This window comes from Actinomadura chokoriensis, assembly GCF_039529475.1.
Classification (GTDB): Bacteria; Actinomycetota; Actinomycetes; order Streptosporangiales; family Streptosporangiaceae; genus Spirillospora; species Spirillospora bangladeshensis.
The window spans coordinates 1-55,378 of record NZ_BAAAMW010000023.1; the positions used below are offsets into that span (position 1 = coordinate 1).

At 73.3% G+C, this 55,378-nt stretch carries 56 protein-coding genes (1 of these 56 cut by a window edge); 15 read left to right on the plus strand and 41 right to left on the minus strand.

Features of this window, described 5'->3' with window-relative positions; all coding sequences use genetic code 11:
- Positions 1-203: 203 nt before the first annotated feature.
- On the minus strand, positions 204-338 hold the full coding sequence (locus tag ABFX46_RS34170) for a hypothetical protein (protein WP_346048064.1): 135 nt from the start codon (positions 336-338) through the stop codon (positions 204-206).
- Between the two features lie 233 nt (positions 339-571).
- Here ABFX46_RS34170 and ABFX46_RS34175 point away from each other — a divergent pair, with 233 nt between their 5' ends.
- Complete coding sequence (locus tag ABFX46_RS34175) at positions 572-841, plus strand: hypothetical protein (protein WP_346048065.1); 270 nt, start codon at positions 572-574, stop codon at positions 839-841.
- A 52-nt stretch (positions 842-893) separates the two neighbouring features.
- Here the strand turns inward: ABFX46_RS34175 and pheT are convergent, their stop codons facing one another.
- The 8 genes from pheT to infC form a co-directional block, all read right to left on the minus strand.
- A complete protein-coding gene (gene pheT, locus ABFX46_RS34180) occupies positions 894-3,371 on the minus strand; it encodes a phenylalanine--tRNA ligase subunit beta (RefSeq protein ID WP_346048066.1) in 2,478 nt (825 codons plus the stop codon).
- On the minus strand, positions 3,371-4,480 hold the full coding sequence (pheS, locus tag ABFX46_RS34185; RefSeq protein WP_346048067.1) for a phenylalanine--tRNA ligase subunit alpha: 1,110 nt from the start codon (positions 4,478-4,480) through the stop codon (positions 3,371-3,373). Before pheS ends, pheT begins: the two co-directional genes overlap by 1 nt.
- 131 nt (positions 4,481-4,611) lie before the next feature.
- Entirely contained in the window at positions 4,612-5,700 is a 1,089-nt protein-coding gene (locus ABFX46_RS34190; RefSeq protein ID WP_346048068.1) for a sensor histidine kinase, read from the minus strand.
- Positions 5,701-5,891: 191 nt separating this feature from the next.
- Entirely contained in the window at positions 5,892-6,389 is a 498-nt protein-coding gene (locus tag ABFX46_RS34195) for an STAS domain-containing protein (protein ID WP_346048069.1), read from the minus strand.
- Positions 6,390-6,668: 279 nt separating this feature from the next.
- Positions 6,669-7,484: a TrmH family RNA methyltransferase gene (locus ABFX46_RS34200; RefSeq protein ID WP_346048070.1), complete on the minus strand. Its 816-nt coding sequence runs from the start codon at positions 7,482-7,484 to the stop codon at positions 6,669-6,671.
- Between the two features lie 34 nt (positions 7,485-7,518).
- Positions 7,519-7,896, minus strand: a complete 378-nt coding sequence (rplT, locus tag ABFX46_RS34205) for a 50S ribosomal protein L20 (RefSeq protein ID WP_131944984.1) — start codon at positions 7,894-7,896, stop codon at positions 7,519-7,521.
- Between the two features lie 69 nt (positions 7,897-7,965).
- Positions 7,966-8,160 (minus strand): 50S ribosomal protein L35, encoded by a 195-nt coding sequence (gene rpmI, locus ABFX46_RS34210; RefSeq protein WP_176405689.1) that lies wholly within the window; start codon positions 8,158-8,160, stop codon positions 7,966-7,968.
- A gap of 184 nt (positions 8,161-8,344) precedes the next feature.
- Positions 8,345-8,917, minus strand: coding sequence for a translation initiation factor IF-3 (gene infC, locus ABFX46_RS34215; protein WP_203597680.1), 573 nt, complete (start codon positions 8,915-8,917; stop codon positions 8,345-8,347).
- Positions 8,918-9,594: 677 nt separating this feature from the next.
- Between infC and ABFX46_RS34220 the strand changes: the two genes are divergently transcribed.
- A complete protein-coding gene (locus tag ABFX46_RS34220) occupies positions 9,595-10,086 on the plus strand; it encodes an NUDIX domain-containing protein (protein WP_346048071.1) in 492 nt (163 codons plus the stop codon).
- A gap of 11 nt (positions 10,087-10,097) precedes the next feature.
- Positions 10,098-11,036 carry a PfkB family carbohydrate kinase gene (locus tag ABFX46_RS34225; protein ID WP_346048072.1) on the plus strand — a complete coding sequence of 313 codons (939 nt, stop codon included), beginning with the start codon at positions 10,098-10,100 and terminating at the stop codon, positions 11,034-11,036.
- On the opposite strand, the gene ABFX46_RS34230 is transcribed toward ABFX46_RS34225, so the two are convergent.
- Entirely contained in the window at positions 11,012-11,716 is a 705-nt protein-coding gene (locus ABFX46_RS34230; protein WP_346048073.1) for an HIT family protein, read from the minus strand. The two genes, ABFX46_RS34225 and ABFX46_RS34230, sit on opposite strands and share 25 nt — an antisense overlap.
- A gap of 205 nt (positions 11,717-11,921) precedes the next feature.
- Between ABFX46_RS34230 and ABFX46_RS34235 the strand changes: the two genes are divergently transcribed.
- Positions 11,922-13,283 carry a prenyltransferase/squalene oxidase repeat-containing protein gene (locus ABFX46_RS34235; protein WP_346048074.1) on the plus strand — a complete coding sequence of 454 codons (1,362 nt, stop codon included), beginning with the start codon at positions 11,922-11,924 and terminating at the stop codon, positions 13,281-13,283.
- A gap of 26 nt (positions 13,284-13,309) precedes the next feature.
- On the opposite strand, the gene ABFX46_RS34240 is transcribed toward ABFX46_RS34235, so the two are convergent.
- The 7 genes from ABFX46_RS34240 to ABFX46_RS34270 form a co-directional block, all read right to left on the minus strand.
- Positions 13,310-14,167, minus strand: a complete 858-nt coding sequence (locus ABFX46_RS34240) for a shikimate dehydrogenase (RefSeq protein ID WP_346048075.1) — start codon at positions 14,165-14,167, stop codon at positions 13,310-13,312.
- Positions 14,140-15,300 carry an endolytic transglycosylase MltG gene (mltG, locus tag ABFX46_RS34245; protein WP_346048076.1) on the minus strand — a complete coding sequence of 387 codons (1,161 nt, stop codon included), beginning with the start codon at positions 15,298-15,300 and terminating at the stop codon, positions 14,140-14,142. Before mltG ends, ABFX46_RS34240 begins: the two co-directional genes overlap by 28 nt.
- Positions 15,300-15,755: a Holliday junction resolvase RuvX gene (gene ruvX, locus ABFX46_RS34250; RefSeq protein WP_346048077.1), complete on the minus strand. Its 456-nt coding sequence runs from the start codon at positions 15,753-15,755 to the stop codon at positions 15,300-15,302. The genes mltG and ruvX overlap by 1 nt, the downstream gene beginning before the upstream one ends.
- 37 nt (positions 15,756-15,792) lie before the next feature.
- Complete coding sequence (alaS, locus tag ABFX46_RS34255; RefSeq protein WP_346048078.1) at positions 15,793-18,462, minus strand: alanine--tRNA ligase; 2,670 nt, start codon at positions 18,460-18,462, stop codon at positions 15,793-15,795.
- A gap of 2 nt (positions 18,463-18,464) precedes the next feature.
- Positions 18,465-18,800 (minus strand): DUF6167 family protein, encoded by a 336-nt coding sequence (locus ABFX46_RS34260; protein WP_131944065.1) that lies wholly within the window; start codon positions 18,798-18,800, stop codon positions 18,465-18,467.
- Positions 18,797-19,210 (minus strand): DUF948 domain-containing protein, encoded by a 414-nt coding sequence (locus ABFX46_RS34265; protein ID WP_131944066.1) that lies wholly within the window; start codon positions 19,208-19,210, stop codon positions 18,797-18,799. The genes ABFX46_RS34260 and ABFX46_RS34265 overlap by 4 nt, the downstream gene beginning before the upstream one ends.
- 103 nt (positions 19,211-19,313) lie before the next feature.
- The gene (locus ABFX46_RS34270) at positions 19,314-20,576 is read right to left on the minus strand and encodes a replication-associated recombination protein A (RefSeq protein WP_346048200.1); all 1,263 of its coding nucleotides are present in this window, start codon (positions 20,574-20,576) and stop codon (positions 19,314-19,316) included.
- 270 nt (positions 20,577-20,846) lie between these two features.
- Between ABFX46_RS34270 and ABFX46_RS34275 the strand changes: the two genes are divergently transcribed.
- The 4 genes from ABFX46_RS34275 to ABFX46_RS34290 all read left to right on the plus strand — a co-directional run bounded on the left by ABFX46_RS34275 (position 20,847) and on the right by ABFX46_RS34290 (position 23,272).
- Positions 20,847-21,278, plus strand: a complete 432-nt coding sequence (locus ABFX46_RS34275) for a hypothetical protein (RefSeq protein ID WP_346048079.1) — start codon at positions 20,847-20,849, stop codon at positions 21,276-21,278.
- Between the two features lie 113 nt (positions 21,279-21,391).
- On the plus strand, positions 21,392-22,024 hold the full coding sequence (locus ABFX46_RS34280; RefSeq protein ID WP_346048080.1) for a thioredoxin-like domain-containing protein: 633 nt from the start codon (positions 21,392-21,394) through the stop codon (positions 22,022-22,024).
- Positions 22,021-22,641, plus strand: coding sequence for a DUF305 domain-containing protein (locus tag ABFX46_RS34285; protein WP_346048081.1), 621 nt, complete (start codon positions 22,021-22,023; stop codon positions 22,639-22,641). Before ABFX46_RS34280 ends, ABFX46_RS34285 begins: the two co-directional genes overlap by 4 nt.
- Before the next feature lie 64 nt (positions 22,642-22,705).
- Positions 22,706-23,272: a TIGR03086 family metal-binding protein gene (locus ABFX46_RS34290; RefSeq protein WP_346048082.1), complete on the plus strand. Its 567-nt coding sequence runs from the start codon at positions 22,706-22,708 to the stop codon at positions 23,270-23,272.
- A 249-nt stretch (positions 23,273-23,521) separates the two neighbouring features.
- Here the strand turns inward: ABFX46_RS34290 and ABFX46_RS34295 are convergent, their stop codons facing one another.
- Complete coding sequence (locus ABFX46_RS34295; protein WP_346048083.1) at positions 23,522-24,757, minus strand: DUF349 domain-containing protein; 1,236 nt, start codon at positions 24,755-24,757, stop codon at positions 23,522-23,524.
- Positions 24,758-24,829: 72 nt separating this feature from the next.
- Complete coding sequence (locus tag ABFX46_RS34300) at positions 24,830-25,576, minus strand: peptidylprolyl isomerase (RefSeq protein ID WP_346048084.1); 747 nt, start codon at positions 25,574-25,576, stop codon at positions 24,830-24,832.
- A 204-nt stretch (positions 25,577-25,780) separates the two neighbouring features.
- Here ABFX46_RS34300 and ABFX46_RS34305 point away from each other — a divergent pair, with 204 nt between their 5' ends.
- Genes ABFX46_RS34305 through aspS form a run of 3 tightly spaced genes read left to right on the plus strand, consistent with a single transcriptional unit; the run spans position 25,781 to position 29,526 of the window.
- Entirely contained in the window at positions 25,781-26,476 is a 696-nt protein-coding gene (locus tag ABFX46_RS34305) for an MBL fold metallo-hydrolase (protein ID WP_346048085.1), read from the plus strand.
- A 12-nt stretch (positions 26,477-26,488) separates the two neighbouring features.
- The gene (hisS, locus tag ABFX46_RS34310) at positions 26,489-27,769 is read left to right on the plus strand and encodes a histidine--tRNA ligase (protein ID WP_346048086.1); all 1,281 of its coding nucleotides are present in this window, start codon (positions 26,489-26,491) and stop codon (positions 27,767-27,769) included.
- Entirely contained in the window at positions 27,766-29,526 is a 1,761-nt protein-coding gene (aspS, locus tag ABFX46_RS34315; protein WP_346048087.1) for an aspartate--tRNA ligase, read from the plus strand. The genes hisS and aspS overlap by 4 nt, the downstream gene beginning before the upstream one ends.
- A gap of 80 nt (positions 29,527-29,606) precedes the next feature.
- On the opposite strand, the gene ABFX46_RS34320 is transcribed toward aspS, so the two are convergent.
- The 18 genes from ABFX46_RS34320 to pgsA all read right to left on the minus strand — a co-directional run bounded on the left by ABFX46_RS34320 (position 29,607) and on the right by pgsA (position 47,944).
- Positions 29,607-31,778 carry a RelA/SpoT family protein gene (locus tag ABFX46_RS34320; RefSeq protein WP_165965338.1) on the minus strand — a complete coding sequence of 724 codons (2,172 nt, stop codon included), beginning with the start codon at positions 31,776-31,778 and terminating at the stop codon, positions 29,607-29,609.
- A gap of 601 nt (positions 31,779-32,379) precedes the next feature.
- Complete coding sequence (locus tag ABFX46_RS34325; protein WP_346048088.1) at positions 32,380-32,904, minus strand: adenine phosphoribosyltransferase; 525 nt, start codon at positions 32,902-32,904, stop codon at positions 32,380-32,382.
- A 20-nt stretch (positions 32,905-32,924) separates the two neighbouring features.
- Positions 32,925-34,097 (minus strand): protein translocase subunit SecF, encoded by a 1,173-nt coding sequence (secF, locus tag ABFX46_RS34330; protein WP_346048089.1) that lies wholly within the window; start codon positions 34,095-34,097, stop codon positions 32,925-32,927.
- Between the two features lie 3 nt (positions 34,098-34,100).
- On the minus strand, positions 34,101-35,873 hold the full coding sequence (gene secD / locus ABFX46_RS34335; protein ID WP_346048090.1) for a protein translocase subunit SecD: 1,773 nt from the start codon (positions 35,871-35,873) through the stop codon (positions 34,101-34,103).
- A gap of 39 nt (positions 35,874-35,912) precedes the next feature.
- A complete protein-coding gene (yajC, locus tag ABFX46_RS34340; protein ID WP_346048091.1) occupies positions 35,913-36,428 on the minus strand; it encodes a preprotein translocase subunit YajC in 516 nt (171 codons plus the stop codon).
- A gap of 173 nt (positions 36,429-36,601) precedes the next feature.
- On the minus strand, positions 36,602-37,699 hold the full coding sequence (gene ruvB / locus ABFX46_RS34345; RefSeq protein WP_346048093.1) for a Holliday junction branch migration DNA helicase RuvB: 1,098 nt from the start codon (positions 37,697-37,699) through the stop codon (positions 36,602-36,604).
- Positions 37,696-38,298, minus strand: a complete 603-nt coding sequence (gene ruvA, locus ABFX46_RS34350) for a Holliday junction branch migration protein RuvA (protein WP_346048094.1) — start codon at positions 38,296-38,298, stop codon at positions 37,696-37,698. The genes ruvB and ruvA overlap by 4 nt, the downstream gene beginning before the upstream one ends.
- Positions 38,295-38,870, minus strand: coding sequence for a crossover junction endodeoxyribonuclease RuvC (ruvC, locus tag ABFX46_RS34355; protein ID WP_346048201.1), 576 nt, complete (start codon positions 38,868-38,870; stop codon positions 38,295-38,297). Before ruvC ends, ruvA begins: the two co-directional genes overlap by 4 nt.
- Before the next feature lie 55 nt (positions 38,871-38,925).
- Positions 38,926-40,083 (minus strand): GNAT family N-acetyltransferase, encoded by a 1,158-nt coding sequence (locus ABFX46_RS34360; protein ID WP_346048095.1) that lies wholly within the window; start codon positions 40,081-40,083, stop codon positions 38,926-38,928.
- Between the two features lie 80 nt (positions 40,084-40,163).
- Complete coding sequence (locus tag ABFX46_RS34365) at positions 40,164-40,919, minus strand: YebC/PmpR family DNA-binding transcriptional regulator (RefSeq protein WP_131940849.1); 756 nt, start codon at positions 40,917-40,919, stop codon at positions 40,164-40,166.
- Between the two features lie 3 nt (positions 40,920-40,922).
- Complete coding sequence (gene pdxT, locus ABFX46_RS34370) at positions 40,923-41,540, minus strand: pyridoxal 5'-phosphate synthase glutaminase subunit PdxT (RefSeq protein WP_346048096.1); 618 nt, start codon at positions 41,538-41,540, stop codon at positions 40,923-40,925.
- Positions 41,541-41,681: 141 nt separating this feature from the next.
- Positions 41,682-42,296, minus strand: coding sequence for a DUF6928 family protein (locus ABFX46_RS34375; protein ID WP_346048097.1), 615 nt, complete (start codon positions 42,294-42,296; stop codon positions 41,682-41,684).
- Positions 42,297-42,391: 95 nt separating this feature from the next.
- Positions 42,392-43,315 carry a pyridoxal 5'-phosphate synthase lyase subunit PdxS gene (gene pdxS / locus ABFX46_RS34380; protein ID WP_346048098.1) on the minus strand — a complete coding sequence of 308 codons (924 nt, stop codon included), beginning with the start codon at positions 43,313-43,315 and terminating at the stop codon, positions 42,392-42,394.
- A gap of 145 nt (positions 43,316-43,460) precedes the next feature.
- Positions 43,461-44,498 carry a DUF3048 domain-containing protein gene (locus ABFX46_RS34385; protein WP_346048099.1) on the minus strand — a complete coding sequence of 346 codons (1,038 nt, stop codon included), beginning with the start codon at positions 44,496-44,498 and terminating at the stop codon, positions 43,461-43,463.
- Positions 44,499-44,624: 126 nt separating this feature from the next.
- Complete coding sequence (locus tag ABFX46_RS34390; RefSeq protein ID WP_346048101.1) at positions 44,625-45,167, minus strand: LemA family protein; 543 nt, start codon at positions 45,165-45,167, stop codon at positions 44,625-44,627.
- Positions 45,168-45,178: 11 nt separating this feature from the next.
- Positions 45,179-46,336 (minus strand): glycosyltransferase family 4 protein, encoded by a 1,158-nt coding sequence (locus ABFX46_RS34395; protein WP_346048102.1) that lies wholly within the window; start codon positions 46,334-46,336, stop codon positions 45,179-45,181.
- 10 nt (positions 46,337-46,346) lie between these two features.
- Complete coding sequence (locus ABFX46_RS34400) at positions 46,347-47,276, minus strand: phosphatidylinositol mannoside acyltransferase (RefSeq protein WP_346048103.1); 930 nt, start codon at positions 47,274-47,276, stop codon at positions 46,347-46,349.
- Positions 47,273-47,944, minus strand: coding sequence for a phosphatidylinositol phosphate synthase (gene pgsA / locus ABFX46_RS34405; protein ID WP_346048104.1), 672 nt, complete (start codon positions 47,942-47,944; stop codon positions 47,273-47,275). The genes ABFX46_RS34400 and pgsA overlap by 4 nt, the downstream gene beginning before the upstream one ends.
- A gap of 339 nt (positions 47,945-48,283) precedes the next feature.
- On the opposite strand from pgsA, the gene ABFX46_RS34410 reads away from it, so the two are divergent.
- The 3 genes from ABFX46_RS34410 to ABFX46_RS34420 all read left to right on the plus strand — a co-directional run bounded on the left by ABFX46_RS34410 (position 48,284) and on the right by ABFX46_RS34420 (position 51,924).
- On the plus strand, positions 48,284-50,452 hold the full coding sequence (locus ABFX46_RS34410; protein ID WP_346048105.1) for an elongation factor G-like protein EF-G2: 2,169 nt from the start codon (positions 48,284-48,286) through the stop codon (positions 50,450-50,452).
- Positions 50,453-50,524: 72 nt separating this feature from the next.
- On the plus strand, positions 50,525-50,980 hold the full coding sequence (locus ABFX46_RS34415; protein ID WP_346048106.1) for a hypothetical protein: 456 nt from the start codon (positions 50,525-50,527) through the stop codon (positions 50,978-50,980).
- Complete coding sequence (locus tag ABFX46_RS34420; RefSeq protein ID WP_346048107.1) at positions 50,977-51,924, plus strand: hypothetical protein; 948 nt, start codon at positions 50,977-50,979, stop codon at positions 51,922-51,924. Before ABFX46_RS34415 ends, ABFX46_RS34420 begins: the two co-directional genes overlap by 4 nt.
- A 7-nt stretch (positions 51,925-51,931) precedes the next feature.
- Here ABFX46_RS34420 and ABFX46_RS34425 read toward each other — a convergent pair whose 3' ends face one another.
- Positions 51,932-52,333 (minus strand): thiol-disulfide oxidoreductase DCC family protein, encoded by a 402-nt coding sequence (locus ABFX46_RS34425; protein ID WP_346048108.1) that lies wholly within the window; start codon positions 52,331-52,333, stop codon positions 51,932-51,934.
- On the minus strand, positions 52,330-52,956 hold the full coding sequence (locus ABFX46_RS34430) for an HIT family protein (RefSeq protein WP_346048109.1): 627 nt from the start codon (positions 52,954-52,956) through the stop codon (positions 52,330-52,332). The genes ABFX46_RS34425 and ABFX46_RS34430 overlap by 4 nt, the downstream gene beginning before the upstream one ends.
- Positions 52,957-53,135: 179 nt before the next feature.
- On the opposite strand from ABFX46_RS34430, the gene ABFX46_RS34435 reads away from it, so the two are divergent.
- Positions 53,136-53,711, plus strand: coding sequence for an Asp23/Gls24 family envelope stress response protein (locus ABFX46_RS34435; RefSeq protein ID WP_346048110.1), 576 nt, complete (start codon positions 53,136-53,138; stop codon positions 53,709-53,711).
- Here the strand turns inward: ABFX46_RS34435 and ABFX46_RS34440 are convergent.
- On the minus strand, positions 53,693-54,301 hold the full coding sequence (locus ABFX46_RS34440) for a hypothetical protein (RefSeq protein WP_346048111.1): 609 nt from the start codon (positions 54,299-54,301) through the stop codon (positions 53,693-53,695). The genes ABFX46_RS34435 and ABFX46_RS34440 overlap by 19 nt on opposite strands.
- Positions 54,302-54,428: 127 nt before the next feature.
- Positions 54,429-55,378, minus strand: the 3' end of a protein-coding gene (gene thrS / locus ABFX46_RS34445; RefSeq protein WP_346048113.1) for a threonine--tRNA ligase. Its footprint extends 1,036 nt past the window's final position; only the last 950 of its 1,986 coding nucleotides appear in the window; the start codon falls outside the window, past its right edge; the stop codon is at positions 54,429-54,431.

A 55,378-nucleotide genomic window follows, 5' to 3' on the forward strand; every position in this document is an offset into this window, starting at 1 on the left:
CGCCGCGCCGCTGGCCCGCCGCGTCTCCGAGCGGGCGCGCCGCGCGGGCCTGGCCGGGCCGTCGGGCGGGCCGCCGGATCGTCCGGGGAGTCGCTGATCCTCGGGTTCGCCGAGATGGGCGCCGTCTACACCTGGCGGACGTGGACGTTCGGGTGGCTGGTGCGGCTGCTCTGCCAGGCGACGTTCTACGCGCTGCTGGGCCGCTACGTCGGCGACGAAGCCACGATGCGGTACGTGCTGGTCGGCAACATCGTGGTGCCGGCCTGCATGGAGTCGACGATCGTGGTGATCTCGCCGGCCGGCGAGCGGCGCATGGGGACGCTGCCGCTGCCGGCCATCGCGCCGTCCGGGCACCTGCCGGTGTACCTGGGGCGCGGCCTGCAGTGGACGGTGACCGGGCTGGCTGGCTCGTCTGTCGCCTGGCTGGTGCTGCCGTCGCTGCTCGGCGTCCCGCTGTCCTGGCCGCGCGCCGGGGACGCCCCGCCGGTCGTCCTGCTGATCCTGGTCGGCAGCTACGGGTACCGGTGCGCTGGCGGGCATCGCGCTGCGGCTGCGCGGCGTCGAATGGCTCGTGCTGAACGTCGCGTACGGAATCGTGATGACGTTCGGCGGGGTGAACGTCCCCGTCGGGGTGTGGCCCGCGCCGCTGGAGATCGCGGCGCACGCGCTGCCGGTCGTGCACGGGGTGGATGCGGTGCGTGGCGTCCTCGGCGGCGCGCCCGCCGGCCGCGTCCTGCCGCTGCTCGGGGCCGAGGCGCTCGTCGGAGCCTGCTGGTACGCGGTGGCGGCGCTGTCGATGGACCGGCTCGTGTCCGTCGGCAGCCTCGACTACGCGGGCTGAGACGCGAGCGCGCCCCGGACCCGCAGCAGGGTCCGGGGCACGCGTGCGCGCGTCAGGCGCCGCGCAGGACGGCTCCGGTGCGGTCGGTCGCCGCCGCCACCGCCGCGTCGCGGGCCTGCGACGCCTCCTCGGCGGTCAGCGTGCGGTCCGGCGCGCGGAACCGCAGCGAGTACGCGAGGGACTTGCGGCCCTTTCCCGCCTGCTCGCCGGTGTAGACGTCGAACAGCCGGATCGCCTCCAGCAGGTCGCCGGCGCCGTCGCGCAGCGCCGACTCGACCTCGGCGGCGGGCACCGCGGAGTCGACGATCAGCGCCACGTCCTGCGTGGCGACCGGGTAGGGCGACACGTGCGGCGCGCTGACGGAGGCCGGCTCGCCCAGGCGGCGCAGCTCCAGCTCCATCGCGCACGACCGCGCCGGCAGCCCGTACGCCTTCGTGACGCGCGGGTGCAGCTCGCCCGCGTGCCCCACGAGCGTGTCGCCGGCGTACAGCGCGGCGCAGCGGCCCGGATGCCACGGCGCGTGCTGATCGGCCTTGGCCGCCAGCTCCACGCCGACCTCGCGGGCCACCATGCGGGCGGCCTCGATCGCGTCCGCCCATACGGCCGGGCGTCCCGCGCCCCACCAGCCGGACGGCTCGCGGTCGCCGGACAGCACGACCGCCACCCGGTGCGGCTGGTCGGGCAGCGCCGCCTCCACCGAAGCGATCTCCTCGGCCGTCGGGCCGCGGTCCACGGCGAGGCGCGGGGCGCGGTCCGGGGCGTCCGGGCGGGGCCGGAACACCACGCCGAGCTCGAACAGGGCGGCGTCGCCGAACCCGCGGCCCACGTTCAGCGCGAGGACCTTCAGCAGGCCCGGCAGCAGCGTGGTGCGCAGCAGCGGCTCCTGCTCCGACAGCGGGTTCGCGAGGCGCAGCGTGCGGCGGCGGGCGTCGTCCGCGGGCAGTTGCAGGCCGTCCAGGTCCTTCTCGGCGATGAACGGGAACGCCAGCGCCTCGACGTAGCCGGCGCCGGCGAGCGCGCGGCCGACGCGGCGGCGCAGCCGCTGGTGCGCGGTCAGGCCCTGCCCGGCGGCGGGACGCGGGGCCCTGGCCGGGATGTCCTCGTAGCCTTCGAGCCGGATGACCTCCTCGGCGAGGTCGTTCGGGTCGGTCAGGTCGGGACGCCACGACGGCGGCGTCACCGTCAGGACGTCGTCCCCGGCCACCGCGCAGCCGACCTGCTCCAGCCGCCGGACGACCGCGTCCCGCCCGTAGGCCACGCCCGCGACCTTGTCGGGGTGCCCGGCGGGCATCGTGACGGTGACCGGCTCGACCGGCGCCTCGGCGTGCGTCACGCCCGGCACGATCTCCGCACCGCCCAGCTCGGCGAGCAGCTGGACGGCCCGGTACGAGGCGTACAGCGGCAGCTCGCGGTCGACGCCGCGCTCGAACCGGTGCGACGCCTCGCTGTGCAGCTTGTGGCGGCGGCTCATGCGGGCGGTGCCCATCGCGTCGAAGTGCGCCGCCTCGATGACCATGTCGGCCGACCGCTCGTCGATCTCGGTGGCGAGGCCGCCCATCGTGCCGGCCATCGAGATCGGCCCCGACTCGTCGGTGATGAGGATGTCGTCGGGGTCGAGGGTCCGCTTGACGTGGTCGAGCGTCTCCAGCTTCTCGCCGGGCGCGGCGCGCCGCACCACGATCGGGCCGGTGAGCTTGCCGCGGTCGAAGGCGTGCAGCGGCTGGCCCAGCTCCAGCATCAGGTAGTTGGTGATGTCCACGGCGAGCGACACCGGCCGCATCCCGGCGCGGTGCAGGCGGACCTGCATCCACATCGGGGTCTTCGCGTCCGGGTCGAACCCGCGCACCTCCCGCAGCACGAACCGGTCGCACGCGGTCGGATCCCCGATGCCCGCCGGGTAGGCCTCCCCGTTCTCGGCCGGGAGTTCCACGTCGGCCGGGTCCTTGAACGGGACGTCGTATGCGGTGGCCGCCTCGCGGGCGAGGCCGCGGATCGACAGGGCGTAGCCGCGGTCGGGGGTCACGGCGATGTCGAGGACGTCGTCGCGCAGCCCGAGCAGCTCGATCGCGTCCGCGCCGACGGGCGTGTCCCGGGGCAGGACGAGGATGCCGCTGTGGTCCTCGCCGACGCCCAGCTCGCTGACCGAGCAGATCATGCCCTCGGACAGGTGCCCGTAGGTCTTGCGAGCGCCGATCTGGAACCCGCCGGGCAGCACGCCGCCCGGCAGGATCACCACGACGCGGTCGCCGACCGCGAAGTTGGTGGCGCCGCACACGATGTTCTGCGGTTCGCCGGTGCCGTTGGCGTCGCCGACGTCCACCCGGCAGTAGCGGATCGGCTTCTTGAAGCCAGTCAGCTCCTCGATCGCCAGGACCTCGCCGACGACGAGCGGGCCGGTGATGTCGGCGCCCGCCTGCTCAACGGTCTCGACCTCCAGGCCCGCCGCGATCAGCTCGGCGGCGAGGGCCCGGCCCGTGACGCCGGCGGGCAGCTCGACGTACTCGCGCAGCCAGGAAAGCGGGGCCCGCATCAGATCTCCATCCCGAACGGGAGGGTGAACCGGACGTCGCCCTCCACCATGTCGTACATGTCCTCCACGCCGTGCCGGAACATCAGCGTCCGCTCGACGCCCAGCCCGAACGCCCAGCCGCTGTAGCGGTCCGCGTCGACACCGCAGGCGACCAGCACCCGCGGGTTGACCATGCCGCAGCCGCCCAGCTCGATCCAGCCCTCGGAGCTGCACGTCCGGCACGGCTCCGCGCCGGGCTCGGCGGACGCGCCGCGGCACACGAAGCACTGCATGTCCACCTCGGCGGACGGCTCGGTGAACGGGAAGTACGACGGCCGGAACCGGGTCTTCAGCCCCTCGCCGAACATGCCGGTGACGAACGCGTCGATGCCGCCGCGCAGGTCGGCCATCGTCAGGCCCTCGTCGACGGCGAGGCCCTCCAGCTGGTGGAAGACGGGGCTGTGCGTGGCGTCCAGCTCGTCGGTGCGGAACGTGCGGCCCGGCGCCACCACGTACACGGGCAGCTCCCGCGACAGCAGCGACCGGATCTGCATCGGCGAGGTGTGCGTGCGCATCACCAGGCCGGACTCCTCCGACTCCACGAAGAACGTGTCCTGCATGGTGCGGGCCGGGTGGTCGGGCAGGAAGTTGAGCGCGTCGAAGTTGAACCACTCCGCCTCGACCTCGGGGCCCTCGGAGACCTCGAAGCCCATGGAGACGAAGACGTCGGCCATCCGCTCCTGCATCGTGGTCAGCGGGTGGCGGGCGCCGCGCGGGGCCCGGTCCCACGGGAGGGTGACGTCGACGGTCTCCTCGACGAGGACGCGCTGGTCGCGCTCCTCCTCCAGTTCGGCCTGGCGCTCCTTGAGCGCCTTGGACACCGCGCCGCGGGCGGCGCCGATGCGCTTGCCGGCGTCGGCGCGGGCGGCGGGCGGCAGCGCGCCGATCTCGCGGTTGGCGAGGGCCAGCGGCGAGCGGTCGCCGGCGTGCGCCAGGCGGACCTGCTTCAGTGCGTCGAGGTCGGCGGCCGCGGCGATCGCCGCGAGCGCCGCGTCACGGGCCCGGTCCAGCTCCTCGGGCTGCAGCGCGGACACCTCGACGGGGTCATAGGACTTGTTGGGTGCAGACATGGTGGTGTGATCGACTCCGGTCGGCGTGGGACGCCCGCAGTCTAGTGCGCGGGCGGTGAAGATCCGGAAAGCGTGCGCGTGACGCGCTGGCCCGTCCAGGGGCCCGGCCCGACCGGCGGCGTGCGCCGCGGTCAGCCGGCGTAGTCGGGGGCCCCTGCGGGCACGGTAAATCGGAACTCGGCGCCGCCGCCGGGCGCCCGCCGCACGGTGATCACGCCGCCGTGCGCCTCGACCAGGCCCTTGACGATGTAGAGACCGAGGCCGGTGCCGCCGCGGCGGTTGCCGCCGGGGCCGCGCCAGAACTGCCGGAAGACGCGCTGGGCGGCCTCGGGCGGGATGCCCTCGCCCTCGTCGCGTACCGACACGGCGGCCCCCTCCTTGTGCGCGTCCGGCTCCACCACGATGGTGACAGTACCCGCTCCGTGCCGCACCGCGTTTTCGACGAGGTTGCCGAGGATCTGGTCCATCTTGTCGGGGTCGAGCCACATCTCGGGCAGTTCGCCGCGCGTCTCGAACCGGAACCGGTCCTCCGGCTCGCCGGCCGCGACCCGGCCCGCGATGATCTTGCGGACCTCGCCGGGGATGTCGACGACCTGGCGGCGCATCTCCAGCCGGCCCGCCTCGATCCGGGACACGTCCAGCAGCTCGGTGATCAGCCGGGTGACCCGGTCGGCGTCGGCGTTGACGGTCTCCAGCATCACCCGCTTCTGGTCGTCGTTGAAGCGGTGCCACTTGGCGAGCAGGGTCGCGGTGAACCCCTTCACGCTGGTGAGCGGGGAGCGCAGCTCGTGCGCCACGGTGGAGACGAGGTCGGCGCGGTCGCGCTCCTGCCGGGCGCGCTGCAGGGCGTCGCGCAGGCAGACCGTGAACCGTTCCACCCGGCGCTCGCCGTCGCGGCGGTACGCGGCGGTCACCAGCACCTCGGTGCCGCCGGGCAGGAACAGCACCCGCTCGGGGTGCCGGGTGCGGGTGCTCAGCCCGTCGTAGGGGGCCAGGCACTTCCACCAGTCGCGGCCCTCGGCGTCGTGCAGCGGCAGGACGTCGCGGAAGTCGCGGCCCACCGCGGACTCGGCGGCGATCCCGGTGATCCGCGCGGCGGCGGCGTTGAACACCAGCACGCGGGCGTCCCGGCCGGCGACCATCAGCCCGTCGGGCAGGTCGTCGGCGGCGTCCCACTCGGCGGCCGGCCCGGACCCCTGCCGGGGTACGCGCGCGGCCACGGGAGGGGACTCCTCTCCGCCCACAGCGGCCTCCAGAACACCGATGAGAACGCGGCCTGTCGAAAAGAGACTCTAGCCGGAGTCGGCCGCCTTGCGGGACCCGGAAACCGCCCCGCGGCAAGGCTTCTGTAGCCTTCCGGGCGAGGTTCCGCCCTGCCCGGAAGCGGCCTCACCAGCGCCGACGGCCGGAGTCACCGGGACGCGGCGGGCGGCCCGGGCGCGGCCCAGACGTCGTCCGCGGCGGCGTGGACCGTGAACAGCCGGTGCAGCCCGGTGATGCGCAGGAGGCGCAGCTGGGCGGGCCGGACCCCGGCGAGGACGATCTCGCCGCCGTCCGCCGCGATCTGGTTGTGCGCGGCGACCAGCGCGCCGAGCCCGGCGGCGTCGCAGAACGGGACGGCGGTGAAGTCGGCCACCAGCCGGCGCGGGCCCGCGGCGGGCAGCCGGCCGTGCAGCTCGACGAGCCGGTCGCGGAGCACGCCGGCCGTGCGCAGGTCGATCTCGCCGGCCACCGTGACGACGGCCGTTCCGCCCCGCACCCGGGCGACCTCGACCGCGAGGCCGGCGGCCTCCGCGGGGCCGCCGACCGGGACGGGCGGGGCGGCGGGCGGCGTCCCCGCGCCCGCGCGGCACCGCACCTCCGGCACGCGCCGGCCCGCTCTGCGGACCGGTCTGGTCTCCTCGGTCATCACGTTTCGCCCCCAACTCTGCACGGCGCCATGCCGCTCCTGGTCAACGCACTGATCAACACGGTAGGCACCGGACGGAACGGCGTTGATCCCCCGCCGGTCCCTGATCCGGCTCCTACCTGCGGATGAGCCGCACCCGGCGGCGGGCCCCCCGCCCGCCGCCGCTGCGCGGTCCATCCTCCCAGCTCACCGGCCGGAAAGCGGTGCCTCAGGCGACCGCTTGCGGCCATCCGATCACGGAATGGAGTGAACCTCCGCGACCGCTCCCCCGTACGCGCGTCACGTCCCGCGCTGGGCGCGGGCCGAGGCGTAGAGGCATACGGCCGCGGCCGTCGCCAGGTTCAGGCTCTCGGCGCTTCCGTAGATGGGCACGCGGACGACCTCGTCCACGTGCCGGAGGATCTCGTCGGGCAGCCCCCACGCCTCGTTCCCGAACACCCACGCGGTGGGGCGCGCGAGCAGCCCCGTGTCGATCGCGTCGTCCAGGGTGCGGTCGCCCGCGCCGTCGGCGGCGAGGACGGTCAGACCCGCGCCCTTCAGCTCGGGGATCAGCGTGTCGAACCGGGGGCCGGTGACGACCGGCAGGTGGAACAGGCTGCCCGCCGAGGCGCGCACGCACTTGCCGTTGTAGGGGTCGACGGACGCGTCGGTGAACACGACCGTCTCCGAGCCGGCGGCGTCGGCGGTGCGCAGCACCGTGCCGGCGTTGCCGGGGTCGCGGACGTGCGCGAGGACGGTCACCAGCCGCGGCCCCGCCTCCAGGGCCTTGCCCAGCGGGACGTCGACGAACTCGCAGACCGCCAGCAGCCCCTGCGGGGTGACGGTCTGGGCCAGCTCGGCCATGACCTCGCCGCTGACCCGCAGCACCGGCGCGCCGGCGCGCTCGGCGGCGAGCACCAGGTCGGGGTGGCGGGCCTCCGCCTCGGCGGTGGTGAACAGCTCGGCGAGCCCGCCCGGGATCTGCAGCGCCTCCCGCACCGCCTGCGGCCCCTCGGCGAGGAACCGGTTCTCGCGGCGCCGGAAGGCGCGTTTGGCGAGCCGCCGAGCGGCCTTCACCCGTGGTGATCGGAGAGAGGTCAGCTCGCGGCCCGCCATGTCGCTGTGATCGCCCGTATGCCGGTCGCCCGGCTCAGGCGGCCTCCGAACCCTCGGCCGGGAGCGCGTCCTTGGCGACCTGGACGAGCGCGGCGAACGCCGCGGCGTCGTTCACGGCCAGCTCGGCGAGCATGCGGCGGTCGACCTCGATCTCCGCCGCCTTCAGGCCCTGGATGAACCGGTTGTAGGTGATGCCGTTGGCGCGGGCCGCGGCGTTGATCCGCTGGATCCACAGCCGGCGGAACTGGCCCTTGCGGTCCTTGCGGTCCCGGAAGGCGTAGGTCATCGAGTGGAGCTGCTGCTCCTTGGCCTTGCGGTACAGGCGCGAACGCTGACCGCGGTAGCCGCTCGACCGCTCCAGGACGACCCGACGCTTCTTGGCGGCGTTGACGCCCCGCTTCACGCGTGCCACGTGCTGAACTCCTTCGTGGGGGCCGGGGCCATCGGGCCTCGGCCGGTCGCTGATATTGCTGGTCGAGTGCTACTTGCGCAGCAGCTTCTTGATGTTCTTGGCGTCGGCGTCGGCCACCACGGCCGGGCCGGACAGCCGGCGCGTCCGCTTGGACGGCTTGTGCTCGAGCAGGTGGTTCTTGTTGGCGCGGCGGCGCATCACCTTGCCGGAGCCGGTCAGCTTGAAGCGCTTCTTGGCACCACTGTGGGTCTTGGTCTTCGGCATGGTCGCCGTCGTCTCCCTCTTTCCCTGGCCCCCGTGCCGTGCCGCACGGGGGCGCGCCTGATCGGCGCACCGCACGGAACTCCGCGGACGCGCCCGGTCAGGCTTCAATGTACGTGCGCCGCGACCCCGCTCAGCCGCGAGGTCGCGGTGTCGGGACCGCCGCGAGGCCGTCCCGGGACGGCCGTCAGGCGGTGGTCTCGGCCTCCTGCCCGCGGGCCGTCTTCTTCTTGTGCGGACCGATCACCATGATCATATTCCGGCCGTCCTGCTTGGGCCGCGACTCGACGAAGCCGAGCTCCTCGACGTCGTCGGCGAGCCGCTGCAGCAGCCGGTAGCCGAGCTCGGGGCGGGACTGCTCACGACCGCGGAACATGATCGTGACCTTCACCTTGTCCCCGGCCTTCAGGAACCGCACCACGTGACCCTTCTTGGTCTCGTAGTCGTGCGGGTCGATCTTCGGGCGGAGCTTGATCTCCTTGATGACCGTGTGCGCCTGGTTCTTCCGCGCCTCACGCGCCTTCATCGCGGACTCGTACTTGAACTTGCCGTAGTCCATGAGCTTGGCGACGGGCGGACGCGCGGTGGGCGCCACCTCGACGAGGTCGAGGTCCGACTCGCGCGCGAGTTCAAGGGCCTTGGCGATGGGCACGATGCCCACCTGTTCGCCGTTCGGGCCGACGAGCCGGACCTCGGGCACGCGAATGCGGTCGTTGATACGCGGTTCGGCGCTGATGGGACCTCCTTGGGGCCGTTCCATAAGTTCGTTGGACCGGTCGTACCCCGAGGCTTCCACGAGAAAAGCCCCGCACGACTCACGCACGGGGCCACCTTCGGTCTCCCTGGACGGACGAGCCGCCCGGGGACGACGGCGGGACGGGCGAGCAACGCCCGTTCGCCGGACCGATACCCACCGGCCTCAGTGGTCCGGGTCGCCCCAGACCTGTACCGCGGGCTCCGGCGGTACCGCCCGTTCGGGCGGTGCGCAGGAACCGCGGCCTCGGCCGGTCAGGTGGGAGGTGGCCTCCGCTTGAGCGCCCCACGCGCACCACCGCTCGGATCGCGCGCACAGGGCCGGTCGGCCACCAAGACTACCACCCGCCGGGGCGGGCCGCGCCACGCCGCGACCGTCTCGTGACGTCCGGCGTGAGCTGGTGCCTTGGTGAGGTACGACACTCATGTCAACGGCTCCGGGCACCCGGCCATTCCCGTCCCCCGCCGCTGCGCTCGGAGGCGGGCGCCCCGGAGGCGGGCGCCCCGGAGGCGGGCGCCCCGGAGGCGGGGCGCTCCGGAGGCGGGGCGGGGCATCGGACGCGGACGGCCCGGAGAGGTGACGATGGTGTGGCCGGGCGGGCGTCTCGGCGCGCGCGGCCGCGGTTGCTACGGTGGGGGCGGAGACGGCCCGGCAGGGCCGGCAGCAGGGAGGTTGTCCCCGCGATGCCCTCGGTCCAGGCCGGCGCCCCCGGCCCCCTCACCGCCTTGCCGCCGATCGCGCTGCAGTTCGCGCAGAAGGCGTTCATCGTGTCCGGCGGGCGGCTGCTGCTGGTCCGCAAGTCCGCGTCCGACCCGTTCCACCCGGGCCGCTGGGAGGTGCCGGGCGGGCGGCTGGAGGTGGACGCCGACCTCGACCTCGACGACCACATCCGCCGGGAGGTCTGGGAGGAGGTCGGCCTCAAGATCGATCCCGGCCCGCCGTTCCATCTGTGGCAGTGGTACATGCCGGGCCGCGGGCCGCGGGGCGGCCAGGTCCGCGTCGTCGCGGCCGCGCGCCGCTGCCGGCCGGTGACCCTCGACGCCACCCTCGGCAACCAGGACGCCGGCGACCACCTCGACGGCTGCGCCTGGGTGCCGCTGGCCGACCTCGGCGGCTACGACCTCATCCCGAGCCTGCGCCCGGTGATGCGGGCGTTCCTGCTCCCGCCCGCCTGACGGGCCGCGCCATGCCGCCGTCCCGATCGCCCGCGGAATGGCCGGGGCTCGGCGGCGCCGCCGAACGCCGGTTCGCCCTGCTCGTCATGGGCGACGCCGGGATCGAGGTCCGCGCGTCCCTGCCGGGCGTCCGGTTCGCCGACGTCGGCGCCGACCGGCTCTGCTACGCCCCCGCGCGGGCCGTGGTCGCGGGGACGGCGGTCAACCTGGCCCGGTGCGCGGCCCGCCGCTTCGCCCGGGTGGGAGTGCTGGCGAAGATCGGGGACGACGACTACACCCCGGTGATCCGCCGTGAGCTGCACCGGATCGGCGCCCGCGACCACCTGTGCGTCGAGGCGGGCGCGCCGAACGGCGTCTCGGTCATGCTGCGCGAGGGCGGGCGCGGCGGCGGTCCCGGCGTACGGCTGCTGGTCGTGCAGGACGAGCCGCCCGGGCGCCGGCTCACCGCGGCGGAGGTCGCGGCGGCTTCAGGCGCGATCGAGGACGCGGACGTCCTGGCCGCCGACGGGTACTCGCTGCTGTCCCCGCTCTCGCGGGCGGCGCTGGAGGAGGCGGCGCGCATCGCGGGCGCGGCCGGGACCCGGTTCGCGTTCGACCTCGTCCCGCACGACATCGACGCGCGGCTCCCGGCGTCCGCCGTGCTGCCCGTGCTGGCCCGCGCCGGCCTCGTCTTCTCGGAGGCGCCCACGCTGGCGCGCCTGCTCGGACGCCCGGCGCCGGCCGGGGGCGACGAGGTGCGGGAGCTGCTTCCCGTCCTGGACCGCGAGGTGCCGGGCCGTCCGCTGTGGCTGCTGCGGTTCGGCGCGACGTCCCTGGAACGGGTCATCGCCCACCGGCGGGGCGCGCCGCCGATGGAGTACGCCACCGGCTACACCGAGGGCGCGGAGCGCGCGGGGTTCGGGGACCGGCTGGCCTCGTGCGAGCTCTACTGGTGGCTGTCGGAGGGCTGATCCCCCGGCGGGAGTGCGGCCTGCGCGGCGCGCAGCGCCTGGAGCGTCCGCAGGAACCGCCGCCTGCTGCCGGGCAGGCCGAAGGTCTCCTGCCAGCGCCACGTCTCCCCCGGTCCGGCGGCCGTCACGGCCCAGCGCAGGAACTGGCTCGGCACGCCGTCCCCCAGGTGGACGGTCATGGTCCCCTCCTCCTCGATCAGCAGGTAGGAGCGGCCGGTGCGGACGTAGGCGCGGAGGGCGGCCCGCCCGGCCGGCGACCCGGGGCGGCCCCGCCGCTCCACCACCGCGCGCATCCCCGGGGTTCCGGGCAGGAGATGCCAGTGCGCGTGGTCGATGCACGCGCCGCCGCCCTGCGGGGTCGCCGGGCCGTGCTCGAACAGCAGCAGTTCACCGCTCCCGTAGGCCGCGCGGTAGAGGCGGGCGACACGGTCGCGCCACCGGAGCGCCCGCTCCCACATCGTCCGGCCGAACTCTCCCGCGCACTGGTAGTGGTCGCGGGTCACCAGGAGCACGTGCCCCTCGGCGAGGGGCGCCACGTCAGGGATGAGGAGGAAGTCCCCGTCACGGGCGATCACGCCGGACTCGCCGGGAAGGTCGGCCATGCCGTTGAAGCGGAAGCGCAGCGGGGGGCACAGGACGCAGTCGTGACCCGGCTCGTTCCACGCCGTCGGCTCGGCCAAGCCTCCTCCAGGCACCACGGAACGGGGGACCACTCCCCTCCAGACTGCCCGGCAGCGGCGGAGTGCCGACGCATGGATACAGACATGGAACCCACGGGATACAAAGCCTGTCCTTGCGGGAATAAAAAGGGCAGAAGGCGACACTGTGCACGAGACACCACCTCCCCTCCCCGCACCGGTCCCCCGCGCCGACCCTCCCGCCGCCATGCCGGGACTGCGCCGGCGACGCGGCACCGGCGCCCCGGCCATCGACATGGCCGTGCTCCAGACCCGGCTGAACGAGTCGCTCGACGTGCTGCGCGACACCTACGCGCCCGCGCTCGGCACCGGCGGCGGCTGGTACCACGAGCTGGCGCGCCCCGAGCCGGGCACCACCGCGACGGCCCTCGGGCTGATGGCGTTCGTGGAGGCGGGGCGCCCCTTCGAGTACTTCGACGACGGGCTGGCCTTCCTCGCCGCCCGGCAGACCGCCTCCGCCGACGGGCTGCGCGACGGCGGCTGGGCCACCAAGACCAGCCTCGGCATGCCGGTGGTGGAGGCGACCGGCTGGATCGCGCGGTTCCTCGCCCGCGCCCGCTGCGACCTGCGCGACGACGCGCCCGACACCAAGCGCGCCTACCAGTGGCTGCTGCGCAACCAGAACCCCGACGGCGGCTGGGGCTCGCTGCACGGCTGCCCGTCCCGGGTGTGGCTGACCTGCCTGGCGCTGCGCGCGCTCAGCCAGCTGAACCCCTACGACCCGGCGGTCGACCGGGGCGTGGAGTGGCTGACCGCCGACCGGACCGCGCACCGTCCCGGCTGGGGGCCGACGCCGGCGGCCCGGCCCACCGTCACCCACACCGCGTTCGCGCTGGTCACCCTGGCCGAGGCGCGCCCGGAACTGCGGACCGAGCGGCTGCTGGACGCCTACGACTGGCTGCTGGAGCACCTCGACCCCGACGACGACCACACGTGGATCGAGACCTACGACGTCGCCCCGCACTGCGCCGACCCGCACGGCTCCGAGGCGGGACGGTCCGGCTCCGAACCGGTGTGGCGGCTCGCGCTCTGGCACTACGGGCTGCCGATCGCGCTGACCGCGCTGCTGCGGGATCCGCGCGGCCCGCACGGCCCGGTGATCGCGCGGGCGTTCCGGACGCTGGTGCGCGGCGAGTTCACCGACCCGCGCTGGAACGGCTGCCCCGGCAGCGGCCGCACCTCGCTGTGGACGCTGTGGTGGCGGCTGGAGACGCTGATCGCGCTGTCCCGCGTCCCGCTCGCCGGAGGCGCCGACATCCTGCACTGGCTGCCGGACGCGACGGTCGTGCAGCGCTCCCACGCGCGGGAGCGGCCGCTGGCCGACCTGCTCCCGCACCGCGCGCTCGACCCGGCGGGGTTCGCGCGGCGGCACTGGGCGGCGCTCCTGCTGAGCCTCGTCTGCGCCACCAGCGTCCTCGGCGTCGCCGCCGGCCTGTGGGGCTGGAAGGACTTCTGGCTGAGCGTGATCCTGCCGATCGTCCTCACCGGCATCGACGAGTCGGCGAAGCGGCGCCGCGCCCCGCGCGGCCCGCCGCCCGCCCCTCCCTGACGGTCCGCCCCGGCGGCCGGGACGGGTCAGGCGCGGCGGGCGAGCTCGGCCTCCCCGGCGGCGCGCATCGCCGCCACCGGCACGTCGTCGCGGCCGGTCATCAGCGCCACCTGCCGGACGGCCTGGTGCAGGAGCATCGCGAACCCGCCCACGACCGTCCCGCCGGCCCGCTCGACCGCCGCGGCGAGCGCCGTCGGCCAGGGCGCGTACACCACGTCGAACAGCGCCGCGCCGGACGCGGCGACCGGTTCGGCGAACGCGTCGCCCGCCCGGCCCGGCAGCGTCGACACGACCAGTTCCGCGGGCAGGTGCCCGGCCACCCGGTCGAGCGGCACCACCCGCACCGCGAGCCCGAACCGCTCCCCCACCTCGGCCGCGCCGGCGGCGCGCTCGGACGCCCGCGCGGCGAGCACCGCCTCGGCCGTGCCGAGCCGGGCGAGCGCGGCGAGCGCGGACGCGGCCGTGGCCCCGCCGCCCAGCACCAGCACCGACGGCGGCGCCTTGACCCCGGCCTCGGTGAGCGCCGCCTCGATGCCGTGCACGTCGGTGTTGTCGCCGTGCCGCCGCCCGTCCCGCAGGACGATCGTGTTCGCGCCGCCGACCTTCACCGCGAGGTCGGACACCGAGTCGGCGAGGTCCAGCGCGACCCGCTTGAGCGGCATGGTCAGCGACAGGCCCGCCCACTGCGGGCCGAGGCCGTCCAGCAGCGCGGCGAGGCCGTCCTCGCCGCACTCGATCGCCTCGTAGGACCAGCCGTCCAGGCCCATCGCCGCGTACGCCGCGCGGTGCAGGACCGGCGACAGCGAATGCGCGATCGGCGAGCCGAGCACCGCGGCCCGGCGGCCCGTCTCCCCGGTCACTGGCCCGGATGCGCCCGCTGCCACGCCCGGAACTCCTCCTCGATCTTCAACCGCTCCGCCTCCGTCGTGGCGAACTTGGTGACCTTGTTCGTCGGGTCGGTGGCGATGAAGAACAGCCACGTCCCGTCCTCGGGGTTCAGCGCGGCCTCGATCGCGTCCGGCCCCGGGTTGGCGATCGGGCCGGGCGGCAGGCCCGTGTGCAGGTAGGTGTTGTACGGGGACGGGGTCAGCAGGTCCTTCTCGGTGACCGTGAGCCTCCGCTCGTTCAGCGCGTACAGGACCGTGGTGTCGAACTGCAGCTTCATGCCCTTCTTCACCCGGTTGTAGATCACCCGGGAGATCTTCGGCAGGTCGCTGGGCTTGCCGCCCTCGGCCTGGACGAGGCTGGCGAGCGTGACGACCGTCGCCGGGTTCATGCGCGCCTTGCGCGCCTTGGCGACGAGGTCGGTACCGGCCGCCTCCTCGTTGAACCGCTCCACCATCTGCTTGAGGATCTGCTCGGCCGAGCCGTTCGGGTCGAGGTCGTAGCGGCCCGGGTACAGGTACCCCTCCACCCTGCCCTTCGCGTACGCCGGCAGCCCGAGCGCCTTCCCCTTCTTCGCGGCGGCCTGGAACTCCTTCTCCGAGATCCCGGTCTTCTCCGCCAGCAGCTCGAAGACCTCGACGGCCCGCCTGCCCTCGGGGATCGTGATCTGGTTCCCGGCCCGCGACTTCGGGTTCAGCAGCAGCGCCATCGCCGCCGCCGACGACATCTTCAGCCGCATCTGGTAGAAGCCCGGCTGGATGCTGGAGGCGCGGGTCTCCTTGGTGTAGACCTTCACGAACGCGCGGGCGCTCTTGACGACGCGGTGCCGCTCCAGCGTCAGGCCGATCACCGAGCCGCTGGCGCCCTCCTTGACCTGCACCGTGACGGCCCCGGAGCCCTGCCCCTCGTAGTCCGGCGGGTGCCACTTGTCGTCGAGCCACGCGAAGCCGAGGACGCCGCCGGTGCCGAACACCGCCACCAGGAACGCCATCGCGAACAGCGCCGCGGCGCGGCCGTTGCGCCTGCGGCGCTTCTGCCGCTTGCGGACGCGCCGCTGGTCCCGCCTGCCGTACCGGTCGCCCTGCTGCCGCCCGTCGCCGTACGGGTCGGAGAAGAGGTCCAAATCGTTCATCAGCTCCCCCGGACGATCTCTCCTGGGGGGTGCCCAGTCAACCGTTCCGCGTCGAGGGCCGCCTGCAGCAGGACCGCCGCCGCGGCCTGGTCGACGACCTTGCGCCTCGCCTGACCATGGATGCCCCCGGCCCGCAGGCCGCTCTCGGCGGTCACGGTGGTGAGCCGCTCGTCGTGGAGCCGGACGGTCTCCGGGGGAAGGCGGTCCGCGAGCATCGCCGCGAACCTGCGGGCCGTCCGCGCCGCCGGGCCCTCCCGGCCCGACAGCGACGTCGGCAGCCCGACGACGACCTCGATCGCCTCGTACTCGGCGGCGAGCGCCACGAGCCGGTCGATGTCGCCCTTGCCGCTCTTCACGGTCTCCAGCGGGGTGGCGAGGATCCCGCCGGGGTCGCACTTGGCGACCCCGACGCGCACGCTTCCCACATCGACCCCCAACCGGACGCCCTGCCTCATTGCCCGGGCTCCGGTCGCATACCCCGATGTGCCGGGCTCACGCGGCCCCTACTGCTCGTTCGACGGCGGCGAGGGCGTCGCCGACGGCCGCGGGGTTGGCACCGCCGCCCTGCGCCAGATCGTCCTTGCCGCCGCCTCCGCCACCGAGCGCCTTGGCGGCGAGGCCGACGAGGGCCCCCGCCTTGAGGCCGCGCTCGCGCGCGCCCTCGGTGACGGCGACGACCACGACGGGGCGGTCCTTCGGCACGCCCGTCACCATCACGACGGCGGGCCGGGCCGTCAGGCGGCCGCGGACGTCGACGGCGAGCTTGCGCAGGTCGTCGGCGCCGGTGCCGTCCGGGGCGCGGTGGCCGACGAACGCGATGCCGTTCACGTCCTGCGCGCCGCCCGCGAGCGAGCCGGCGATCGCGAGGACCTGCTGGGAGCGGAGCTTCTCCAGCTCCTTCTCGGCGTCCCGCAGCCGGGTGACGACGCCGGAGATCCGCTCGGGGAGCTCCTCCTTGCGGGCCTTCATCTGCTCGGCGAGCTGCGCGACGAGGACGCTCTCGCGGGCGAGGAACCGGAACGCGTCGATGCCGACGAGGGCCTCGACGCGGCGGACGCCGGCGCCGATCGACGCCTCACCCAGCACCTTGACCAGGCCGAGCTGCCCGGAGCGGGCGACGTGGGTGCCGCCGCACAGCTCGCGGGAGTAGTCGCCGACCTCGACGACGCGGACCTCGTCGCCGTACTTCTCGCCGAACAGCGCGAGCGCGCCCATCGCGCGGGCCTCGTCGATCGAGGTGTGGAAGGCGCGCACGTCCAGGTCGCCGACCAGGACCTCGTTGACCTCGTCCTCGACGTCGCGCAGCACGCTCGGCGGGACGGCGCCGGAGGCGGTGAAGTCGAACCGGAACCGGCCGGGCGAGTTCTCCGAGCCGGCCTGCGCGGCGGACTCGCCGAGCGCCCGGCGGAACCCGGCGTGCACCATGTGGGTCGCGGTGTGCGAGCGGGAGATCGCCCGGCGCCGCTCCACGTCGACCTCGGCGTAGGCGGTGTCGCCGGCCTGCGCCTCGCCGCTGCGGACGCGGCCGCGGTGCACGATGAGCCCGGCGAGCGGCGACTGCACGTCGGTGACCTCGATGACGGCACCGTTGCCGAGCCGGATCAGGCCGTGGTCGGCGAGCTGGCCGCCGCCCTCGGCGTAGAACGGGGTGCGGTCGAGGACGACCTCGACCTCGGTGCCCTCCCCGGCGGCCGGGGCGTTGGCGCCGCCCACGAGGAGCCCGACGAGGCGGGCGTCGCCGGCGAGGCTGCCGTACCCGGTGAAGTCGACCCTGCCGCCGGCGCCGGTGAGCAGCTCGTCCAGGACGGAGACGTCGAGGTTGCCGGTCTTCTTGTCGCGGGCGTCCTTCTTCGCGCGGTCCCGCTGCTCCTGCATGAGCCGGCGGAAGCCGTCCTCGTCGACCTGGAGGCCCTGCTCGGACGCCATCTCCAGGGTGAGGTCGATCGGGAAGCCGTAGGTGTCGTGCAGCTTGAACGCCTGCTCGCCCGCCAGCGTCGCGCCGCCGGAGCGCTTGGTCTCCTCGACGGCCGTGTCGAAGATCGCGGTGCCGGTGCGGAGCGTCTGCAGGAAGGCGCCCTCCTCGGCGTCGATGACCGTGTGGATGTTCGCGGCGGTGCGCACCAGCTCGGGGTACTGCTCGCCCATCGCGCTGATCGCGACGGCGGTCAGCTCGTGCATGAGGCCGGCGTCCTGGCCGCCGAGCAGCCGCAGGTTGCGGATGGAGCGGCGCAGGATGCGGCGCAGCACGTAGCCGCGGCCCTCGTTGCCGGGGCGGATGCCGTCGGCGACCATCATCGTGCCGCTGCGGACGTGGTCGGCGATGACGCGCAGCGACACGTCGGCGCGGTGGTCGCGGCCGTAGCGGGCGCCGGTCAGCCCGGCGGCCCGGTCGAGGACCCGCCACAGGGTGTCGGTCTCGTAGATGTTGTCGACGCCCTGCAGGATCGCCGCCATGCGCTCCAGGCCCATGCCGGTGTCGATGTTCTTGGCGGGCAGGTCGCCGAGGATCGGGAAGTCGGTCTTGCTCTCCCCCGGGCCCCGCTCGTACTGCATGAAGACGAGGTTCCAGACCTCGAGGTACCGGTCCTCGTCGGCGACGGGGCCGCCCTCGCGGCCGTACTCGGGGCCGCGGTCGTAGTAGATCTCCGAGCAGGGCCCGCAGGGGCCGGGGACGCCCATCGACCAGAAGTTGTCCTCCATGCCGCGCCGCTGGATGCGGTCGAGGGGGACGCCGACCTTGTCGTGCCAGATGCCCTGCGCCTCGTCGTCGTCCTTGAAGACGGTGACCCACAGCTTCTCCTCGGGGAACCCGAAGCCGCCGTCCTCGCGGGAGGCGGTCAGCAGCTCCCAGGCGAACGGGATCGCCTGCTCCTTGAAGTAGTCGCCGATGGAGAAGTTGCCCAGCATCTGGAAGAACGTGGCGTGCCGGGTGGTCTTGCCGACCTCCTCGATGTCCGGCGTCCGGACGCACTTCTGCGCGCTGGTCATCCGGGCGGACGGCGGCGTGCGCTGCCCGAGGAAGTACGGCTTGAACGGCACCATGCCGGCGTTGACCAGCAGCAGGGTCGGGTCCTCGGCGACCAGGCTGGCCGAGGGCACCACCGTGTGCCCGCGCTCCTCGAAGAATGAGAGGAAGCGGCGTGCGACCTCTGCCGACTCCATGATCAGTGGCCATCCTTGTCGTCGTCGATGATCGTGTATCGCGCCTTCAGCACCCGGCGGGGCGGGGACCCCCGCAGCCCGGGAACCTCGGCGTCCGGCGGAGCCTGGTCCATGCGGACGGCCTCGCGCAGCTCCTCTTCGCGGGCCTGCATTCCGGTACGGACGTCGGCGGCGAAATGCCTCAGCCGCTCCCCGGTGCCCTTCCCCGTCGCCACCGCGCGCATCGCCACCCCTTCCGGGGACAGGCTGCGCGCGACCGCCTCCACGCGCCGCTTGACGCGGTGCGTGACGTAGACCCCCGCCCCGGCGCCGACCGAGAGCCAGAACAGCCGCCTCATCGCCGCCCCTTCCCCGAGGAGCGCGCCTGAAGCTGCGGCCGGCCGGACGCCGCGCGCCCGTCGCCGTCGCTCTTGAGCGCCTTGCGGACGCCGTAGGAGAAGGCCGCGGCCTTCACCAGCGGGCCGCCCACCACCGAGGTCATGACGGTGGTGACGGCCGAGACGTTCTGGGTGACGCCGGCGACCTGCTTGGTGATGACGTCGGTGCGGCCGAGCTGCTCGTTGGCGCGCTGCACCGTGCGGGTCATGTCGTCCAGCAGAGGGGCGGCCTGGTCGCCGATCTCCCGGACGACCTTGCCGGCCTCGCCGAGGAGCCGGGAGAGCTTCAGCAGGGTCAGCGCGATGAACGCGACGAGCACCGCCCAGAACACGGCCACGATGAGACCTGCCAGCTGTCCACCAGTGAGCATCGGGCTTTCCGTTCGTGCGAATTCGGTTCGGGCCGGTTACGGCGTCACAGACCTTACCGGTCGGCACGGCCTTGTGCCGGTATCACCGGCCCGGTCGAAACGATCAGCGCCGGTCGCCGGTGCCGCGCAGCACGGAGCGGATCCGCGCGAGCACCTCGGTGAACCGCGCCTCCGCGCCGTGCCTGGTCGGGCGATAGTACTCCCGCCCGTCCACGGAGTCGGGCGCGTACTGCTGCCGCACGACGCCGCCGGGATGGTCGTGCGCGTACTTGTAGCCCTTTCCGTGCCCGAGCTTCGAGGAGCCCTTGGAGTGCCCGTCGCGCAGGTGCCGGGGGACGGGCCCGGCGAGGCCCTTGCGGACGTCGCCGAGCGCCCCGTCCACCGCCGTGATCACCGCGTTGGACTTGGGGGCCAGGGACAGGTGGATCACCGCCTGGGCCAGGTTGATGCGGGCCTCGGGCAGCCCGACGAACTCCACCGCCTGCGCGGCGGCCACCGCGGTCTGCAGCGCGGTGGGGTCGGCCATGCCGACGTCCTCGCTGGCGTGGACGATCAGCCGCCGGGCGATGAACCGCGGGTCCTCCCCGGCCTCGATCATGCGGGCGAGGTAGTGCAGGGCCGCGTCGACGTCGCTGCCGCGGATGCTCTTGATGAACGCGCTGATGACGTCGTAGTGCTGGTCGCCCTCGCGGTCGTAGCGGACGGCGGCCCGGTCGACGGCCTTCTCCAGCACGTCGGCGTCGATCACCCCGCCCTCGTCGACGACGAGGGACGCCGCCTCCAGGTAGGTGAGGGTGCGGCGGGCGTCGCCCCCGGCGAGCCGGACGAGGTGGTCCTCGGCGGCGGGGTCGAGGGTCACCGCGCCGTCCAGGCCGCGCTCCTCGGTGAGCGCCCGGCGGATCACCTCGCGCAGGTCGTCCTCGCCGAGCGGCTCCAGCGTGAGCAGCAGCGAGCGGGACAGCAGCGGGCTGATGACGGAGAAGAACGGGTTCTCGGTGGTGGCGCCGATGAAGGACACCCAGCGGTTCTCCACGGCGGGGAGCAGGGCGTCCTGCTGGGCCTTGTTGAACCGGTGGACCTCGTCGACGAACAGGACCGTCTGCCGGCCCGCCATGCCGAGCTCGCGCCGGGCCAGGTCGATCTCGGCGCGGACCCGCTTCACGCCGTCGGTGACCGCGGAGACCTCCACAAACCGGCGGGAGGTGACGCCGCTGACGACCGTGGCGAGGGTCGTCTTCCCGGTGCCGGGCGGGCCCCACAGGACGAGCGACATCGGCGCGTCCCGGTCGACGAGCTGCCGGATCGGGGTGCCGGGGCCGAGCAGGTGGCCCTGCCCGACGACCTCGTCCAGCGTGCGGGGACGCATCCGCACCGCGAGCGGCTGCGCCGCGCCGGGGACGGCGGCGCGCGGCGGCGCCGCCGGGACGGCCTCCGGCGCGGCGGGGCCGCTCGGCTCCCGTCCCGGCGCGTCGAAAAGGCCCTCCGGCTCGCCCGATTCCGCCCTGCTGGTCACGCTCCGACACTATCTCCCGGCACGGACACGCCGGGACGTCCGCGGCCGGGTGCCGGGGGCCGGGAACCCGGGGATAGGCTGCGGCGTTGGAACAGCCCGAATGGCGCATTCAGGAGCGTGACGGTGTCCGGTACGGCCCTGCATCGGCGCCACGGGCCGGCCGGGCTGCTCGTGGCGCTGTTCGTCGTGGCGGGGCTGGTGTTCAGCTACGGGCTGGGCCACGGGCCCCCGCCGCGCGTGTGCACCGAGCACGCCGTGACCGTGCCCGTCGACAGCCTGCCCGCCGATGGCGGCCACCCGGCCTCGGCGTCCCAGGGCCCGCACGGACTCGTCGGCGCCGCGTTCAGCGCGCCCGCGAAGCCGCCGCCGCGGACCCCGCTGGACCTGTGCCTGTGCGCGGCCGTCCTGTTCACGCTCCTGCTGCTGGCGCTGGCCACCGGGCTGCGCCGGCCCGTCTCGCGCGTCCCCGCGCGCATCGGCTGGGCGCTCCCGCCGCCGCCCGGTGCCGCGTCCACCCCGGCGTTCCCGCCGGTCCTCGAGGTGCTCCGGCTGTGATGAGCCGGCCGTAAGGCCGCACGCACCGCCGCACCGACACCCTCGCCGGTGTCGCGCTCCGGCGCTGCCCGCATCCCGTCAGCATCCGCAGCACCCCCGAGAGGACCGCTCGCATGTCCAAGAGCGCCCGCATCAAGAACACCCGCCCCCAGGGCGGCAAGAACTCCAGGAACACCAGGAAGAACGCGCTGACGCAGCGCGAGATCCCGTGGGGCGGCATCGCCTTCTTCACCGTGATCGGCCTGATCGCGGTCGTCGCCATCGGCTACACGTTCATGCAGACCCGGTCGTCGTCGGCGGAGACCTCGATCGCGGGCCTGGTCGTCGAGAAGGACCTCGGCCGCGACCACACCACCGGGACCGTCAAGTACGAGACGGACCCGCCGATGGGCGGCGACCACAACCCCGTCTGGCAGAACTGCGACGGCCGCGTCTACGACGCGCCGCTGCGGAATGAGAACGCCGTGCACTCCCTGGAGCACGGCGCCGTCTGGATCACCTACCGCCCCGGCCTCGCCGCCGACCAGCTCGACGCGCTCAAGAACAAGGTGTCGGGCACCGACTACACGATGCTGAGCCCGTACCCGTCCCAGGACGCGCCGATCAAGCTCACCGCCTGGGGCCACCAGCTCACGCCCGACAGCGCCTCCGACGCGCGCGTGGACGAGTTCCTGCGCGGCTTCGTGAAGGGCCCGCAGACGCCCGAGCCCGGTGCGGCCTGCAGCGGCGCCAAGGACGCCCCGTGAGCGACGGCGCCGCGGCACCGCGGGGGCGGCGGGTCACCGTCGTCCTCGCGGTCCTGGTCCTGCTCGCCGGGGCCGCGCTGGTGGTCCGGGCCGTCACCGGCGGCCCCGGCACGGACGGTCCCGAGGCCGGGTTCGCCCGGGACATGAGCACCCACCACGCGCAGGCGGTGCGGATGTCGTTCATCGTCCGGGACCGCACCGACGACCCGGAGGTCGGGCTGCTGGCCTACGACATCATCACCACGCAGCAGGCCCAGATCGGCATGATGACGGCCTGGCTGGACGAGTGGGGGCTGCCGAAGACCGACCCGGCCGGCGCGATGCGCTGGATGTCCGGGCACGGCGGCCACCGGGGCGGCGCGTCCGCCATGCCGGGGATGGCCACCCGCGGGCAGCTCGCCGAGCTGGAGAAGGCGTCCGGCCGCGCCGCCGAGGTCCTGTTCCTGCGGCTGATGATCGCCCACCACCGGGGCGGCGTCGACATGGCCGAGGCGGTGCTGGCGCGCACCGGCCACGACCGGGTGCGTCGGCTGGCGGACACGATGGTCGCCGGGCAGCGGTCGGAGATCGCGCAGATGAACACGATGCTCCGGGAGCGCGGCGCACCCACTGCGTGATCGTGACCCGCGACCTTCGCGATAGCGCTTGACAGCGCGGTCGTATCGCGGGTCACTGACCACCATGGCTCACAACCTCAGCGGCTACCACCGGGCCCTCGACCTCTTCGAGGGCCTGGTCGCCGGCGTTCCCCGGGACGGCTGGGAGGCGCCGTCGCCCTGCGCCGGGTGGACCGCCCGGGACGTCGCCGGCCATGTGACCGGCGGCCAGTACCTGATCCGGGCGCTGGCCACCGGGGAGCCCGAGCCGGACATCGACCGGGACCCGGCCCGGTTCGTCCCCGGCGACGTGCTGATGAGCTGGCGGACGGCCCGCAAGGAGTGCGCGGCGGCGCTCACCCCGGACGCCCTGGGCCGTCCCATCCCGTTCGCCGGCCTCGGCGCGCTCCCGCTGAGCGACTACCTGGAGGGCTACATCCTGGAGCCGCTCGTGCACTCCTGGGACCTGGCCCGCGCGACGGGCCAGCCGGCCCGCCTGGACCCCGACCTGGTCCACCACGCCTTCGCGACGGCCCAGGTGGTGGCCGCCCCACTCCGCGCCGAAGGCCGCCTGGGCCCACCCCTGCCCGCCCCAAGAGGCGCCGACGAACAAACACGAATGCTCGCCTTCCTAGGCCGCAACGCCCCCTAACCCACCCAGCCCCGCAGCCCGACCCTCACCCCCGGCAGCCCGACCCTCACCCCCGGCAAAGGAACCTCAGCCACCGGAGCACGGGTAGGCACGCGGAGGGCGCTCCAGCGCCCGGAGCGGGCATGCCCGCCGAGCCGGGCGACCGCAGCGACACGACACAAACCCGCACGGTCACAACACACCAGAACCGTGGCGTGAGGATCGACCGGCTCGCAACGGGGGTTCCAGGGGGTCGCCCCCCTAGGCCAACTACGAGAACTCGGCCAGGGTCCGCTCGGCCTCCTCCAGCCAGGCGCGGCGGGCGGTGAGGGCCTCTTCGGCCTCCTTGACGTCCTTGTCGCGGCCGGCGGCGCGGGCCTTGCCGAGGCGCTTCTCCAGTTGCTCGATGGAGCTGCGCAGCTGGCCGACCGTGGCCTCGGCGCGGGCGCGGGCCTCGGGGTTGGTGCGGCGCCACTCGTTCTCCTCGGCGGCGCGGACGGTCTCCTCGATCTTGCGGAGCCGGCCCTCCAGGCGGTCGCGCTGGTCGCGCGGGACCATGCCGGCGGCCTCCCAGCGCTCCTGGATGGTCCGCAGCGCCTGGCGGGCCTGCCGGACGTCCTTGACGGGCAGCAGCCGCTCGGCCTCGGCGAGGATCTTCTCCTTCTCCTCGGCGTTGCCGCGGAACTCGGCGTCGCGCTCGGCGAACGCGGCGCTGCGGGCCTGGAAGAAGGTGTCCTGGGCGCCTTTGAAGCGGGCCCACAGGTCCTCTTCGGCGTCCCGGGAGGCGCGTCCGGCGTTCTTCCAGCGGCGCATGAGGTCGCGGTAGGCGGCGGCGGTGTCGCCCCAGTCGGTGGAGCCGGCCATCGCCTCGGCCTCGGCGACCAGGCGCTCCTTCTCGCGGCGGGACTCCTCGCGCTGGTCGTCGAGGGTGGCGAAGTAGGCCTTGCGGCGCTTGGTGAAGGCGTTGCGGGCGGACGACAGCCGCTTCCACAGCGCGGTCTCGGTGGGCCGGTCGATGCGGTCGGCGGCCTTCCACTCCTCGACCAGCTGGCGCAGGCGCTCGCCGCCGTTCTTCCAGTGGGTCTCCTCGGCGGCGATGCGCTCGGCCTCGGCGACGATCCGCTCCTTGACCTCGCGGGCCTCGTGGCGGTGCTGCTCGCGCTGGGCCTTGACCTCCTCGCGGCGCCGGCCGACCCGCTCGGTCAGGCCGTCCAGCCGCCGCGCGAGCGCGTCGAGGTCGCCGACGGCGTGCGCCCCGGCGACGGACTCGCGGAGCCGGTCGATGCTCTGCTGCGCCTGCGCGGGCTGCAGGTCGGTGGTGCGGACCCGCTGCTCGAGCAGGCCGATCTCGGTGACGAGCGCGTCGTACTTGCGCTTGAAGTAGGCCAGGGCCTCTTCGGGTGCGCCGGCCTGCCAGGAACCGACGACCCGCTCGCCGTCCGAAGTCCTGACATAGACGGTGCCGTCCTCGTCCACCCGGCCCCAGGGATCGGTCGCGCTGGACACCCTTGCCTCCTGAATCGCGGGTCCGGACGGCTCACGCCCTCCGGACCCTCCACACCTTAGTATCCCGTTCGCCTATTTCCCGGCGATCGTGACGTCCTGGATTTCGACCTTCTTCTTGGGCTTGCCGTCGCCGTCCGGCTCCGAGCCGCCCTTGGCGATCTTCTTGAGCACGTCCAGCCCCTTGGTGATCTTGCCGAACACGGTGTAGTCCGGCGGGAGCTGCGAATCCTTGTAGACCATGAAGAACTGGCTGCCGTTGGAGTCCGGCTGGCTCGAGTGCGCCATGGCGAGCGTGCCCTCGGTGTAGGTCGCGCCGTCGGTGTTCTCGTTGGCGAACCGGTAGCCGGGGCCGCCGCTGCCCGACGCCGTCGGGTCGCCGCACTGCAGGACGTTGAGGCCGCCGCTCGTGAGCCGGTGGCACTCGGTCTTGTCGTAGAAGTCCTTCTGCGCCAGGAACGCGAAGGAGTTCACCGTGCAGGGCGCCTTGTCGCCGTACAGCTGCATCTCCACGTCGCCCTGGTTCGTCTTCACCGTGGCCTGGACGATGCCGGGGTGGGCCGGCTTGCCGGGCGGCCGGCCGACGTCCTTCGGCACGCTCCCCTGGGTGTCGCCCTTGTAGACGCACTGCGGGCCCGCGGCCGTGGACTCGTCCTGTTTGAACACCATGAACGCCGCCGCGCCCGCGACGACCACCGCCACCGCGCCGGCCGACCCGATGATCTTGAGGCGGCGCGCCCGCGCAGCCTCCTGCGCACGCCGCTGCTGCTGGCGCTCGTAGCGTTGCCGCGCGAGCTCCTTCTTGCGGTCCTTCCCCGCCACGTGCCTCGCCTCTCCGGAGTGATCAGGTGAACGTGCAGCGCATAGTAGCGGTACCGGGGAGTAAAAGCGCTTCCGCGTTCAGGGAGCGTTCAGCGAGCGCGCTCCGCCGCGACACGGCGACGGCCCTATCTCGTTCGCGGTGGCCGCGGCCGCGCCGGTACCCTCGGACACGCCCACCCGAGATGGCTCCAAGGAAGGACGACCGTGCTCGTCGCCGGGTTCCCCGCTGGATCGTTCGCCGCGAACTGCTACGTCGTGGCGCCCGCCGCGGGTGAGGAGTGCGTGATCATCGACCCCGGCCAGGACGCCGAGGCCGGGATCGAAGAGATCCTGCGCGAGCACCGGCTGAAGCCGGTCGCGGTGCTGCTGACGCACGGCCACATCGACCACGTCTGGTCGGTGGCCCCGGTCTGCGGCGCCAAGGACGTCCCCGCCTACATCCATCCGGACGACCGCGACCTGCTCACCGACCCCGCGAAGGGGCTGTCGCTCGGCCCCGGGCAGCAGCTGTTCGGCGGCCTGGAGCTGTCCGAGCCGGACGACGTGAAGGAGCTCGCGGACGGCGCCGCGCTCGAGCTGGCCGGGCTGAGCTTCACCGTCGACCACGCGCCGGGCCATACGCCCGGGTCGGTGACGTTCCGCACCCCGAAGACCGACCGGGTCCCGGACGTGATGTTCACCGGCGACCTGCTGTTCGCGGGGTCGATCGGGCGCACCGACCTGCCGGGCGGATCGTACGAGGAGATCCTCGCCAGCCTGTCGCGGGTGTGCCTGACGATGCCCGACGACACGGCCGTCCTGCCCGGCCACGGGGAGCAGACCACAATCGGCCGCGAGCGCGCGGCCAATCCGTTCCTGTCGGACCTGAAGCCGGCGGGCGGACCCAACAAGGGATTCTGAGCCGAAGAGACCATGAGTTCGAGTTTCCGGGCCCCCAAGGGGGTCAGTGAGTACGTCCCGCCGCGCGCGGATCTCTTCTACGCCATCCGGGAGGCGTTCGCCGAGCAGGCGCGGCTGGCCGGCTACGGCTACCTGGAGCTGGCCGTCTTCGAGGACACCAACCTCTTCCGGCGCGGCGTCGGCGAGTCCACCGACGTGGTGTCCAAGGAGATGTACACCTTCGAGGACCGGGGCGGCCGGTCGCTGACGCTGCGCCCCGAGTTCACCGCGTCGGTGCTGCGCGCCGTGCTGGAGAACAACCTGCACAAGGGCGCGCTGCCGGTGAAGGTGTGGACGACCGGCGCCGCGTTCCGCGCCGAGCGCCCGCAGCAAGGCCGCTACCGGCAGTTCTACCAGCTCGACCTGGAGGCGATCGGCAGCGAGGACCCGCAGGTCGACGCCGAGACGATCGCGATCGCGTCGGACTGGTACCGGTCCCTCGGGCTGACCCGGGTGCGGCTCCTGCTGAACTCGCTGGGCTGCAAGGAGTGCCGCCCCGCCTACCGGGCCCTGCTGCAGGAGTTCCTGCGCGGCCTGGACCTGGACGAGGACACCCGCGCCCGCGTCGAGATCAACCCGCTGCGCGTCCTGGACGACAAGCGCCCCAAGGTGCGCGAGCAGCTCGCCGGCGCCCCGCTGATGGCCGACCACCTGTGCCCGGCGTGCAAGGCCCACCACGACCGGGTCCGCGAACTGCTCGCCGACCTCGGCATCGCGTGGGAGGACACGCCCACCCTCGTCCGCGGCCTGGACTATTACACCCGGACGACCTACGAGTTCGACCACCCGCTGCTCGGCGCCCAGTCCGGGATCGGCGGCGGCGGCCGCTACGACGGCCTCTCCGAGGACATCGGCGGCCCCCCGCTGCCCGGCATCGGGTTCGGCCTCGGCCTGGACCGCACCATCCTCGCCCTGGAGGCCGAGTCGCAGGAGGGGCGGGGCGCGGAGTTCGCCGCCAAGCCGCGCTGCGAGGCGTTCGGCGTCGCGCTCGGCGACACCGCCGAGCGCCGCATGTTCGCGCTCGTCGCCGAGCTGCGCCGCGCCGGGGTCGCCGCCGACATGGCGTTCGGCGGCAAGAAGCTGAAGGGCGCCATGAAGGACGCGGACCGCTCCGGCGCCCGCTACGCCGTGATCCTCGGGGAGCGAGATATCGCGGACGGCGTCGCCCAGGTCAAGGACCTGGCCGAGGGCGAGCAGACCGCCGTCCCGCTCACCGACCTCACCACGACGTTGAAGGAAAGGCTCTCCAAATGATCCGCACCCATGAGGCGGGCACGCTCCGCAAGGAGCACGCCGGGCAGCAGGTCACGCTGGCCGGCTGGGTCGGCCGCCGCCGCGACCACGGCGGCGTCACGTTCATCGACCTGCGCGACGCGTCCGGCACCGCGCAGGTCGTCTTCCGGGAGGAGGACGCCGCCCACGACCTGCGCTCGGAGTACTGCGTGAAGGTCGTCGGCGAGGTGCGCGTCCGCCCGCCGGGCAACGAGAACCCCGAGCTGCCCACCGGTGACATCGAGGTCGCCGCCGCCGACATCGAGGTGCTGTCGGACGCGGCGCCGCTGCCGTTCCCCATCGAGGGCGACGTCAACGTCAACGAGGAGATCCGGCTCAAGTACCGGTACCTCGACCTGCGCCGCGACGCCGTCGCCCGCGCGATGAAGATCCGGTCCGAGGCGTCGTTCCTCGTGCACGAGGTGATGCGCGAGCACGGCTTCGTCAACGTCGAGACGCCGACCCTCACCCGGTCGACGCCCGAGGGCGCCCGCGACTTCCTCGTGCCCGTCCGGCTCAAGCCCGGCCACTGGTACGCGCTGCCGCAGTCGCCGCAGCTGTTCAAGCAGCTGCTCATGGTCGGCGGCCTGGAGCGCTACTACCAGATCGCGCGCTGCTACCGCGACGAGGACTTCCGCGCCGACCGGCAGCCGGAGTTCACCCAGATCGACATCGAGATGTCCTTCGCCGACCAGGACGACGTCCTGGCGGTCGGCGAGGACCTCGTCGCGCGGCTCTGGCGGGACATCGCCGGCTACGAGATCCCCCGCCCGATCCCCCACATCACCTACGCCGACGCGATGGCCCGGTACGGCTCCGACAAGCCCGACCTGCGCTTCGGCCTCGAGCTGACCGACATGACCGAGTACTTCGCCGGCACGTCGTTCCGCGTGTTCCAGGCCCCGTACGTCGGCGCGGTCGTGATGCCGGGCGGCGCCGCCCAGACCCGCAAGGAGCTGGACGGCTGGCAGGACTGGGCGAAGGCCCGCGGCGCCCGCGGCCTCGCCTACGTGCTCGTCCAGGAGGACGGCACCCTCGGCGGCCCGGTCGCGAAGAACCTGTCCGACGCCGAGAAGGACGGCCTGGCCGCCAAGACCGGCGCCGCCCCCGGCGACGCGGTCTTCTTCGGCGCCGGCAAGCGGCACGCCACCCAGGAGCTGCTCGGCGCCGCCCGCCTGGAGATCGGCCGCCGCCGCGACCTGATCGACGCCTCCGCCTGGAAGTTCGTCTGGGTCGTGGACGCCCCGATCTTCGAGCCCGTCGAGGACGACAAGGGCGAGCAGATCGGCTGGACGTCCGTCCACCACCCGTTCACGGCGCCGAAGCCGCAGTACGCCGACACCTTCCACGAGGACCCGGGCAGCGCCCTCGCCGACGCCTACGACCTCGTCCTGAACGGCAACGAGATCGGCGGCGGCTCCATCCGCATCCACCGCGCCGAGATGCAGCAGCGGGTGTTCGACGTCCTCGGCCTGTCCAAGCAGGAGGCGGAGTCGAAGTTCGGCTTCCTGCTGGAGGCGTTCAAGTTCGGCCCGCCCCCGCACGGCGGCATCGCCTTCGGCTGGGACCGCACCGTCATGCTCCTCGCCGGGCAGGACTCCATCCGCGACGTGATCGCCTTCCCGAAGGCCGCGTCCGGCTACGACCCGCTGACCGCCGCCCCCACGCCGATCACCCCGCAGCAGCGCGACGAGGCGGGCGTGGACGTCATCCCCGAGGACGACGAGCAGGAAGACTGACCCGACCGGAACACGGAGGCGGTCGCCGGCGGCGGCCGCCTCCGCTCGTCCTCGCGCTCGTCCCCGCCGCTTTCTCTCGGCTACCGCGTGGCGCCGCTGGTGACCCGGTAGACGTCGTAGACGCCGTCGATGGTGCGGACCGCCTTCAGGACGTGGCCGAGGTGCTTCGGGTCGCCCATCTCGAAGGTGAACCGGCTGACGGCGACGCGGTCGCGGGAGGTGGTGACCGAGGCCGACAGGATGTTCACGTGCTGGTCGGACAGGACGCGGGTCACGTCCGACAGGAGGCGCGGGCGGTCCAGCGCCTCGACCTGGATGGCCACCAGGAAGACCGAGTCCTCGCTGGGGGACCACTTGACGTCGATCAGCCGGTCGGGCTGCGACTTCAGCGTCGCGACGTTGGCGCAGTCGGCGCGGTGCACGGACACGCCGTGGCCGCGGGTGACGAAGCCGACGATGTCGTCGCCGGGGACCGGGGTGCAGCAGCGCGACAGGCGTACCCAGACGTCGGGGTCGTCGGCGACGACGACGCCGGGATCGCCGGCGCGGCGCTGCTTGCGGCGCGTCGGCAGGGCGATCTCGGCGAGGTCCTCCTCGGCGCTCTCGACGCCGCCGAGGGCGTCCACGAGGCGCTGGACGACGTGCTGCGCGGAGACCTGGCTCTCGCCGACGGCGGCGTACAGGGACGAGACGTCCGGGTAGCGCATGTCGCGGGCGAGGGCGAGCAGCGCCTCGCCGGACATCATCCGCTGCAGCGGCATGTTCTGCTTGCGCATCGCGCGGGCGATGGCGTCCTTGCCGGACTCGATCGCGGTGTCGCGGCGCTCCTTGGAGAACCAGTGCTTGATCTTGTTGCGGGCGCGGGCGCTCTTGACGAACCCGAGCCAGTCGCGGGAGGGGCCCGCGTCCGGCGACTTGGAGGTGAACACCTCGACGGTGTCGCCGTTGTCGAGGGCCGATTCGAGGGGGACGAGCCGCCCGTTGACACGGGCGCCGATACATCGGTGCCCGACCTCGGTGTGGATCGCGTAGGCGAAGTCGACGGGGGTCGCGCCCTGCGGCAGCGCGATCACGTCGCCCTTCGGGGTGAACACGAACACCTCGGAGACCGACAGGTCGAAGCGCAGCGACTCCAGGAACTCGGCCGGGTCGGCGGTCTCCTTCTGCCAGTCGAGGAGCTGGCGGAGCCACTGCATGTCGCCGGCCTTGCGGCCGCCGACCGTCTCCTCCTTGTACTTCCAGTGCGCGGCGACGCCGTACTCGGCGCGGCGGTGCATGCCCCAGGTGCGGATCTGCAGCTCGACGGGCTTGCCCTCGGGGCCGATCACCGTGGTGTGCAGCGACTGGTACATGTTGAACTTCGGCATCGCGATGTAGTCCTTGAACCGGCCGGGGACCGGGTTCCACCGCGCGTGGATCGAGCCGAGTGCGGCGTAGCAGTCGCGGACGCTGTCGACGAGGACCCGGATGCCGACCAGGTCGTAGATGTCGTCGAAGGAGACGTCCCGCGCGATCATCTTCTGGTAGATCGAGTAGTAGTGCTTCGGCCGGCCGGTCACGGTCGCCTTGATCCGGGCGTCGCGCAGGTCGGTGGAGACGTTCTCGATCACTTCCTGCAGGTAGACGTCGCGGCGCGGGGCGCGCTCGGACACCAGGCGGGCGATCTCGTCGAACCGCTTGGGGTACATCGTGGCGAACGCGAGGTCCTCCAGCTCCCACTTCAGCGTGTTCATCCCGAGGCGGTGCGCGAGCGGCGCGAACACCTCCAGGGTCTCGCGGGCCTTCTTCTCCTGCTTGTGGCGCGGCATGTAGCGCAGCGTCCGCATGTTGTGCAGCCGGTCGCCGAGCTTGATCACCAGGACGCGGATGTCGCGGGACATCGCCACGACCATCTTGCGGACGGTCTCGGCCTCGGCGGCCTCGCCGTACTTGACCTTGTCGAGCTTGGTGACGCCGTCGACGAGCGCGGCGATCTCGTCGCCGAACTCGGCGCTGAGCTGGTCGAGGGTGTAGGGGGTGTCCTCGACGGTGTCGTGCAGCAGCGCCGCGCAGAGCGTCTCGGTGTTCATGCCGAGCTCGGCGAGGATGGTCGCGACCGCGAGGGGGTGCGTGATGTACGGGTCGCCGCTCTTGCGCTTCTGGTTGCGGTGGTAGTGCGCGGCGACGTCGTAGGCGCGCTCGATGAGCCGCAGGTCCGCCTTGGGATGGGTGTTGCGGACCGTCTTGATCAGGGGTTCCAGTACCGGGTTCATAGTGGGACCGCGCTGGGCGCCGAGCCTGGCGAGCCTGCGGCGCACCCGGGCGGCGGACGGTGGGATCGCGGACGGCGTGGGCCTCGACGGGCCTTTGGACGGGACATCGGGCTTGGACGCGTCATCGGCGTCCTCCCTGGTGGCGGCGCGCTCTGCGGAAGTCTCGGATCGGGGGGCCCGCGCGGCGGGCTCGTCCGCCCGCGGGTCGTCGGTGGCCGACGCGGTGCCCGTCGCCGGGGCCGCGCCCTCGGCACCAGGCTCCTCGGCGGCCAACTCCTCGGTGGCCGGAGTCTCGGTGGCCGGGTTCTCGGTGGCCGGTTCTTCGGCGGGACGTCCGGGCGGTGGCGGGCGCCGGTCGGCGCGACGCGGCGGCGCCGTCGACGCCCCGGCGGCCTTCACGGCCCGCTCCCCCGCGGTCTCCCGCGCGGGATGCTTCCCGGCCGTGAGCGCCGCGGCGGCGTCGCTCACCGCGCCGGTCGATACCACCTCACCGGGCACCCAGCCTCCTCAGTGCATCCGGGCGCTGCAGTGCACGCCCCGCGGGTCGCGCCCGTCCCCACCGGACCCTGATGGCGCCAGTGTATCCGGCGGCCGTTTCGCACTAGACCGTAACCAGCGAATGGACGTCCAGATTCCCCAGCTTGTCGCGCCCGTGCAGGAAGGAGAGCTCCAGCAGGACCGACAGCCCGACGATGTCGGCGCCGCCGCGGCGGACCAGTTCGGCGGCGGCCGCGGCCGTCCCGCCGGTGGCCAGGACGTCGTCGACGATCAGCACGCGGTCGCCCGGTTCGAGGGCGTCGGCGTGGATCTCGATCGTCTCGTTGCCGTACTCCAGGTCGTAGGTCTGCTCGTGCGTCGCCGCGGGCAGCTTGCCCTTCTTGCGCACCGGCACGAACCCGGCGCCGAAGTGGTAGGCGACCGGCGCGGCCAGGATGAAGCCGCGCGCCTCGATGCCGACGATCTTGTCGATGGTGCCGCGGCCGTGGTGGTTGACGATCGAGTCCACCACCCCGGCGAAGGCGACGTGGTCGGCCAGCAGCGGGGTGATGTCCTTGAACACCACCCCGGCCTTGGGGTAGTCGGGGATGTCGCGGATCCGCTCCTGGATCAGCTTTCCGAGGTCCACGTTCGAAGAGTCCCCTTGCCCTACTTGCCGCCGCGGCGCTGCTGCCGCGTCCCGCGCCTCGGCTGCTGCCGCTGCCCCGTCTGGACGACCTTCCGCACCGTGACGGTGTTCCGCACGTCCTCGCCGGGACCGTCGTGGGCGTCCTCGCCGCCGCCGTCCTCGGCCGCGCCGCCCGGGGGCGGCCCGGAGGCGCCGGCGCCGGCCTTGACCTTGGTGGTCTTGACCTGCTTGGCCGCGGTCCGCTCCCGGCGGGCGATGTTCTCCCGGATCTGCCGGTACTTGGGCTCGCGCTCCTTGAACTGGACGAGCAGCGGCGTCGCCACGCAGATCGAGGAGTACGTCCCGACGATCATGCCGACGAACAGGGCGAGCGACAGGTCCTTCAGCGTGCCCGCGCCGAACAGCGTGGTGCCGATGAACAGGATGGCGCCGACCGGCAGGATCGCCACCAGCGAGGTGTTCAGCGAGCGGACCAGCGTGCTGCTGAGCGCCTGGTTCGCGGCCTCGCTGTAGGTGGTCTTGGAGGTCGGGCCGAGCGGCTTGGTGACCTCCTTGATCATGTCGAAGACGACGACCGCGTCGTACAGCGAGTAGCCGAGGATCGTCAGGAACCCGAGCAGCGTCGCCGGGGTGACCTCGAAGCCGACCCAGGCGTAGACGCCGGCCGTGATGACGAGGTCGTGGACGAGGGCGACGACCGCGGCCACCGCCATCCGCCACTCGAACGCCACCGACAGGTAGGCGATGATCAGGATCATGAAGACGGCCAGCGCCTGCCAGGCCTTCTTCTGGATCTCACCGCCCCAGGAGGCGCCGACGACCTGGGTGCTGACCTTGCTCGCGGGAACCTTCAGCTCCTGCGTGATGCTCGTCTTGACCTCGGTGACGTGCGAGGACGACATGCTCTCGGTCGTGATCCGCCAGTCGCCGCCGGCCTTCTGCACGATCGCCTGGTGGGCGCCGCCGTCGGTGACGGCGGTGCGCACCTGCTCGATCGACGCGCTCGGCGCTTTGAAGGTGAAGACCGAGCCGCCTTTGAACTCGACGCCGAAGTTGAGGCCCTGGAAGACCAGGCCGGCGATCGACAGCACCAGCAGCAGCCCGGAGATCGAGTACCAGATCTTCGGACGGCCGACGATGTCGGCGCTGATCTCGCCCCGGTAGATCAGCGAGGTGGCCGTGCGCAGTCCCATGGGTCAGGCCTCCTGGCTCGTCTTGCGGGCGGTGGCTGCGGTCTTCTCCTCGGCGGCGCGGTGCAGCCGCGTGGGATCGAGCCCCGACATCGGATGTCCCCGGCCGAAGAACGCGGTGCGCGACAGCAGCGCGACCATCGGCTTGGTGAAGAAGAACACCACGACGATGTCGATCAGCGTCGTGAGGCCCATCGCGAACGCGAACCCGGCGACGCCGCCGACCGCGAGGAAGTACAGCACCAGCGCGGCCAGGAAGGTGACGGCGTCGGCGACGAGGATGGTGCGGCGCGCCCGCTTCCAGGCGTTCTCCACCGAGGAGCGCAGCTTGCGGCCCGCTCTCAGCTCGTCCCGCAGGCGCTCGAAGTAGACGATGAACGAGTCGGCGGTGATGCCGATCGAGACGATCAGGCCGATGATGTGCGGGAGGGAGAGCCGGAAGCCCATGCCCTCACCGAGGATCACCACCGACAGGTAGGTGATGAGGGACGCCACGACCAGGCTGGACACCGCCACCAGGCCGAGGCCCCGGTAGTAGAACAGGCAGTACAGGACCACCAGGCCGAGGCCGATCGCGCCGGCGATCAGGCCGCCGGTCAGCTGGTCGGAGCCCAGCGTGGAGGACACCTCGTCGATGGAGCTCTGGGTGAACTCCAGCGGCAGCGCGCCGTACTTGAGCACGTTGGCGAGGTCGGTGGCGTACTGCTGGTCGAAGCTCTCGGGCGGCCCGTCGATGCTGGCGGTGCCGCCGGTGATCGGGCCCTCCCGGATCGCGGGCGCCGAGACGACCTGGCCGTCCAGGACGATCGCGACCTGCGCCTGCGGCGACGACGGGTTCTGCTGGTAGGCCCGGGACGCGTCGGTGGTGACCGCGCCGAACTGCTTGGCGCCCTTGCCGTCGAACTTCAGCGAGACCGACCAGCTCGCCTGGCCCTGCTGGGCGTTCGGCGGCATCGCGTTGGCCTCGTCGACGTTCTCGCCGAGCACCCGGACGGGCCCGAGGATGTACTTGGTGACCTGGCCGTTCTCCTCGTCCTGGTCACAGGCGGCGACGAACTGGCGGTTCGGGTCGTTCGCCCCGGCGGCGTGCCGGTCGCCGGAGTAGCAGTCGAGCGCCTCGAACTGCTTGATGACGGCCTTGTCGGTCACGCCGGGGTAGGTGCCCTGGCCGGTGGGATCACCGGACGGCGGGACCAGCGGCGACGACGGAGACGGGGTGGCCCCGCCGGACGGCTTCGGCGTCGGGGCCGTCAGCGCCTGCGACAGCGCTTTGCCGCGCGGGGTGGCCGACGACGACGGCGAGGCGCTCGCGGACGCCGACGGGCTCTTGCCCGCGTCGTCCGCGCCCTTGGCGGACCCGCTCGGCGACGGGGCCGGCGAGGCCCCGGCGGCCGGGTGCCCGTCCGCGGTGGCGAACACCTCGCGGAACTGCAGCTTCGCCGTGGTGCCGATCAGGCTGACGACGCGGCTCTGCCCCTCACCGGGGACGTTCACCACGATGTTGCTGCTGCCCTGCTTCGCGACCTCGGCGTCCGAGACCCCCAGGCCGTTGACGCGCTGCGTCATGATCTTGACGGCCTGGTTCATCTGCTCGGCCGGGGGATCCTCCCCGTTGGGGGTCTTGGCCGTGAGGGTGACGGTCGTCCCGCCGGCGAGGTCCAGGCCGAGCTTGGGCGTCGTGCGCCCCTGCCAGACCGCCAGGCCGGCGAGGACGACCATGACCGCGAACAGTGCCAGGAGCGTGCGCCCGGGCTTGGGAGCGTTTCTGGGCGAAGCCACTTGTCGTCGTACTTCCCGTCTTTGTCGTCGCCGCAGGAATCAGGCGGACGGCTTGTCTGCCGCCTTGACCTTCGTCTTCCCCTTCGGCTTGGACTCGGGCTCGAGGTCCTCGTCCGCCGCGGCGTCCTCGGCCTCGGTGTCACCGTCCTTGGACAGGACGACCTCGGCGTCGTCCTTGGTGAGGTCGACGGCGTCGTCCTCGTCCCGCTCGGCGTCCTCGTCGAGGTCGTCGTCCTCGTCCTCGAGCTCGTCGGGCTCGGGGTCCTTCAGGACCTGCATGACGGCCTGCTTGACGAAGCTCACTTCGACACCGTCCGCGATCTCCAGAACGAGGCCGTCGTCGTCCACCTCCACGACCGTGGCGCGCATCCCGCTGGTCGTCAGCACCCTGACGCCCGGCTGGATGTCGTTCTGCATCTGCATCTGCTCCTTGCGCCGCTTGCTCTGCGGCCGGATGAGCAGGAAGTAGAAGACCAGGGGTACGGCGAGGAGCAGGAGCAGGTTGAAGGCCCCGCTACCGCCCGATTCCGCCGCGAGAATCATGTCGCTGCCCATTACGGGAGCATCCTTCCGATGTCGATTGCCAGCCAGTGACCGGAACGGTCACGCGCACGGGACCGCCGGCTGGAGACGGTGAACCAAGTCCCGGAGTCTAGAGAGTACGCGAGACCCCGGCAACGACGCGACGATCGGCGACGCCGGGAAGTTCCCAACCCGTTACCGGATGATCACCGTTGCGGCCGATCGGCGTCCTCGTCCACGTCGAACAGGGTCCCCGCCATCGGCGCCGTGGGCGGCTGGGCGAGGCCCAGGTGCGCCCAGGCGGCCGCCGTGGCGACCCGCCCGCGCGGCGTCCGCGCCAGCAGTCCCTGCCGGACGAGGAACGGCTCGGCGACGACCTCCACGGTCTCGGGCTCCTCCCCCACCGACACGGCGAGGGTGGACAGGCCCACCGGGCCGCCGCCGAACTTGCGCATGAGCGACTCCAGGACGGACCGGTCGAGCCGGTCCAGTCCCCGTTCGTCCACCTCGTACAACGCGAGCGCGGCCCGCGCTGATTCCAGCGTGACGGCGCCGCCGGCGCGGACCTCGGCGTAGTCGCGGACGCGGCGCAGCAGCCGGTTGGCGATGCGGGGGGTGCCGCGGGACCGCCCGGCGACCTCCGCGGCGGCCTCGCCCGCGATCTCCACGTCCAGCAGCGCGGCCGACCGGCGGACGATGACCTCCAGCTCGGCGGGCTCGTAGAAGTCCATGTGCGCGACGAAGCCGAACCGGTCGCGCAGCGGGCCGGGCAGCATCCCGGCCCGGGTGGTGGCGCCGACCAGCGTGAACGGCGCGATGTCGAGCGGGATCGCGGTCGCGCCCGGCCCCTTGCCCACGACGACGTCGACCCGGAAGTCCTCCATCGCCATGTAGAGCATCTCCTCGGCGGGGCGCGCCAGCCGGTGGATCTCGTCCAGGAACAGGACCTCGCCCTCGGCGAGGGTGGACAGCACCGCCGCGAGGTCCCCCGCCCGCTCGATCGCGGGCCCGGAGGAGATCCGCAGCGGCCGCCCCAGCTCCGCCGCGATGATCATGGCGAGGGTGGTCTTGCCGAGGCCGGGCCCGCCCGACAGCAGCACGTGGTCGGGCGTCCGGCCGCGCCGCAGCGCGCTGTGCAGCACCAGGGAGAGCTGCTCGCGCACCCGCTCCTGCCCGACGAAGTCGTCCAGCTTCTTCGGCCGCAGCGCGGCCTCGATCCGCTGCTCCTCGGCCCCGTCGGCGTCCGCCGACACGAGCCGCTCGAACTGCCCGAACTCCTCGACGTCCTCGAAGTCCCCGCTCATTTGCTGAGCTTCTTCAGAGCCGACTTCAGCAGGGCCGCCACCGGCGGGGCCTCCCCGCCGTCGAGGTCGGCGGCGACCGCGTCCACGGCGGCGCCGGCGTCCTTGGCGGACCAGCCGAGGTTGACCAGGCCCATCTGCACTTGCTCCCGCCACGCCTCGGTGCGGGCGGGCGCGCGCACCTCGTCGGCGCCGCCGATCGGCCCGCCGAGCCGGTCCCTGAGTTCGAGGACGATCCGCTGGGCGCCCTTCTTGCCGATGCCGGGGACCTTGGTGAGGGCGGTGACGTCCTCGGCGGCCACCGCGCGGCGCAGCGCGTTCGGCGTGTGGACGGCGAGCATCGCCAGGGCGAGCCGCGGCCCGATGCCGCTGGCGGTCTGCAGCAGCTCGAACACCGTCCGCTCGTCGTCGTCGGCGAACCCGAAGAGGGTGAGGGAGTCCTCGCGGACGACCAGGGACGTCGGCACGTGCGCCTGGTCGCCGACCCGCAGCCCGGCGAGGGTCGCGGGGGTGCACTGCACCGACAGGCCGACGCCGTGCACGTCGATCACCGCCCCGTCGGGCCCGGCGGCGGCCACCCGGCCGCTGACGAAGGCGATCACTGGACACTTCCTCCTCTGCTGCGGGCGGCGAGCCGCGCGCGCTCGGCGCGGGCCGCCTCCTCGATGCGCGACCGCTGCGCGTGTGCGAGCCGCTGCTGCGCTCCCCCGCGCCACACGTGGCAGATGGCCAGGGCGAGCGCGTCGGCCGCGTCCGCCGGCCTGGGGGCCGTCTCCAGGGACAGCAGCCGGGTCACCATCCGGGTCACCTGCGCCTTGTCGGCGCGCCCGTTGCCGGTGACGGCGGCCTTGGCCTCGCTCGGCGTGTGCAGCGCGACGGGCAGCCCGCGCCGGGCCGCGGCCAGCATCGCGATGCCGGCCGCCTGCGCGGTGCCCATCACCGTCCGGACGTTGTGCTGGGAGAACACGCGCTCGACGGCGACGGCGTCCGGCCGGAACCGCTCCAGCGCCGCCTCGATGCCCGCCTCGATGCCCACCAGGCGCAGGGCGTGGTCGTCGCCGGGGTCGGTCCGGACGACGGACACGTGCACCAGGTGGAGCCGCTTGCCCGGGGCGCCCTCGACGACCCCCACCCCGCACCGGGTGAGCCCGGGGTCCACCCCCATCACCCGCACGGCCGCTCCTTCGATCATCTGTTCGGCCGCCAACGCTACCAATCCGCGGCGCCGGTCAGAAGAAGTCGAGCGAGAACGGCGTGGCCGCGAACGCCGCCGCGAGCCCGGCCGCGTCCCCTCCGTCCCCGCCCGCCATGAGGCCGGCGCGGCGCAGGGTGGGGACGGGGACGCCCGCGTACAGCGCCGCGAGCCCGCGCGGGCCGAGGCGCACGGCGTCCGCGCGCGCCGCCGAGCGCTCCAGCCGCCCCTCGCCGTCCCCGATCTCCAGCCGCCAGTCGCCGGTGTTCGCCGGGCGCTGCGGGTCGTCGATCCGCAGCGGGACGCCGGCGGTGACGCCGACCGGGTAGCCGCGCGCCGCGATCGCGGCGGGGGCGTCCACCACGCGGAGCATCCACTGGCTGCGGTGGACGGTCTCGTACGTGCGCTCGCCGAGCATCCACAGCACCGGGTCCATGGGCGGCACGCAGGCCCGCACGGTCTCCGCGGTGGAGGACCCGGACCCGACGATCGCCCAGAGCGCCCGCAGGGTGGCCTCGGAGGAGGCGACGAGCCGCGTGACCTCCATCGCGCCGTTGCCGTCGGCCCAGCGGTAGGAGAGGAAGCCGTCTCCGGCGAGGTGGACGTAGTCGTCGCCGGTGAGCGCGCCCCGCCACCTCGCCTCCGTCCAGCCGACGGGGCCGCAGTCGAGGGCGGACGCGTGCGCCCGGCCGATCACGGCGGCGACCTCGGCGGCGTCCTCGGGGCCGGGCCTGCGGACGGGGATCCGCTCGGCGGCGACGGTGCGCAGCGCCTCGGTGGGGATCTCGACGTGGTGCTGGGCGCCCGCGTGCTCCCAGCCGAGCGAGCGGTAGAGCGGCGTGGTCGCGGGATAGAGCATGGCCAGCGGGTGCTCGAACGCGGCACACCGCTCCAGCAGGTCGGCGACCATGCGGCGGCCGAGGCCCCGGCCCCGCTCCTCGGGCGCGACCGCGACCCCGCTGACGCCCCCGAGCGACACGGCCCGCCCGTGCCACCACTGCGTCATCTCGTGCACCGCGCCCGTGGCGACGACGGCGCCGTCCTCGAAGCCCGCGAACTGCCGCCCGGTGTCGAAGGACGGCCTGACCGCCGGGAGGCGGCGCCGCCACAGCTCGTCCGAGACCGGGCCGAACGCCCGGCCCCGGATGTCGCGGACGGCGTCGGTCTCCCCGGATGCCAGCGCGCGGATGTCCATGATCGAACCGTATGCCATGCCGGGACGCGGAACGCCGCCGCGCCCGGGCGGGCGGCGGCGGCGTTCGGAGGCGGCGGGCGTCAGGCGTCGATGGAGGCCATGACCTCGTCGGACACGTCGAAGTTGGCGTAGACGTCCTGGACGTCGTCGGAGTCCTCCAGGGCGTCCAGGAGGCGGAAGACCTTCTTGGCGTTGTCCTCGTCGAGGGGGACGGTGACGCTCGGCAGGAACTTGCTCTCGGCCGACTCGTAGTCGATGCCGGCGTCGACCAGCGCGGTGCGGACGGCGACCAGGTCGCCGGCCTCGCTGACGACCTCGAAGTTCTCGTCGTCGAGGTCGTTGACCTCCTCGGCGCCGGCGTCGAGGACGGCCATCATCACGTCGTCCTCGCTGGTGTTCGCCTTGGGGACGATCACGACGCCCTTGCGGTTGAACATGTACGACACCGAGCCCGGGTCGGCGAGGGAGCCGCCGTTGCGGGTGAGGGCGACGCGGACCTCCGAGGCGGCGCGGTTGCGGTTGTCGGTGAGGCACTCGATGAGCACCGCGACGCCGCCGGGCGCGTAGCCCTCGTAGGTGATGGTCTGCCAGTCGGCGCCCCCGGCCTCCTCGCCGGCGCCGCGCTTGCGGGCGCGCTCGATGTTGTCGTTGGGGACGGAGTTCTTCTTCGCCTTGTAGATGGCGTCGTAGAGGGTGGGGTTGGCATCGGGGTCACCGCCGCCGGTGCGGGCCGCCACCTCGATGTTCTTGATCAGCTTCGCGAAGAGCTTGCCCCGCTTGGCGTCGAGGGCCGCCTTCTTGTGCTTGGTCGTCGCCCACTTGGAATGGCCGGACATCTGTCACTCCTCCTCTGTCGTCCGGCGCACCAGATCGGCGAAGTAGTGGTGCACGCGGAAATCGCCTGTCAACTCCGGATGGAACGAGGTCGCCATGAGACGTCCCTGACGAACGGCGACGATCCTACCGGCGTTCGGGCCGCTCTCGGCGCGCCCGAGGATCTCCACGGCCGCGCCGACGGACTCCACCCAGGGTGCGCGGATGAAAACGGCGTGGTACGGCGTGTCTCCCATGCCGGTCAGCGGGACCCGCGCCTCGAAGGAGTCGACCTGCCGGCCGAACGCGTTGCGGCGCACGGTCATGTCGATCCCGCCGCAGGTCTCCTGGCCCGCCGCGCCGTCCCTGATCCGGTCCGCCAGCATGATCATGCCGGCGCAGGAGCCGTAGGCGGGCATGCCCGCCTCGATCCGCTTGCGCAGCGGGTCGAGGAGCTCGAAGGAGCGCGCCAGCCGCCACATCGTGGTGGACTCCCCGCCGGGCAGGACGAGCCCGTCGACGCGTTCCAGCTCCTCGGGGCGGCGCACGGTCAGGGTGCGCGCCCCTGCCGCCTCCAGCGCGCGGACGTGCTCGCGCACGTCGCCCTGGAGAGCGAGGACACCGATCGTCGGCACAGTCGTCACGTGGGGGCCTTCCGGGGTCGCGCGGCGGGTCTCGGCCGCGCCCATGGCGGGTCTCAACCCTAGACGTTCGTTACAACGCCCCGCGACCTGGCCGATCTTCCCCGGCCGGGCGCTCCCCCGGCGCTCGGCTCCGGGCGCCGGTCAGTCGTGCTTGAAGCGGCGCAGGGGGAGCTCCAGCGGCAGGAAGCCGTCCTTGCCGCGGTCGGCGATGCCGCGGCCGAACATGTGCGCCTCGGCGAGGGCGAGCCCGAACTCCTCGGGGTCGAACGGGAGCGGGACGTCCGGCGCGCCCGCGTCGATGGCGCGCCAGAACGACCGCTCGGCGGGCAGCCGGTCGCCCTGGTCGACGACGACGCCGTCCTCGGCGGTGACGAACACCTCGCGGCGCAGCTCGCCGGACTCGTACCAGCGGAACCAGCAGCCGCGGATCACGTTGTGCAGGACGAGGACGCCGCAGTGGGCCCCGGGCAGCGCGGCGGCGGCGGTGTCGGCGACCCGGCGGGCGTCGTCGTCGAGGCAGAACAGCCGCCGGTCGCACAGCAGCAGCGCCCGCTCGAACGCGCCGACGAACAGCTCGCCCTCGTAGGGCCAGAGCGCGAAGTCCAGGACCGTGTCACCGGTCTCGGTCAGGGAGTCCGCCGGGTAGAGGCGGCGCGCGATCGCCGCGGCGGCGTCCGGGTCGGGCACCAGGCCCGGCCGGAACACCTCGGTGGGTTCACCCGCGCTCGCGCACGCCAGCGCGACCGACCAAGCCATGCTCTCCCCTCCCGCGGCCGGACACCGCCCACCCGGCCACGCCGCCAGGTTAACCCTGTCAGGCCGCGCTGTGGACCCCCGGGTCCCCGATCACCTCACCAGCCGCGGCCCGCGAACTTCTGGTCCTCGCCGAGGGAGGCGGCGCTGATGCCGACCATGGCCTCGCCGAGCCCGCGGGACACCTTGGCGATCACGTCGGGGTCGTCGTGGAAGGTGGTGGCCTTCACGATGGCCTCGGCGCGCTCGGCGGGGTTGCCGGACTTGAAGATCCCGGAGCCGACGAAGACGCCCTCGGCGCCGAGCTGCATCATCATGGCGGCGTCGGCGGGGGTGGCGATGCCGCCGGCGGTGAACAGCACGACGGGCAGCTTGCCGGCCCGCGCGACCTCCTTGACCAGCTCGTAGGGGGCCTGGAGCTCCTTCGCGGCGACGTACAGCTCGTCCTCGGGCAGCGACTGGAGCCGGCGGATCTCCTGCCGGATCCGCCGCATGTGCGTGGTCGCGTTGGACACGTCCCCGGTGCCGGCCTCGCCCTTGGAGCGGATCATCGCCGCGCCCTCGGTGATGCGGCGCAGCGCCTCGCCGAGGCTGGTGGCGCCGCACACGAACGGGACGGTGAACGCCCACTTGTCGATGTGGTTCTCGTAGTCGGCCGGGGTGAGCACCTCGGACTCGTCGATGTAGTCGACGCCGAGCGCCTGCAGCACCTGGGCCTCGACGAAGTGGCCGATGCGGGCCTTCGCCATCACGGGGATGGAGACGGCGCTGATGATCCCGTCGATCATGTCGGGGTCGCTCATCCGGGAGATGCCGCCCTCGGCGCGGATGTCGGCGGGCACCCGCTCCAGGGCCATGACGGCGACGGCACCCGCGTCTTCGGCGATCTTGGCCTGGTCGGGCGTGACGACGTCCATGATCACGCCGCCCTTGAGCATCTCCGCCATGCCGCGCTTGACGCGGGCGGTCCCGGTCTCGGGCGCGACGTTGTCAGTGGCGGGAGTGGTAGTGGACACGGGCATTCCTTACGTGGACGGACGACAAGTCACTTTCCATGATATTGCCTGCTCGGGCGACCGTTCGACCCGGCAGAGTGTCAACGTGCGCGGCCCGCCGCTTACGAAGTGATCGCCGGGCGCCCGCCCGGTCGCGGTCAAGGGGGTGCGGTCAGGGGGTGTAGGGCTTGCCGTCGTTGACGAGCAGCACCCAGACCTGGCCGGGCGCGAAGGTCATCGGCTCGCCGTCGGGGGTGGTGAAGGTCGTCCCCTTGCCCTCGGACGGCCGCGACCACTCGGCCTTGTAGGACTTGCCGTCGCGCAGGACCAGCGCCCGACCGGTGCCGGTGGTGTGGATCAGCGGCGTGTAGCTGCCGAGGAAGTCGTGGAACTTCGAGCGGGTCGTCTTGGCGTACTGGATGACGACGGTCCTGCCGCCGAGGCGGCCGCCCTCGGCGGCCCGGTCGGGGCGCCCGCCCCAGCTGGCGAGCCACCGCTTCTCCTTGGCCGACCAGGTGAAGCCCATCGTGGCGGCGGGCCAGCGGGCGGTGAACGACTTCGTCGGCTTCCCGCCCTCGGGGGCGTCCCCGAACCGGAACCCGATGTCGCGCGGCTTCGCCGCCTTCGGCGCCCGCTTGATCAGGTCCCCGGGGTCGGCGTACAGGTTGTAGGGGATGCGCTTGGCGCTGGAGCGGAAGTAGGCGCCGCCGGCCTTCTCCTGCGAGAGGTCGTAGACCGGCGCCTTGCGGACGTACTTCTTCATCTTGCTCTGGACGCCGGAGAACGCGAAGGCGGGCCGGCCGAACTGCGGCAGGATGTGCAGGTCGGAGATGCGGGCGCTGCGGACGGGCCCGACCTTCTTCGGCAGCCGGGAGGAGTACACCGCCATCAGCCGGGTCTCGCCGCCCTCGACCTGCTCGACGTAGACGATGTCGGCGGCCTTCACCCCGCTCTGCGGCAGCGCCGGCCGGGTGTTCTCGATCTTCACGGCGAGGACGGGGTTGTCCAGCCCCTTCGTGCCGCCGTTGAACGGGTGCACGGCGGGCTCGGGCGTCGCGCTCGGCGCCGGGGCGCCGGTGCTGCGCGGCGGCGGCGCCGTCGCCGGGCCGCCGGAGTCCGAGCAGGCCGGCAGGGCGGCGGCACCGACGACGAGGACGCCGAGCCCCGCGGCCGCGCGGCCCCGGGTGGTGGTGGCCCATGCGGATCGCACGATGTACCCCTCCCTTGGACGGTCTGCCAGAGAGTAGCGAACGCGGCCTGGTGCGCCCGCCCGTCCAGCGGTACGGCCCCGGGCCCCCGCTGTGATCAATCTCGCACGGCCGGGCCCGGGGCGGGGTCAGATCCCGGGGGGATCGTCGTCGATCTCGAAGAAGTCCGGGAGCGGGGCGCGCCCGGCGAGCGGCAGCACCCGGATGAGCAGCTTGCGGCGCGCGATCCGGGCCTGGGAGACGGCGTCGTTGTAGAAGTTGCGGGCGTAGGCGACCTTCGCGGCGGCGGAGGACAGCTCGTCCAGGACCTCGGCGCCCTCGCCCGCGCCGCGGGCGGTGATGGTGCCGACGAACTCGGGCTGGTCGACGACCGCGCGCAGGGCCCGCGACAGGTCGCTCTCGGCGAACTCGCGGCGCTCGGCGTCGGCGGTGCGCGCCTCGTGCGCCGCGGTCGCCAGCACCAGGCTGGTGGCCGGGTCCAGCAGCCGGGACGCGGCCAGCTCCAGCGCGGCGGCGGCCCGCCGGACGAGCGCGGCGTCCAGCGCGGCGCGGGCGGTCTCCACGCGGACGTGCAGCCGGTCCAGCCGGGTGGCGCGCCACGACACGTACACGCCGATGAGGAAGACGACGGCGATCCAGAACAGGACGTCGATGATCCAGTCGTAGGACATCCGGCGCCCTCCTACAGCCCGAGGCCGGACTCGACGACGCCGGCGCCGTCGTCGGTGACCGTCTCGTACACCCTCAGCACGTCGCGGGCGACGGCCGACCAGTCGTAGGCGCGGACGGCGGCGCGGGCCTCCGCGGACAGCTGCTTGCGCCGGGCGGGGTCGTCCAGCAGCTCGCCGGCCGCCGCCGCGAGCGCCTCGTGGTCGCCGGCCGGGAACAGCGCCCCGGCCCGCCCGCCGAGCAGCACCCGGTCGAACGCCTCGATGTCGCTGGCGAGGATCGGGGCCCCGGCCGACATGGCCTCGGCGAGCACGATGCCGAAGCTCTCGCCGCCGAGGTTCGGCGCGACGAACACGTCCACCGAGTGGTAGGCGCGGACCTTGTCCTCCTCGCTGATCAGGCCGAGCACGACGACGCGGTCGCGCAGCTCGGGCGAGACCCGGGCGATGACGTCGTCGGCGTCGCCGGGCCCGGCGAGCAGCAGCCGCAGCCCCGGCCTGCGGCGGCCGAGGATCTCGAAGGCGCGCAGCAGCACCTGCAGGCCCTTGCGGGGCTCGTCCATGCGGCCGAGGAACCCGAGCGCGCCCCCCTCGCCGCGCGGGGCCTCGGCGCGGCCGCGCCAGCCCGGCAGCGGCTCGGCCATCGCGTACCGCTCGGTCGCGACGCCGTTCGGGATCAGCACGGCGTCGCCGCCGAGGTGCTCGACGAGCGTGGTGCGGGCGGCCTCCGACACCGCGATCCGGCCGGTGATCTTCTCCAGGGCGCTCTGCAGGATCGGCGCGGTCACCGACACCACCCGGGACTTCTCGTAGGAGGCGTGGAAGGTGCCGACGATGGGCCCGTCCGCCGCCCAGCAGGCCAGCAGCCCGAGGGAGGGCGCGGCGGGCTCGTGGACGTGCAGCACGTCGAAGCCGCCGTCGCGGATCCACCGGCGGACCCGGCCGGCCGACAGGAACCCGAACGCCAGCCGGGCCACGGAGCCGTTGTAGGGGACGGGGACGGCGCGCCCGGCGGACACGGCGTAGGGCGGCAGCTCGGCGACGTCGTCCGCCGGCGTGATCACCGACACGTCGTGGCCGAGCCCGATCAGCGCCTCGGCGAGGTCGGCGATGTGCTGCTTCACCCCGCCCGGGACGTCCCACGTGTACGGGCAGACGATTCCGATCTTCATCGGCCGGCTCTCATCTCCGCGCGTCCGGGAGGTCGTCCACCCAGACCCTCTGCAGCATGTGCCAGTCCTCGGGGTGGGCGGCGATGCCCTCCTCGAAGGCGCGGGCGAGCTCCTGGGTCATGGCCTGGATCTTCTCCTGTCTGCCGCCCCCGTCCGGGACCGGGATCTCCTCGTGGACGCGCGCCGCCCAGTACTCGCCCTCATACCAGAGTGTCACGGGGATGAGGGCGGCGCCGGTCTGGAGCGCGAGCGCGGCGGAGACGGCGGGCATCCGGGCGGTGGCGCCGAAGAACTCGACGTCGATGCCGCTGTCGGTGAGGTCGCGGTCGACGACCAGGCACACCGCCCGCCCGGCGCGGAGCCGCTGCGCCATCCGCCCGAACGCGGAGGCGCCCTTGTGGGCGAGGACCTCCATGCCGAGGCTCTCGCGGAACTCGACGAACCGGTCGAACAGCGACGCGGGCTCCAGCCGCTCGGCGACGGTGGTGAACGGGTAGCCGCTGTGCACGAGCCACGCCCCGGCGTGCTCGTAGTTGCCCATGTGGGGCAGGGCGAGGATGACGCCGCGCCCGGAGTCGAGGTTGGTGAAGATCTTCTTCTCGCCGGTGACGCGCATCCGGCCGAGGATCCGGGCCTTGTCGTACTCGGGCAGCCGGAAGACCTCCAGCCAGTACCGCAGGTAGGAGCGCAGCACCTTCTTGCTGAGGACGCGGACCTCGTCGTCGACCGCGTCCTTGCCGAGGACGCGGCACAGGTTCTTCTCCAGCTGCCGCACCCCGGACCCGTACCGGTGCCAGGTGCGGTCGGCGAGCGCGGTGAAGACGAGCCGCGCCGCGCTCTCGGGCATCTTGCGGACGACCGTCCAGCCGAGGGCGTAGACGGCGTCGGTCACCTCATCGCGGAGCGACGGCGCGTCGCGTCCGCGGCGGGGCGTGGTCATGGCCGCGGCTCCGGCGTCCGCTGCTCGCCGTTCTCCCGCTCCGCGCCGGCCCCCGGCCGGCCCCCGGCCGGGGGCTCCTTGGCCTGGACGTAGACGGTGGCGAACCGCTGCCCGACCGTGACGGTGCTGAGCGCGGCGAGCGCCCACAGCGCGACGGCCAGGATGTAGGGGACGCCGAGGCCGTCGAACCCGGCGGCGACCAGCGCCACGATGAGGCGCTCCGCGCGCTCGGCGATGCCCACGTTGCAGGTGTAGCCGAGCCCCTCCGCGCGGGCCTTGGCGTAGGACACCACGACGCCGGAGACGAGGCAGTACAGCGCGACCCCGGCGAGGGGCTCCTGGCCGTCCCGGTAGAGCCCGATCATCAGCCCGGCGAAGATCGCGGCGTCGGCGACCCGGTCCATGGTGGAGTCCAGGAAGGCACCGAACTTGGAGATCTTGCCGGTGACCCGGGCGACCGCGCCGTCCAGCATGTCGAACAGCACGAAGGCCGTGATGACCATCGTCCCCCAGAAGAACTCCCCGCGCGGGAACAGCACGAGCGCGCCCGCGGCGACGCCGACCGTGCCGATGACGGTGATGGCGTTGGGCGAGACCCCGGTCCGCGCGACGCCCCGTCCGATCGGGGTGAGGACGCGCCCCAGCGCGGGCCTGATCTTGTTGAGCATCGCCGTCCGTTCTCCGTGTTCTGCGGGTGGGGGGCCGCGGCCGGCGGGGCGGGCCGCCCGTCACCGGCGACCGGGCGCGCCCAATCGTAGTGCGGCCCCGGCGCGGACGTGGTCGGCGCCGGGTTTGGGCGGCCTCCGGCCCGGACAGATCACGGAAGAACGCCGTTCACCCCTTGTGGTCCCGGCCGTCACGGGAAAGGGTGGTGCTACGGGTGTGACGTCGGTCACGCGCGATTGGACGAGGTCGGACGCCGCACTCGGACGTCGGGGCCGGGCCCGCGGGGCCGGGCCCAAGCCGCACGCGGGCCTCCGCGCGGAGACCCGTCCGAGGAGGTAGTCATGGCGGACAAGGGAGGCCACCCGGGAGCCCCCGGCAGGGCACCGGAGGCCGGCGGGTGCGACAAGGTGCGCAATGTCGCGCTGGTCGGCCACTCGGGGGCGGGCAAGACCACGCTCGTCGAGGCGCTGCTCGCGGCGACCGGCACCGTGCAGCGGGCCGGCAAGGTCGAGGACGGGACCACGGTCAGCGACTTCGACGAGGTCGAGGTGCGCCAGCAGCGCTCGGTGAACCTCGCGCTCGCCCCGCTCATGCACGGGGACGTCAAGGTCAATCTCATCGACACACCCGGCTACGCCGACTTCGTCGGCGACCTGCGGGCCGGGCTGCGCGCCGCCGACGCGGCGCTGTTCGTGATCTCCGCGGTGGACGGCATCGACGGCCTCACCCGGATGCTGTGGGAGGAGTGCGCGGCGGTGCAGATGCCCCGCGCGGTCGTCATCACCAAGATCGACCAGCAGCGCGGCGACTTCGACGACGTCGTCATGGCCTGCCAGGACGTGTTCGGCGAGGGCGTCGCGCCGCTGTACTTCCCCGCCGCGGACGGGGACGGCGGGCTGAAGGGCCTGATCGGGCTGCTGTCGCAGCGCTGCCTGGACTACTCCACCGGGCGGCGCACCGAGTGCGAGCCCGACCCCGGGTACCTGGAGCAGATCGCCGAGCAGCGCGCGTCGCTGATCGAGGGGATCATCCAGGAGAGCGAGGACGAGACCCTCATGGACAGGTACCTGTCCGGTGAGGACATCGACGTCAAGGCGCTCATCGAGGACCTGGAGACCGCGGTCGCGCGCGGCAGCTTCTACCCCGTCCTCGCGACGTCGGTCCCGCACGGCGACCACCCCGGGCCGGTCGTCGGCATGCTGGAGCTGCTGGAGGTCGTCACGCAGGCGTTCCCCTCGCCGCTGGAGCACGGGATCCCGCCGGTGACGGCGGTGAGCGGCGGGCCGCCGAAGGACCTCGCCTGCGACCCGGCGGGCCCGCTGGTCGCCGAGGTCGTCAAGACCACGTCCGACCCCTACGTGGGGCGGATCTCGCTGGTCCGGGTGTTCTCCGGGACGCTGCGCCCCGACACCACGGTGCACGTGTCCGGGCACGGCATGGCCGACCGCGGGCACGAGGACCACGACGTCGACGAGCGGGTCGGCGCGCTGACCTCCCCGCTGGGCAAGACGCAGCGGACGGCGGCGTCCTGCGGCGCGGGCGACATCTGCGCGGTGGCGAAGCTCGGCCGCGCCGAGACCGGCGACACGCTGTCGGATCCGGGGTCGCCGATGGTGATGGCGCCCTGGTCGATGCCCGACCCGCTGCTGCCGGTCGCGATCCGGGCGAGGTCCAAGGCCGACGACGACAAGCTCAGCCAGGCGCTCGCCCGGCTCGTCGCCGAGGACCCGACGCTCCGGCTGGAGAACAACGCCGAGACGCGGCAGCTGGTGCTGTGGTGCATGGGCGAGGCCCACGCCGACGTGCTGATCGACCGGCTCCGGGCCCGGTACGGCGTCGAGGTCGACCGGGTCGACCTGCGCGTCCCGCTGCGGGAGACGTTCGGCGGGACGGCCAAGGGCCTCGGGCGGCACGTCAAGCAGAGCGGCGGGCACGGCCAGTACGGCATCTGCCACGTCGACGTGGAGCCGCTGCCGTCCGGCGAGGGCTTCGAGTTCGTCGACAAGATCGTCGGCGGGGTCGTGCCGCGGCAGTTCATCCCCTCGGTCGAGAAGGGCGTCCGGCAGCAGATGGCGCGCGGCGTGTCCGCCGGGTACCCGCTGGTCGACATCAAGGTCACCCTCCACGACGGGAAGGCGCACTCGGTCGACTCCTCCGACATGGCGTTCCAGGCGGCCGGGGCGCTCGCGCTGAAGGACGCGGCGAGCCAGGTGCCGATCCTGCTGCTGGAACCCGTCGACGAGGTGGACGTGCTGATCGCCGACGAGTACGTGGGCCCGATCATGTCCGACCTCACCTCGCGGCGCGGCCGGGTGCTGGGCTCCCAGGCGGTGCCCGGCGGCCGCACCATGATCAAGGCCGAGGTGCCGCAGCTGGAGATCGTCCGGTACGCGATCGACCTGCGGTCGATGTCGCAGGGCACCGGCACGTTCAGCCGCACCTTCCTGCGCTACGAGCCGCTCCCGACCCATCTGGCCGACAAGGTCGCCGCCGAGTCGCGCGACGCCTAGTACTCCGCGGCTCGGGCCGCGTCCGCCCCGAGCCCCGCCCGCGTCCGCCGGGCGGGGCTCTAGGCTTGCCGGGTGCATCCTCCTGCCCTCCGGCTGGGGCCGCGCGCGCGGCTCTGGCGGTCACTCGCGGGCGCCGCCGTCGTCGGCGCCCTCTTCTATACCAGCGCGTACGGGAGCAACGACGACTTCCCGCTCGGGCCGATGACGCAGTTCGCCTTCTCGGTGAAGGACGACGGCGGGACGATCAGCTCGTACTGGCTGGAGGCCGACACCGCCGCCGGCACGCACGTGGCGCTGTCCTTCGACGCCGTCGGGACGGGCATGAAGCGCGCCGAGATCGAGGGGCAGATGCCGCGGATCCGCCGGAACCCGTCGCTGCTGCAGGGGATCGCCGACGGGCAGCGCAGGCTGCACCCGGACCGGCCGAGGCTCACCAGGATCTACGTCGTGCAGGAGATCAAGACGTTGAAGGGCGGCAAGGTCGTGTCGGTCATGCGGCAGAACCGCGTCGTCTGGGACGTGAAATGACCGCCGCCGCGACGCCGGAGGCGCCCCGTCCCGTCCGGCCCGCCGGGGACGCGCCCGAGCCGGCCCGCACCGCGTGGGGCCGCTGGTGGTTCGGGCCCGTGCCGCGCGCCCGGATCGCCTGGCTGCGGATCATCGGCTACGTGTTCCTGCCGTTCGACATGCTGGTGCTGACCGGCAGCACGCTGGCGCACGCGCGGCTGCCCGCCGACCTGTACCAGCCGGTGCTGCTCGGCCGGCTCCTGCACCTGCCCGCGCCCACGCCGTGGGCGATGTACACGCTGCTGACGGTGACGGTCGCGGCCGGGTTCGTCGCCATGACCGGCCGGGTGCTGCCCCGCGCGAGCGGCTACCTCGCCGCGTGCGGATACCTGTGGTGGGTCACGATCAGCATGTCGTACGGCAAGGTCGACCACGACCACCTCGCCCTCGTCGTGGCGCTGTTCGTGCTGCCGAGCGTCGGGCGCGCCGGCATCGGCGACACGCGGCGCTGCGAGGCGTCGGCGTGGTCGGTGCGGTGCGTCCAGCTCGGCGTGGTCGCGGCGTACTTCCTGTCGGCGTGGGCGAAGGTGCGGATCGGCGGGTTCCCGGCGTGGCCGAACGGCTCGACCGTCCAGTGGGCGCTGAGCCGGCGGGGGACGCCGCTCGGCCGCAGCCTCATCGACTACCCGGTGATGCTGAAGGCCAGCCAGTGGATCATGTTCCTCGCCGAGGCGCTGTCCCCGGTGATGCTGTTCCTGCGCGGGCGGCCGCTGTACGCGCTGGTGCTGTTCTTCGCCGGGTTCCACGCCGTCACCTACGCGCTGATGACGATCCACTTCCTGCCGCACGCCATCTGGCTCGCGGCTTTCCTGCCGCTGGAGCGGCTGACGCCGCTGCTGCCCGAGCGGCTGCGCGGCGGAACGCCGGCGGCGGTTCAGGCGGCTCCGGTGGAGCCCGCCGCCTGATCGTGGGTCAGGCCTGCGCGCCGGGGCGCCGGTCGGGAGGCAGCATGCACGCCGCCGTCCCGCCCGGCATCCGCTGCCGGTTGTTCGCGACGAGCCGGTACACGGCGTGCGCGACCCAGCTCACCGGCGGGACCCGCATGACGACGCCGGGCACCCGCCAGATGCCGCCGGCGGCCGTCAGCATCCGCCCGATGGCATCGGCGCCGCCGCTGACCCGTCCGGCGCGGTCGACCCACAGCACCTCGTGCCGCGCCCGCTCCGCGGTGGTGCCGAGCGCGTCCAGGTCGGCGAACTGGAACGCGATGACCGTCGCCCGGACGGGCACGTGCCGCTCCAGGAACCGCACCGACGACGTGCAGAACCCGCAGTCGCCGTCGTAGACCAGCACCGGCCTCTCGGGGGCGCTCATGAGACCGGCCAGGCGTCGGCGAGCATCTGCCGGGTGTCGCGCAGCAGCTGGGGCAGCACGCGGGTGTGCCCGACGACCGGCATGAAGTTGGTGTCGCCGCCCCAGCGCGGCACGACGTGCTGGTGCAGGTGGGCCGCGATGCCGGCGCCCGCGACGAGGCCGAGGTTCATGCCGACGTTGAAGCCCTGCGCCCCGCTGCACTTGCGCAGCGCGGTGAGGGCGCGGCGGGTGAACACGGCCAGTTCGACGTACTCCGGCTCCTCCAGCTCGGTGTAGTCGGCGACGTGCCGGTACGGGACGACCATCAGATGCCCCGAGTTGTAGGGGTAGAGGTTCAGCACCGCGAACACCGACTCGCCGCGGGCCACGACGAGGCCGTCCTCGTCGGCCATCTTCGGGATGTCGCAGAACGGGCAGCCGTCGCCCGACCCGGCGCCCGTCGGACGCCCCTCCCCTTTGATGTAGGCCATCCGGTGCGGTGTCCAGAGCCGCTGGAAGTGGTCGGGCGTGCCCGCGCCGCCTCCCTCCTCCTCGAGGCGGGGCGCGCCCTCGCTCTCGGCGCCCGCCCCGGGCGCGTCGCCGCGCCCCTGCTGCGCCACGGACTCCTCCGGCTCTGCGGTCAAGACGGTGGTCTCCTTTTGTTCACGGCCTGACCAGCAGCATAGAGAGGGAGGCGCCCGGGGCAGTAGCCGGGATGCCCTCGCGGCCGCCGCCGCGGCCGTGTCCGGAGGCCGGGGCCCGCGTGACTTTTCCGGGGCGACTCCGACACCATGGTCATCCGAACCGAACCTTGGGAGCGATCATGACCGGGCCCGACAGGCGGCAGACCGAAGGCGTCGAGCCGAGACCGGATCCCGGTTCCGCGCCCTACTTCCCCGGGATGCGGGGACGTCCGGGATCGACACCGCCGCGCGGCACTCCCCTGCCCGCGCCGCCCGCCCCATCGGCGGGGACGCCGCCGGCGGGCGGGGCAGCGGCGGGCGGGGCGTCCCAGGCGACCGCGGTGCCGATGACGATGCACGGCTCCCCCGGCGACGTCACCGTGGCGGTGGAGGGCCGCATCACCGTCGACGACGCGGTGCTGGAGAAGATCGCCGCGCTGGCGGCGCTGGAGGTGGCCGGGGTCGCCGGGCCGGCCCCGGCGGGGACGCGGGTGGCCGCGGACGACGACGAGGCCACGGTCGACCTCGCCATCGCGGTCGAGTACGCCTGCGTGATCAAGGACGTGGCGCAGGCCGTGCAGGCGAACGTGGCGCGGGTGATCGGGCTGATGCTCGGCACGCGGGTCGCCGCGGTCAACGTGTCGGTCGCGGACGTCCGGATGCCGGCGGCGCCGCCCCGGCCGCGCGCCGGCGCGGATCAGACGGTGCGCGCGTAGCAGCTCTGCATGCCGCCGCCGACCGACACCGTGGTGATCTTGACGCGGCCGACCTGGACCGGCTCGACGCCGGTGAAGTGGAAGGTGTGCGGCCGGCCCGCGTTCGCGCTGGCCTGCTGCGACTTCGGCGGGCCGTTCCGCATGATCAGCTCCGCCCGGATCAGGCCGCTGGCGGAGACGGTGACGAGGACGTCCACACCCGTCGCGGTGGCGCGGTAGAAGGCCGTCCCGTCCGGGCACTGGTCGAGGGGGTCGCCGCCGCCCGGCTGCGGGATCTGCGGCCCGCCGCCCTGCCCGCCGGTCCCCGCGGTCGGATACGGCCGGCCGCCGCCGTTCTGCTGCGGCACCGGGTTCGTCGGCGTCACCGGGAGCCCGGACGCGCCGGGGGCGCCGGGCTGCCCGGGCGGGGCGGACGCGGAGGGGCCCGCCGGCCCCTGGGCCCCGGCGGTGCCCTTCTTCCCGTCGTCCATCAGCGGCATGAGGAGCACGATGACGGCGGCGGCGACGAGCAGCAGCGTGCCCGTGTAGCCGGCGATCCGGCCCCACAGCCGCGCCCGCCGGCCCCGCCGCGCGGGCCTCCTCGACTTCATTCCGCTGACTCCCCGTCGTGGCACGTGATCGATGAGGCTACCAACTCCGCGCGGCGGGCACCGCCCGCTCGGACCCGGCCCGCCCGGAACCGGCCCGCTCGGACCCGGCCCGCCCGGACCCGGCGGCTCAGATCTGGACGCGCGCCTCGACGGCCTTGACGATCTCGTCGACCGCCTCGTCGATCGGGACGGCGTTCTTCTGCTCGCCGCTGCGGTACCGGAACGACACGGCGTCCTTGGCCACGTCGTCGTCGCCCGCCAGCAGCATGTAGGGGATCTTCTGCTTCTGCGCGTTGCGGATCTTCTTCTGCATCCGGTCGGAGGAGGTGTCGACCTCGACGCGGATCCCGCGCTCGCGCAGCCGCGCCGCGACCTTCTCCAGGTGCGGGACGTGCGCGTCGCCGATCGGGATGCCGACGGCCTGCACCGGCGACAGCCACGGCGGCATCGCGCCCGCGTAGTGCTCGACCAGCACGCCGAGGAAGCGCTCGACCGACCCGAACAGGGCGCGGTGGATCATCGCCGGGGTCTGCCGGGTGCCGTCGGCGGCCTGGTACTCCAGCCCGAACCGCTTCGGCTGGTTGAAGTCGAGCTGGATGGTGGACAGCTGCCAGGTCCGGCCGATCGCGTCCTTGGCCTGGACGGAGATCTTCGGGCCGTAGAACGCGGCGCCGCCCGGGTCGTCCACGAGCTCGAGCCCGGACTCCTGCGCCGCCTGGCGCAGCGCCTCGGTGGCCTCCGCCCAGTCGGCCTCGTCGCCGATGAACTTGTCGGAGTCGTCGCGGGTGGACAGCTCCAGGTAGAACTCGGAGAGGCCGAAGTCGCGCAGGACGCTCAGCACGAAGCTCAGCAGCGACTTGATCTCGTCGCCCATCTGCTCCTTGGTGGTGTAGATGTGCGAGTCGTCCTGGGTCATGCCGCGCACGCGGGTGAGCCCGTGCACCACGCCCGACTTCTCGTACCGGTACACCGAGCCGAACTCGCAGAGCCGCAGCGGCAGCTCCCGGTAGGACCGGCCGCGCGCCCGGAAGATGAGGTTGTGCATCGGGCAGTTCATCGGCTTGACCCGGTACTCGA

What these genes read in the sequence shown, in the direction of transcription:
- ABFX46_RS34170 (WP_346048064.1), bottom strand. Translation starts at nt 338, where the DNA reads ATGGCCGGCAGCGGCAGCGTCCCCATGCGCCGCTCGCCGGCCGGCGAG.
- pheT (WP_346048066.1), bottom strand. Translation starts at nt 3,371, where the DNA reads ATGCGGGCCCCGCTTTCCTGGCTGCGCGAGTACGTCGAGCTGCCCGCC.
- pheS (WP_346048067.1), bottom strand. Translation starts at nt 4,480, where the DNA reads ATGTCTGCACCCAACAAGTCCTATGACCCCGTCGAGGTGTCCGCGCTG.
- ABFX46_RS34195 (WP_346048069.1), bottom strand. Translation starts at nt 6,389, where the DNA reads ATGACCGAGGAGACCAGACCGGTCCGCAGAGCGGGCCGGCGCGTGCCG.
- ABFX46_RS34200 (WP_346048070.1), bottom strand. Translation starts at nt 7,484, where the DNA reads ATGGCGGGCCGCGAGCTGACCTCTCTCCGATCACCACGGGTGAAGGCC.
- rpmI (WP_176405689.1), bottom strand. Translation starts at nt 8,160, where the DNA reads ATGCCGAAGACCAAGACCCACAGTGGTGCCAAGAAGCGCTTCAAGCTG.
- infC (WP_203597680.1), bottom strand. Translation starts at nt 8,917, where the DNA reads ATGGAACGGCCCCAAGGAGGTCCCATCAGCGCCGAACCGCGTATCAAC.
- ABFX46_RS34220 (WP_346048071.1), top strand. Translation starts at nt 9,595, where the DNA reads ATGCCCTCGGTCCAGGCCGGCGCCCCCGGCCCCCTCACCGCCTTGCCG.
- ABFX46_RS34225 (WP_346048072.1), top strand. Translation starts at nt 10,098, where the DNA reads ATGCCGCCGTCCCGATCGCCCGCGGAATGGCCGGGGCTCGGCGGCGCC.
- ABFX46_RS34235 (WP_346048074.1), top strand. Translation starts at nt 11,922, where the DNA reads ATGCCGGGACTGCGCCGGCGACGCGGCACCGGCGCCCCGGCCATCGAC.
- mltG (WP_346048076.1), bottom strand. Translation starts at nt 15,300, where the DNA reads ATGAACGATTTGGACCTCTTCTCCGACCCGTACGGCGACGGGCGGCAG.
- ruvX (WP_346048077.1), bottom strand. Translation starts at nt 15,755, where the DNA reads ATGAGGCAGGGCGTCCGGTTGGGGGTCGATGTGGGAAGCGTGCGCGTC.
- alaS (WP_346048078.1), bottom strand. Translation starts at nt 18,462, where the DNA reads ATGGAGTCGGCAGAGGTCGCACGCCGCTTCCTCTCATTCTTCGAGGAG.
- ABFX46_RS34260 (WP_131944065.1), bottom strand. Translation starts at nt 18,800, where the DNA reads ATGAGGCGGCTGTTCTGGCTCTCGGTCGGCGCCGGGGCGGGGGTCTAC.
- ABFX46_RS34265 (WP_131944066.1), bottom strand. Translation starts at nt 19,210, where the DNA reads ATGCTCACTGGTGGACAGCTGGCAGGTCTCATCGTGGCCGTGTTCTGG.
- ABFX46_RS34270 (WP_346048200.1), bottom strand. Translation starts at nt 20,576, where the DNA reads ATGCGTCCCCGCACGCTGGACGAGGTCGTCGGGCAGGGCCACCTGCTC.
- ABFX46_RS34280 (WP_346048080.1), top strand. Translation starts at nt 21,392, where the DNA reads ATGTCCAAGAGCGCCCGCATCAAGAACACCCGCCCCCAGGGCGGCAAG.
- ABFX46_RS34290 (WP_346048082.1), top strand. Translation starts at nt 22,706, where the DNA reads ATGGCTCACAACCTCAGCGGCTACCACCGGGCCCTCGACCTCTTCGAG.
- hisS (WP_346048086.1), top strand. Translation starts at nt 26,489, where the DNA reads ATGAGTTCGAGTTTCCGGGCCCCCAAGGGGGTCAGTGAGTACGTCCCG.
- aspS (WP_346048087.1), top strand. Translation starts at nt 27,766, where the DNA reads ATGATCCGCACCCATGAGGCGGGCACGCTCCGCAAGGAGCACGCCGGG.
- ABFX46_RS34320 (WP_165965338.1), bottom strand. Translation starts at nt 31,778, where the DNA reads ATGAACCCGGTACTGGAACCCCTGATCAAGACGGTCCGCAACACCCAT.
- secF (WP_346048089.1), bottom strand. Translation starts at nt 34,097, where the DNA reads ATGGGACTGCGCACGGCCACCTCGCTGATCTACCGGGGCGAGATCAGC.
- yajC (WP_346048091.1), bottom strand. Translation starts at nt 36,428, where the DNA reads ATGGGCAGCGACATGATTCTCGCGGCGGAATCGGGCGGTAGCGGGGCC.
- ruvB (WP_346048093.1), bottom strand. Translation starts at nt 37,699, where the DNA reads ATGAGCGGGGACTTCGAGGACGTCGAGGAGTTCGGGCAGTTCGAGCGG.
- ABFX46_RS34360 (WP_346048095.1), bottom strand. Translation starts at nt 40,083, where the DNA reads ATGGACATCCGCGCGCTGGCATCCGGGGAGACCGACGCCGTCCGCGAC.
- ABFX46_RS34365 (WP_131940849.1), bottom strand. Translation starts at nt 40,919, where the DNA reads ATGTCCGGCCATTCCAAGTGGGCGACGACCAAGCACAAGAAGGCGGCC.
- ABFX46_RS34375 (WP_346048097.1), bottom strand. Translation starts at nt 42,296, where the DNA reads ATGGCTTGGTCGGTCGCGCTGGCGTGCGCGAGCGCGGGTGAACCCACC.
- pdxS (WP_346048098.1), bottom strand. Translation starts at nt 43,315, where the DNA reads ATGCCCGTGTCCACTACCACTCCCGCCACTGACAACGTCGCGCCCGAG.
- ABFX46_RS34390 (WP_346048101.1), bottom strand. Translation starts at nt 45,167, where the DNA reads ATGTCCTACGACTGGATCATCGACGTCCTGTTCTGGATCGCCGTCGTC.
- ABFX46_RS34395 (WP_346048102.1), bottom strand. Translation starts at nt 46,336, where the DNA reads ATGAAGATCGGAATCGTCTGCCCGTACACGTGGGACGTCCCGGGCGGG.
- ABFX46_RS34400 (WP_346048103.1), bottom strand. Translation starts at nt 47,276, where the DNA reads ATGACCACGCCCCGCCGCGGACGCGACGCGCCGTCGCTCCGCGATGAG.
- pgsA (WP_346048104.1), bottom strand. Translation starts at nt 47,944, where the DNA reads ATGCTCAACAAGATCAGGCCCGCGCTGGGGCGCGTCCTCACCCCGATC.
- ABFX46_RS34410 (WP_346048105.1), top strand. Translation starts at nt 48,284, where the DNA reads ATGGCGGACAAGGGAGGCCACCCGGGAGCCCCCGGCAGGGCACCGGAG.
- ABFX46_RS34420 (WP_346048107.1), top strand. Translation starts at nt 50,977, where the DNA reads ATGACCGCCGCCGCGACGCCGGAGGCGCCCCGTCCCGTCCGGCCCGCC.
- ABFX46_RS34425 (WP_346048108.1), bottom strand. Translation starts at nt 52,333, where the DNA reads ATGAGCGCCCCCGAGAGGCCGGTGCTGGTCTACGACGGCGACTGCGGG.
- ABFX46_RS34435 (WP_346048110.1), top strand. Translation starts at nt 53,136, where the DNA reads ATGACCGGGCCCGACAGGCGGCAGACCGAAGGCGTCGAGCCGAGACCG.
- ABFX46_RS34440 (WP_346048111.1), bottom strand. Translation starts at nt 54,301, where the DNA reads ATGAAGTCGAGGAGGCCCGCGCGGCGGGGCCGGCGGGCGCGGCTGTGG.